The following is a 57,671-nucleotide window of genomic DNA, read 5'->3' as shown; positions in this document are numbered from 1 at the left end:
CAGCTTCATCGACTGCCACTGCGTCATACCCAGCGCCAGTGCAGCAGAAGACTGACCGCGTGCAATACTGATAATCCCTGCACGGATGATCTCGGAATAGTAGGCCGCTTCAAATAGTGCAAATGCCACCATGGCTGAAATCAGGCGGATATCGGTTTTCGGTGAAAGTCCGAGCACTTTCTGTAAAAAGCCCGGCACAATCAGATAGAACCACAACAGCACCATCACCAGCGGAACGGCGCGGAACAAATTGACGTAGGCTGAAGCAAACCAGCTGACCGGTTTGAACGTCGATAAACGCATCACCGCCAGTAATGTGCCCCACAAAATACCGACCACAATCGCCAGCGACGTAATCTTCAGCGTAATGACCATGCCTTGCCACAGATAGGGCAGGCCGGGGCCAATAGAACTCCAGTCAAATTCATGCATGCTTATTTACCTCCCATGTTGCCCGGCAGGCGGACTTTCCGTTCTACAAAGTGCATCAGCAGCATGATGACGGCATTAATCAGAACATAAGCCAGGGTAATCGCGGTGAACGACTCATAGGCATGTGCGGAGTAATCCAGCAATTTACCGGCCTGTGCCGCCATATCAACCAGACCAATGGTCGAGGCGATGGCGGAGTTTTTAACCAGGTTGACCATTTCAGAGGTCATCGGCGGCACAATCACGCGATAAGCATTCGGCAAAAGCACATAGCGATAGGTTTGCGTCAGGGTAAGACCCATCGCCAGTCCCGCATTGCGCTGACCGCTTGGCAGTGACTGGATCGCAGCACGCACCTGCTCGCACACGCGGGCAGCGGTGAACAAACCGAGACAAATCACAGATGAGGTGAAGAACTGCACGTCCGGGGCCAGTTCTGATTTAAACCACATGCCGATATTTTCCGGCAGTAATTCAGGGACCACCAGATACCAGATGAAGAACTGCACGATCAATGGGACGTTACGGAATAACTCAACGTAACACGTGCCAATGCCTGAGAGGATGCGGTTGGGAACGGTACGTAAAATACCGAACAGAGAGCCGACGAAGAAGGCGATGATCCATGCGCAAATTGACAGTGCGACAGTGACCTGAAATCCATTCCAAATCCAGCCCAGATAAGTGGTATTGCCGAAGGGGGCTTGTTGCAGAAAAATGCCCCAGTTCCAATCTATTGACATAAAAACTCCGTAAAACGGGTAATGAATTACCCTCTGAGTGATGACGTAATCCGCCTAAAGTGAATGGGAAGAAATGCGGAGTGGGGAACGACCACCCCGCATCTTTATCATCACAGGCTGGTGGGCCAGCCTTATATTTTAGTCACTTTTCACTCTTCTCTTGGTTATACCTGTCTGTCTGGTATTTCTTACAGCGCTTTATCGTTTGGCGCTTTGAACAGAGCTTTCATGTCGTCTGACAGTTCAAAGTTCATGTTCAGGTTTTTCGGAGGAATAGGTTTTTTGAACCAGGTTTCAAACCATTTAGTGGCTTCACCGGAGGTCTGCGCTTTCACGATGGTGTCATCAACCAGTTTTTTGAACTCAGCATCGTCTTTACGCATCATGCAGCCATAAGCTTCTTTGGACTGCGGCGTGCCGATGATTTCCCAGTTATCAGGTTTTTTGGCTTTGGCGCGTTCACCGGCCAGCAGGGCATCGTCCATCATAAAGGCAACGGCACGGCCAGTTTCCAGCGTACGGAAGGAGTCACCGTGGTCCTTCGCGCTGATGATGCGCAGATCCAGTTTCTTCTCTTCGTTCAGCTTATTGAGCAGCACTTCTGAGGTAGTACCGGAAGTCACCACCACAGTTTTGCCTTTCAGATCAGCAAAATCTTTGATGTCGGAGCCTTTTTTCACCAGCAGGCGGGTACCAATCACGAAGATGGTGTCAGAGAACGCGGCCTGTTGCTGACGTTCCAGGTTGTTGGTGGTCGAACCGCACTCAAAATCGTAGGTGCCATTTTGCAACAGCGGGATACGGTTCTGGGAAGTGATCGGCATCATCTTGACTTGCAGCTTTGGCAGGTCGAGTTTTTTCTTCACGGCATCGACGATAGCGTCAGAGTAGTCCTGTGAGTAACCCACGACTTTTTGTTCATTATTGTAATAAGAGAAGGGCACTGAGGATTCGCGGTGACCCACAACGATAACGCCGTTGTCTTTAATTTTTTTCAGGGTACCGGTCAGTTCTTCTGCGTGAGCAAAGCTGCTTACGGTAACGCTTGCCAACAGTACTGATAATGCCAATTTGCGCAATTGCATGTCCAACTCCTTGCTGTCATTAGGGATCCAAACTCAGGGATCAGAAAGTACTAATGCCTCGTCATATGAAGCTAGAAAATAGCTGAATGTGAATATTATGAAACCATATTGTTTCTTTTTTGAGACGAGACGCGCACCAATTCGAAGCAATCAAATGGCTGTGCACTGAAAAAGTGCATGAGGATCAGCCTGTTTGTATCAAAATGATGCATCCCGTCGCAAAAAATCACTAAACAGATATCTTTCAATCAGATGTAGCAAGAGTCATGCCAGTTAGCCCGATTTAACTTCATTGGCGGTGATTCCGGCAGCGCTAAATGCGGCAGTCTCAACAATCGGCAGCAGGTAAAAGGGAAGGGGACGAGCAGGGCAGAAAAGGGTGCAACATAAAAGAACAGGCACCCGGAGGTGCCTGTTTCAACTGCGAAATGCGGTTACTCAGGATTTACGGCGGCCAAGCCATAAGGCGGCGCATGCCATCACCAGCGTGGCAAACCAGACAGGCCACCAGCCCGCGCGGGCATATGGCGTCATGCCGGTTGTCGGCGTGACTTTCACGTTCAGCACCTGACGGGTGAATTGCGGGATTTCGTGAGTCACATCGCCTTGCGCATTCACCACGGCGGTAATGCCGTTGTTGGTACTGCGCAACAACGGACGACCGAGTTCGAGTGAACGCATGCGTGCCATCTGGAAATGCTGCCACGGGCCGATTGAATGCCCGAACCAGGCGTCATTGGAAATCGTCAGCAGGAAGTTAGTGTCCGGTTGCAGGTTATCACGCACCTGTTCACCGAAAACCACTTCATAACATATTGCTGTGGTCAGATTCAGGCCGCTCACCACCAGCGGTTTCTGCACGTAATCACCGCTGGTCAGCCCTGACATCGGCAAATCAAAGAACGGTGCCAGAGGGCGAAGGAGTGTTTCAAGCGGCACGAACTCACCGAACGGCACCAGATGGTGCTTGTTGAAGCGGTTTTCGTCGGGATAGTGATACGGCTTTTCCCCGCCGAGCACGATGGCGCTGTTATACACCTTCATACCTTCTTCGTTGCGGCGTGCATCAATAATGCCGGTGATCAACTGGGTGCCCTGTGAACGGTAAATATTATCTACCATGCTCAGGAAACCTTGCTGATCGGATTCAATATCTGAAATCGCCGATTCCGGCCAGATGATCATGCTGGATTTGCCGACGTACGGACGGCTGAGATCCAGATAGGTCTGTAACGCACTTTCAAGTGCCTTCGGATCCCACTTCATCGACTGCGGAATATTGCCCTGAACCAGTGCCACATCGACTGTTTTATCGGTCTGTTCCTGATACCAGTGGATATAACGCAGCGGCCACGGCAGCAGCAGCATAGCGACAGCAATGATCCCCGGCGTGATGCGGCGCTGATGCACGGCGTACACAATCAGTCCGCTCAGGGATGTGAGCAAAATCGTGATGCCGTCGACGCCGGTGATGGGGGCAAGGCCTTTCAGCGGGCCGTCGATCTGGCTGTAGCCGAACTGCAACCACGGGAAACCGGTCAGCACCCAGCCGCGCAGGAATTCAGTAATCTGCCACAAGGCAGGCGCGCCAAGTGCCAGTTTCCACCACGTGGTTTTTGGCCACAGTTTGCTGAACAATCCGGCAAATAGCATCGTGTACAGCGACAAATAGGCCGCCAGCAAAACCACCAGGAAAAGATTAATCGCCTCCGGCATGCCGCCAAAGGTAGCGATGCTGACATACACCCAGTTTACGCCGCTGCCAAACAGGCCCATTCCCCAGAAGAAGCCAATCAGCGCGGCCTGAGCCGGACGGCGATCGAGCGTTAATGTCAGCAGACCGCACAGCGAAATAATCGCCGCAGGCCAGAAGTCATAAGGGGAAAATGACAGCGTGCCACAGGCACCGAAAAAGAGCGCCAGCAGGGCGCGAACCCGCTGGCGTTGATATAAAGAGGCAATAGCCATGGAGAATTATTCTTCCAGTATCGGTTGCGGCGCGTCGTCCGGTATTTTTACGTGAACCTGAATGATACGGCGGCTGTCGGCCATCGCAACCTTGAACAGGTAACCGTCAATTTCAATACTTTCGCCACGTGCCGGTAAATGGCCAAATGACTGCATGACCAGACCACCAATGGTATCGACTTCATCGTCGCTGTAGTGGGTCTGGAACACTTCATTGAAATCTTCAATCGGCGCGAGGGCGCGGACGGTATACGTATGGCGGCTGAGCTGGCGGATATCCAGGTCTTCCGCTTCGTCGTACTCATCATCGATTTCGCCGACGATCAGTTCGAGAATATCTTCGATGGTTACCAGACCGGAGACGCCGCCGAATTCATCAACAACAATCGCCATGTGGTAACGCTGGGAGCGGAATTCTTTCAGCATGCGGTCTACGCGTTTGCTTTCAGGAACAACGACAGCGGTTCTCAGCACCTTGTCGATGCTGAATGGCTCGGACTCTGTGCGCATAAACGGCAACAAGTCTTTGGCCATCAGGATGCCTTCAATGTGATCCTTATCTTCGCTGATCACCGGGAAGCGTGAGTGTGCGGATTCGATGATGACATCGAGGCACTCTTCCAGCGGCTGATTGCGTTTTAGCGTGATCATCTGCGAACGTGGGATCATGATGTCCCGGACGCGCTGCTCGGCGATATCCATCACGCCTTCCAGCATGTCACGGGTATCGGGGTCGATCAGATCGTTTTGTTCTGAATCACGGATCAGCTCAACCAGATCGCCACGGTTTTTAGGTTCACCGTGAAAAAGCTGGCTAAGGATAAGGGAAAAGAAGCCCTTCTTGGGACTGGGGCTGTCACTATTTTGTGAATGGTCATCGCTCATGGCGTTTGGTTTTTTTTACTCGTAGTTAGTGAAAATTATGCGAAACGCCTGCGGATGATAAACCTTCAACGGGCAGGCGCTGCGCGAGTTTACTGATAAATTCAGTGGTCTTCTTTCTCTGAAATATACGGATCCGGATAACCCAAACCCTGCATGATTTCAGTTTCTATTGATTCCATTTCTTCGGCTTCTTCGTCAACGATATGGTCATAGCCCAGCAAATGCAAACTACCGTGAATAATCATATGCGCCCAGTGAGCCAGAAGTTCTTTATCCTGCTCTTTCGCTTCTTTCTCAACGACCTGACGACAAATAATCAGGTCGCCAAGAAGCGGCATCTCCATACCAGGAGGTGCTTCGAACGGGAAGGATAACACGTTGGTGGGTTTATCCATGCCCCGATACGTCATATTCAGTTCATGACTTTCGGGGATATCGACCAGACGGATGGTCACTTCCGATTCTTCCTGAAACTGTGGAAGAACGGCTTCAAGCCATTTTTGAAAGTCACTTTCTGACGGTAAACCTGCGGGTTCTTCACAGGCAATTTGTAAATCGAGAATTACCGTATTCATTGACCGGCCTGTTGTGTTGAGCTGTTCTGGTGTTCTTGCTTACGCTCTGCGGCAATCGCATCACGACGTTTTTGATCTTCTTCTTCCCAGGCTTCGTACGCGACAACAATGCGCGCTACCACCGGATGACGTACTACGTCTTCACTGTGGAAGAAGTTGAAGCTGAGTTCTTCAACGGAAGACAGCACTTCAATTGCATGACGAAGTCCTGATTTCTGATGACGCGGTAAGTCGATTTGCGTGACGTCACCGGTGATCACCGCTTTGGAGTTAAAACCAATACGGGTCAGGAACATCTTCATCTGTTCGATAGAGGTGTTCTGGCTTTCATCGAGAATAATAAAGGCGTCGTTCAGCGTACGGCCACGCATATAAGCCAGCGGGGCGACTTCAATGACGTTGCGTTCAATCAGTTTTTCAACTTTTTCAAACCCAAGCATTTCGAACAATGCGTCATACAGCGGGCGCAGATACGGGTCGACTTTCTGGCTCAGATCACCCGGCAGGAAGCCCAGCTTTTCACCGGCTTCAACAGCAGGGCGCGTCAGCAGAATACGACGCACTTCCTGACGCTCCAGCGCGTCCACCGCAGCAGCCACGGCCAGATAGGTTTTACCTGTCCCTGCCGGACCAATGCCGAAGGTGATGTCGTGGTCGAGGATATTAGCGATGTACTGCGCCTGATTTGGCGTACGTGGCTTCACCATCCCGCGCTTAGTTTTGATAATGACCGCTTTACCGAAATCCGGCACGCTTTCAGCTGTCTGTTCGAGCACCCGGCTTTCTTTAATCGCCAGATGGATTTTCTCAGGATCGATATCCTGGATCTCACCGCGCAGCGGCGCAGTGTCGACATATAAATCACGCAGGATGTCGGCGGCTGCCGCAACAGGCAGACTCTTTCCGACTAATTTAAACGCGTTATCACGACGGTTAATTTCAACGCCCAACCGGCGTTCCAGTTGTTTGATATTGTCATCAAACGGCCCGCACAGGCTCAGCAAACGCTGGTTGTCTTCGGGCTCCAGTAAAATTTCTTGTGTTACAACGTTCAAACGAATCCTTTGGGTCACTTCGGACCTGTTTACCCTTCATACTTCAAGCCGCAGATGAGGTGGCTGCATTCATTCACCAGAATCACTTACTGAGATAAGATCATCGTAATTTCCGAATTTGCCGCCTTTACGCAACTCGAATTATTTCGGGTACGTTTTATGAAACACCTGGCTGATTACTGCTGTCAGCCTTCAACCATACCTGACTTAATAATACATGCCCTTGGCAAAATATGCTGCGCCGTGGCAGCAGTTGCAGGGACCTTCATCCGGATATGCGGCCTTTGATGGAAAATTAAACCCTGATGATGAAGGTATTAGCGAAAATCTCAAAAGAAACAGGACGCCGTAGCGCCCTGTTGATATCAGGTCATGCATCATTAGTATGGTTCAGGGCTGAAACATTCCAACGCCCAATTCATTTTCTTTACGGGTACGTTCGATGACCGATTGCGGAGATTCATGTAGGCGCAGCGCCATCTGTTCTTCGGTGCGGACAACCACACCGCGCAGCGAGTTGGCATAAACATCGACAATTTCGACATCCACGAATTTACCAATCATATCCGGCGTGCCTTCAAAGTTGACCACACGGTTACATTCGGTACGCCCGGTCAGTTCCATAATGTCCTTGCGGGACGTGCCTTCCACCAGAATGCGCTGTACGGTGCCCAGCGTGGCGCGGCTGAAACGCATGACCTGCTGCGTAATTCTGTCCTGCAACAGCGCCAGACGCTGTTTCTTCTCGTCCATACTGACATCATCCACCATGTCTGCCGCCGGTGTGCCCGGGCGCGGAGAATAGATGAAGCTAAAGCTGACGTCATAATTCACCTGCGCGATCAAATCCATCGTGCGTTCAAAATCTTCATTGGTTTCGCCAGGGAAGCCAATAATGAAATCTGAACTGAAATGAATATCAGGGCGCGCTGCGCGCAACTTACGAATCGTCGATTTGTATTCCAGCACCGTATGAGGGCGTTTCATCATGGTCAGAATGCGGTCTGAACCACTCTGAATCGGCAGATGCAGGAAGCTCACCACTTCCGGTGTATCTTTGTATACATCGATGATGTCATCGGTAAATTCGACCGGATGACTGGTGGTGAAACGGATACGGTCGATGCCGTCAATTGCCGCCACCAGACGCAGTAACTCAGCAAAGGTGCAGATACCGCCGTCAAATGAATCGCCGCGATACGCATTGACGTTCTGGCCCAGCAAATTGACTTCACGCACACCTTGCGCGGCCAGTTGGGCGACTTCAAACAGCACGTCATCGCACGGGCGGCTGACTTCTTCGCCGCGGGTATAAGGCACAACGCAGAAGCTGCAATATTTGTTGCAGCCTTCCATGATGGAAACAAAAGCGGTCGGACCGTCTGCGCGCGGTTCCGGCAGACGGTCAAATTTTTCGATTTCCGGGAAACTGATATCCACGACCGGGCTTTTCGTGCCACGCACGTGGTTCACCATTTCCGGCAAGCGGTGCAGGGTTTGCGGGCCGAAGACGATATCAACACAAGGCGCGCGTTTACGCAGCATTTCGCCTTCCTGCGAGGCTACGCAGCCACCGACGCCGATAATGATATCCGGATTTTTCTTCTTCAGTAATTTCCAGTGTCCGAGCAGGCTGAACACTTTCTCCTGCGCTTTTTCCCTGATTGAGCAGGTGTTTAGCAGCAGGATATCTGCTTCTTCAGCGTTATCCGTCAGCTGGTAACCATGGGTGCTGTCGAGAAGGTCAGCCATCTTGGATGAATCATATTCATTCATCTGGCAGCCCCAGGTTTTTATGTGCAGTTTTTTAGTCATCAGCGTGTCAGTACTCAATACGGGGAACGTGAGATCGGCAATGCCGCAATGCATAGCATAGTTCAGGGGGGCTATTGTAAACCCTCACTCCGGTGCTGACCAGTGCAGGAAAGCAGCTTAGGTCCTGATGCTGACACAAAAATCCGGTACACTTCGCATAATGAACTGAACAGAAAGCCGGAATAAAATGAATAATTCTGAGAAGACATTTGATGCAGTAATTGTCGGCGGCGGCATGGTCGGCGCAGCCGCGGCGCTGGGACTGGCAAAACAGGGGCTGCAGGTCGCACTGATAGAGAATGAAGCGCCTGCCGGATTTGACCCGTCAGCACCGGCTGATTTGCGTATTTCCGCCATTGGCTGTGCTTCCGCCCGTTTTTTACAGAAACTGGGCGCATGGGGAGCCGTTGAGAAAATGCGCTCAGTACCGTATCGCCGCCTGGAAACCTGGGAAGTGGACGGTTCTGAAGTGAAATTTGACGCGCAATCTCTCGGATTGCCAGAGCTGGGATTCATGGTCGAAAACCGCGTGTTGCAGTTAGCGCTTTGGCAACAGTTCGAAGCTCTCACAAATCTGACGCGTTTTTGTCCGGCAAAGTTACGCCATCTTTTGCAGCACGATGATAAAACCTGGTCGCTTCAGCTGACCACGGGGGATTTGTTGCGCACGAAACTGGTGATTGCCGCCGACGGGGCTAATTCACTGGTACGGCAGCTGGCCGGTATTGGCGTGGATGGCTGGGAGTACCGCCAGCACTGCATGCTGATTAACGTTGAAACCGAAACGCCGGATCAGGACGTCACCTGGCAGCAATTTTTCCCTTCCGGCCCGCGGGCATTTCTGCCGCTCTTCGGTCATCAGGCCTCGCTGGTCTGGTATGACAGCCCGCAACGTATCCGTTACCTGAAAACGCTGAATATGCAGCAGCTCACAACAGAGATAATGCAGGCTTTTCCGGCACGACTGGGCACGGTCAAAGCGTTATCAGCAGGAGCATTTCCGCTGGTTCGCCGCCACGCTCAGCGTTATGTCTTACCGGGACTGGTGCTGGTGGGTGACGCTGCGCATACCATCAATCCGCTGGCAGGGCAGGGTGTGAATCTGGGATATCGTGACGTGGAAGCTCTGTTATCAGTGCTGGAGAAAGCGCGGGATCACGATGAGGCGTGGAGCAGTGAGAAAGTGTTGTTGCGCTATCAGGGGCAGCGTCGTCTGGATAATTTGCTGATGCAAAGCGGCATGGATTTGTTCTATACCGCCTTCAGTAATGATCTGGCACCAGTGAAAGCGTTGCGAAATCTGGCGCTGATGACCGCACAGCGTGCCGGCGCACTGAAAACCAAAGCACTGAAATATGCGTTAGGGATTTAACGACGTTAAGGCTGGCGGGGAAACACCTTCGCCGGCCTTTATTTTTTGCATGATGTTTTAAACGCAGAAAAGCAAAAGGCCTGCTAAAAAGCAGGCCTTTCTAATGTGGCTGGGGTGCCAGGATTCGAACCTGGGTATGCTGGTATCAGAAACCAGAGCCTTACCGCTTGGCGACACCCCAATTTTGTTTCTCACTACCTTTTGAGTAGTGTACTGCAAGTAAAATGGTGGCTACGACGGGATTTGAACCTGTGACCCCATCATTATGAGTGATGTGCTCTAACCAGCTGAGCTACGTAGCCAAATTTTACTGACTTACTTCAAAATTTCAAGCACTAATTTAACTAACTTAATAATAAATTTCAAGTGCTTACCAATTATACAGAAAGAAGTATGGCTGGGGTACCTGGATTCGAACCAGGGTATGCTGGTATCAAAAACCAGTGCCTTACCGCTTGGCGATACCCCAACAGTACAACTTCTTCAAACTGGATTTTCCTCACAAACACATCATTAAAGCAATGTGAAAGATAAGAAAATGGCTGGGGTACCAGGATTCGAACCTGGGAATGCTGGTATCAAAAACCAGTGCCTTACCGCTTGGCGATACCCCAACTGTGCTACCGATGTCTGGAAATGGTGCGGGAGGCGAGACTTGAACTCGCACACCTTGCGGCGCTAGAACCTAAATCTAGTGCGTCTACCAATTTCGCCACTCCCGCAAAAAAGATGGTGGCTACGACGGGATTCGAACCTGTGACCCCATCATTATGAGTGATGTGCTCTAACCAACTGAGCTACGTAGCCATCTTTTTTCGCGCTACCTTCATCGGCGTTGCGGGGCGCATTATGCGTATATGACCGTTTTGCGTCAACACCTTTTTTGGAGAAAAAGCCCTGATGGCGTCCATTTGTCTGGCTTATAACCACTCTGGTGATTAATTGGGCAAAAGACATTATTTTTACTGGCTTTACTCATAAAAAAACGGGCCTGAAGAGGCCCGTTTGTAAGAAGGAGATTTACCGGGAAACCGATTATTTGTAAGCGGACTGATGCACGCCAACAGCACGGCCGGAAGGATCGTCCATGTTTTTGAACGCTTCATCCCACTCAATTGCTTTCGCAGATGAACAGGCTACTGAAGGGCCACCAGGCACGCATTCAGCCGCGCTTGGAACCGGGAATAATTCTTCAAAAATAGTGCGGTACAGGTAGCCTTCTTTTGACGTCGGCGTATTGTACGGGAAACGGAAATGCGCAGTTTCGAGCTGTTGATCAGTGATCTGCTGAGAGGCCACTTCTTTTAAGGTATCGATCCAGCTGTAGCCTACGCCATCAGAGAATTGTTCCTTCTGACGCCATGCTACGCTGTGTGGTAGATAAGACTCGAAACATTCACGCAGGATATGTTTTTCCATCTTGCCGTTGCCGCACATCTTGTCTTTAGGGTTGATACGCATCGCAACGTCGAGGAATTTTTTGTCCAGGAACGGTACGCGGGCTTCCACACCCCATGCTGACATGGCTTTGTTGGCACGTGCACAGTCATACATATGCAGGGCCAGCAATTTACGCACGGTTTCTTCGTGGAATTCTTTGGCGTTCGGCGCTTTATGGAAATACAAGTAGCCGCCCAACACTTCGTCAGCGCCTTCGCCAGACAACACCATCTTGATACCCATCGCTTTGATTTTACGCGACATCAGATACATCGGCGTGGAGGCACGGATGGTCGTCACGTCGTACGTTTCGATGTGATAGATAACATCGCGGATAGCATCCAGACCTTCCTGCACGGTGAAATGAATTTCATGGTGCACTGTGCCTAAATGGTTTGCCACTTCCTGAGCTGCCCGCAGATCCGGAGAACCTTGCAGACCGACCGCAAAGGAGTGCAGCTGTGGCCACCAGGCTTCGCTCTGATCTTTATCTTCGATACGACGACCGGCAAATTTCTTGGTGATCGCGGAAATCACGGAAGAATCCAGACCACCTGACAGCAGCACGCCGTAAGGCACGTCAGACATCAGGTGACTTTTCACCGATTCTTCCAGCGCATCTTTCAGCGCTGCAGCATCAGTGACGTTGTCTTTGACGTTTTCGAAGTCAAACCAGTCGCGCTGGTAGTATTCGCGAATTTCACCGTCCTGGCTCCACAGATAGCTGCCTGCCGGGAATTCTTTGATGGTGCGGCAAACCGGCACCAGTGCTTTCATTTCTGAAGCGACATACATGTTGCCGTGTTCGTCGTAACCCATATACAGCGGGATGATACCCAGATGGTCACGGCCAATCAGGTACGCGTCTTTTTCTGTGTCATACAGAATAAAGGCGAACATGCCTTGCAGTTCATCGAGGAAGGCAGGGCCTTTTTCCTGATACAGCGCCAGAATAACTTCGCAGTCAGACGCGGTCTGGAATTCATATTTATCGCCCAGTTCTGCACGCAGAGCCTGGTGGTTGTAGATTTCGCCGTTAACAGCCAGAACGTGTGTGTGTGCTGCGTTGTACAGAGGCTGTGCGCCGTTATTTACGTCAACGATGGACAGACGCTCGTGCGACAGAATCGCTTTATCGCTGGCAAACACGCCGGACCAGTCTGGTCCGCGGTGACGCATCAGGCGCGACAGTTCCAGCGCTTTTTTGCGCAGCTCGACGGAGTCAGTTTTGATATCGAGCACACCGAAAATTGAACACATATTGCTTTCTCCCTAACGACGTTTCTCTGGCTGTCATTTTTATGTTTATGAATGAGGATCAACGTTGCCGTTTTTGCAGTTTTAACCGGCGGTTGTTGCGTTGCTGACTATGAAAATGCGTCAAAACCCCCATGTTGTGCAAGTGGTTTAACGCTCTTCTGATAAATAGTTGGTTAAGGGCAGGTGATCTTTGATGAATCATCAGTTTTATAGCGATTTCATTAGCGGATTGTTAATTTAATGGCCAAAAATTGAGGAGGATTCAAAAAACGGGAAAAGTGGATAAAAATCAGGCGGCAAGACGAAAAAAAACGAGCCGGGAATCAAATCCGGGCTCGTTTTCAAAGACTTATCTGTGGCCGTTAAATGACGTCGATATCGGCAACGGAAGGATAAATCCACGTTGGGCGGAATGGCATTCCCTCAATATCATTGAGTGTGGAAACGCCGGTCAGCACCAGAATGGTTTCCAGACCTGCCTGGAAGCCCGCCAGAATGTCGGTGCGCAGATTGTCACCGACAATGACCGTTTCTTCGGAATGTGCCTGCATTTTATTGAGCGCCGAGCGGATGATCCACGGGCTCGGCTTGCCGACGTAAAACGGCTGGCGTCCGGTAATTTTTTCGATAGGTGCGCACAACGCGCCACAGGCTGGCACAAAACCGTGTCCGTGATTATCCGGATTGGTTGCGATAAACCGTGCGCCGTTAGCCACGAAATACGCGGCTTTATGGATCATGTCCCAGTTATAAGAACGGGTTTCGCCAACAATCACGAAGTCAGGATTGATATCGGTAATGGTAAAACCGGCTTTATACAGTTCATGGATTAGCGCGCCTTCACCGACGACATAAGCTTTTTTGCCTTCCTGACGTTTCAGGAAATCGGCGGTGGCCATCGCGGAGGTGAAAAATGCACTTTCAGGCACTTCAAGACCGGCTGCGCTAAAGCGGTTTGCCAGATCTTGCGCTGTCTGGGAAGGGTAGTTAGTAAGGATCACTAACGGCATTCCCTGTTCCTGAATTCGCGCCAGAAAACGGTCGGCGCCGGGTACTGCGGTATTGTCGTGCAACAGCACGCCATCAATGTCACAAATTACGTTCTTTATTGTCATGATTTCCAAACCCACATTTTCAGTCCCATTCCTGGCAGCCTGATACTATAGCACGTCTCAATTTTCCATCAGACGCTGCAGCAGAACGCCATTCAGCATCGCCCGTTTGACCAGTGCAAAAGCGCCAATCGCGGACTGATGATTCAGGGCTGAAGTCACTACCGGTAAATTGCGGCGGAAATCTTTCAGAACCTGCGCATTAATACAGTTCTGAATAGCAGGAAGCAAAACTTTATCGGCTTCAGTGATTTCGCCCGCAATCACCACTTTTTGCGGATTAAACAGGTTAATCGCAATCGAAACGCCTTTGCCAAGCTGACGCCCCACATGCTCAATCACCTCGGTTGCCAGCGCGTCGTGGCGATTGGCGGCCTTACAGATGGCAGAAATCGAGCAGTCTTCCAGGCTCAGTTTGCTGGCATACCCTTGCGTCAGCAGATGGCGCACACGATTTTCGATGGCGGCGTTTGCCGCAACGGTTTCCAGACATCCGAAATTACCGCAATGACAGCGTTCGCCCAGCGGATCGATTTGAATATGGCCGATTTCACCGACGTTGCCGTTACTGCCAAGGAAAATCTGCCCGTTTACGATAATGCCGGCACCCGTACCACGGTGTAAGCGAACCAATATGGAGTCCTGACAGTCGCGGGTTGCACCGAAGTAATGCTCCGCCAGCGCCAGACTGCGGATATCGTGGCCGACAAAACTGGTGACTTTAAATTTTGCTTCAAGTGCATCCACTAACTTCCACGCACCGACGCTGATATGCGGCATGTAGCGCACGATCCCTTTATTCGGATCGACCAGCCCCGGAAGGATGACGGAAATGGCAATCAGTTCGCGGATTTTACGCTGATTCAGCTCGATGAACTGGGCAATCGCGTCGAACAGCGCGTTCTCCAGAGTCTCCTGGGTGCGCTCCGGCAAGGCGTAATGTTGTTCAGCCAGCGATTTGGCACTGAGATCGTAGAGCGTAATCGTCGCATCGTGGCGGCCAAGACGCACCGCAATAGCGTGGAAAGGGCGGGTTTCAGTAATAATGGAAATTGCGCGGCGGCCTCCCGTAGAAGCCTGCTGATCCACTTCTTTAATCAGCCCGCGCTCAAGCAATTGCCGCGTAATCTTGGTGACACTGGCGGGCGCTAACTGGCTCATGTCGGCGATCTGAATGCGCGAGATGGGCCCTTGTTGGTCAATCAGGCGGTAAACCGCCGCTCCGTTTAGCTGCTTAACCAGATCAACGTTGCCGATTTGTGCCTGCTGTCCGCCAGTTGTCATCAATGCTGTTATCCGCTCAATTAAACTTCGTTACCATTAACGATAGTTTTTGTGATTTTAAAATCATGAGTGAACGCGGTGAGGTTGGCGACTTTACCTGCTTCGATGCTGCCCAACTGGTCATCAAGACCAATGGCGCGAGCCGGATAAAGCGTTGCCATACGCAGCGTTTCATCCAGAGCAATTCCGACATGTTCGACGCTGTTTTGCACCGCTTCGATCATCGTCAGCGCAGAGCCGCTCAGCGTACCGTTTTCGTCCACACAGAGTCCGTCACGGTAGTATATTGTTTTACCGGCAAAAATGAACTCATCAATATTCGCGCCAGCCGGAGCGGTAGCATCAGTGACCAGCACCAGCTTCTCGCCTTTGAGCTTTTTCGCGTTGCGGATGTTGGCCCAGTCCACATGCAAACCGTCTGCGATGACGCCGGTATACACTTCAGGCGTATCGAAGATTGCACCAATAAGGCCAGGCTGACGACCGGTAATGGCTGGCATTGCATTATAAAGGTGCGTCGCAAAGCTGATACCTGCCGCAAAACCGGCACGAGCCTCAGCATAGGTTGAATTTGAATGGCCTGCAGAAATCACGATCCCGGCATCACGCAACTGGCGGATATATTTCGCATCCACCTGTTCTGGCGCGAGTGTCAGTTGGGTAATGACATCGGCATTCGCGCACAGGAAATCAATCATGGCGCTGTCTGGCAGGCGAATAAAGGCAGGGTTATGTGTGCCTTTTTTCAGCGGGCTGAGGTACGGCCCTTCAAGATGCAGACCCAAAGCCTGATTCGGATATTTTTCCAGATAGGTGCGCATCACGCTGATGCCGTGTTTCATGTAGTCGTCGCTACAGGTAATCAGCGTCGGTAAGAAACTGGTACAGCCGGATTTTTCATTGGCTTTCTGCATGATTTCTAACGTTTCTACTGAAATCGCTTCCAGAGAATCGTTGAACTGCACGCCGCCGCAACCATTAAGTTGCAGATCGATAAATCCGGGGGCAAGAATGGCGCCGTCCAGACTGCGGGTTTCCACATTCGCCGGCAATTCACTCACCGGGCAGACACGTTCGATTTTGCCATCCGCAATCACTACCGCGTGGTTATCCAGAACGTCATGACCGGTATAGACCCGGCCCTCAATCAATGCGTACATCATGCCCCCATTCCCCTAAATCCTTTGAGCCGCAGCAGCGTTGGCTGCCTTCACTCACTCCGGTCACTTACTTGAGTAAGCTCCCGGAGATTCGTTCCGTTGCCGCCTTGCTGCAACTCCAATGCTTTCGGGGACTCAGTTAATTAAAGGTTTTTCATATTTTCCGCTTCTAACTCGCGGAAATATTTAACAGTTTTGACTTTCAGTTCCATGGTGGAAGGCTCATCACACACCATAACGGCTTTTGCATGCAATTGCAGGCAACTGATGGTCCACATGTGGTTGATATTACCTTCAACGGCCGCTTCCAGCGCCTGCGCTTTCGCATGACCGGTGACCAGAATCATCACTTCTTCCGCATCCAGTAAGGTACCCACGCCAACGGTCAGAGCGTATTTTGGCACCTGAGAGACATCGTTGTCGAAGAAACGGGAGTTCGCGATACGGGTTTCATGCGTCAGCGTTTTGATACGCGTACGTGAAGCCAGGGAAGAAGCCGGTTCGTTGAATGCGATATGACCGTCGTTGCCTACGCCACCCATGAACAGGTTAATTTTGCCGTAAGACTTAATTTTCGCTTCGTACTGGCGGCATTCTTCGTCGACGTCAGGTGCATTACCGTTCAGCAGGTTGATGTTTTCGCGTGGAATATCAACGTGATCAAAGAAGTTTTTGTACATGAATGTATGGTAGCTCTCAGGGTGTTCCTGCGGCAGACCCACATATTCATCCATGTTAAAAGTGACGACGTTCTTGAAGCTAACCTGGCCTGCTTTATGCATGGCGATTAAATGTTTGTAAGCTTCGAGAGGGGTACCACCGGTAGGCAGGCCCAGAACGAAAGGGCGTTCGGCGGTAGGTTTGAAAGCGTTAATACGTTCAACGATATGACGTGCAGCCCATTTGCCAACTTCAGTGGTGGTGTTTAAAGGAATAAGTCTCATCACGTACCTCTAGTTTCAGAATATTGAATATACTGTTGATATCCTTTGTCCCTGACGCTGCAGGGGTGTTGTCCACAACGTCAATGACTGCGGATATGCGTAGTCAAAGTAAAAACTAAGTTCGTCAGTTCAAAGGCGGTCTTGTTAAGCGTAAACCACCGTGGCGGTTTATGAATGGCACAATGCCGTCTAGATTTTTTTAATGATAAAATAAGTTTTGTGTGTTGACCAGTCTGATGGCATGTTGTGACCTCTTTTTGGTGACATTTCTCACAAAAAGAGAGGTTTTAATTTGCGATACGAAATAATCTTTTTACACTCGCAGTGCTGTTAGTTATAAGTGCAGTTGGTTAAATCGGAACGGTAAATGTAAAGGTAGTAACCATACTAATTAAACTACTTAGGTGATTCGCCTGACGGCGGATAGGGGGAAATGTGAATATTCTTGGATTCTTTCAGCGTTTAGGCAGAGCGCTACAGCTGCCGATAGCCGTACTACCGGTCGCTGCTTTATTGCTGCGTTTCGGTCAGCCTGATCTTCTTAATATGCCTTTCATCGCGCAAGCCGGTGGCGGGATTTTCGATAACCTCGCATTAATTTTTGCTATTGGTGTGGCATCCAGCTGGTCTAAAGACAATGCGGGTGCAGCTGCCTTAGCGGGCGGTATTGGTTACTTCATCCTGACTAAAGCGATGATTACCATCAACCCTGCGGTAAACATGGGCGTGCTGGCCGGTATCATTACCGGTCTGGTGGGCGGTATGGTTTACAACCGCTGGTCTGATATCAAACTGCCTGACTTCCTGAGCTTCTTCGGTGGGAAACGCTTCGTTCCTATCGCAACCGGCTTCTTCTGTCTGATTCTGGCCGCTATCTTTGGTTACGTCTGGCCTCCGGTGCAGGATGCAATCCGCGCAGGCGGGGAGTGGATCGTAGGTGCTGGCGCATTCGGTGCAGGTATCTTTGGTTTCGTTAACCGTTTGCTGATCCCTACGGGTCTGCATCAGGTTCTGAACACCATCGCATGGTTCCAGATTGGTGATTTCACTAACGCTGCAGGTACTGTATTCCACGGTGACATCAACCGCTTCTACGCGGGTGACGGTACAGCAGGGATGTTCATGTCCGGCTTCTTCCCAATCATGATGTTCGGTCTGCCAGGCGCAGCATGTGCAATGTACTTTGCTGCACCAAAAGAACGTCGTCCGTTGGTTGGCGGTATGCTGGTATCCGTCGCGGTGACTGCATTCCTGACCGGTGTGACCGAGCCATTAGAATTCCTCTTCATGTTCCTTGCTCCGTTGCTGTACTTAGTGCACGCCATCCTGACCGGGATCAGCCTGTACATCGCAACTGCTCTGGGCATTCACGCAGGCTTCTCCTTCTCTGCAGGCGCCATCGACTATGCGTTGATGTACAACCTGCCAGCAGCAAGTAAAAACGTCTGGATGTTGCTGGTGATGGGTGTGATTTTCTTCATCATCTACTTCGTTCTGTTCAGCGTTATCATCCGCATGTTCAACCTGAAAACACCAGGTCGTGAAGACGACGTTGATCATATCGGTGAGCCGGAAGCAAACAGCAACACTGAAGAAGGTCTGAATCAGCTGGCTGTGAGCTATATCGGTGCTCTGGGTGGTTCTGATAACTTCAAAGGTATTGATGCCTGTATTACCCGTCTGCGTCTGAACGTGAAAGATGCCGGCACCGTTGATGACGCTGCATGTAAACGTCTGGGCGCATCAGGTATTGTTCGTCTGAACAAACAAAGTATTCAGGTTATCGTTGGCGCTAAAGCTGAATCTCTGGCTGATGCCATGAAGAAAGTGATGGCTCGCGGCCCGATTGCTGCTGGTGTCGCTACGCCCGTTGCTGCGGCTAAAGCAGTGCCTCAGGCGGTACCAAACACCGTCAAAACCGTCGTAGAGACACTGGTTGCGCCGGTCACCGGTGACATCGTTGCGCTGGATCAGGTGCCTGATGAAGCATTTGCCAGCAAAGCGGTCGGTGATGGCGTCGCTATTCGTCCGACAGACAAAACCGTCGTTTCTCCTGCGGCCGGTACTGTGGTGAAAATCTTCAATACCAACCATGCGTTCTGTCTGGAAACCACTTCCGGCGCTGAAATTGTGGTGCATATGGGGATTGATACGGTTGCACTGAACGGTCAGGGCTTCACCCGCCTGGTCGAAGAAGGCGCAACGGTCGTCGCAGGTCAGCCTGTACTGGAACTGGATCTGGATTATCTGAACGCCAATGCGCGCTCAATGATAAGCCCGGTTGTGGTCAGCAACATCGACGATTACACCGGTGTGATTTCTCTGGCCAGTGGCTCAGTGGTTGCCGGTCAGACCAAACTGTTCGAAATCCAGAGTAAATAACTCTGTTGATTGATTTACAGTAGAAAGCCCTATGGCGGGAAGAGAGCAATCTCTTCCCGCTTTTTTATTGCTTCTAAGCAGAAGTCATGCAGATAACCACGATTTTATGCAACTAACGGTTGTTTCCTTACGTGGCTTGTTGGAACATAAGCGGTTATCCGTAGAGTCAAATGTCGCGTAGAGGAATTGCACAATGAGTGAGGCAGAAGCCCGCCCAACAAATTTTATCCGTCAGATTATTGATGAAGATCTGGCGACCGGGAAACACAATACCGTTCATACCCGTTTCCCGCCTGAGCCTAATGGCTATCTGCATATTGGTCATGCGAAATCTATCTGCCTGAATTTTGGCATCGCGCAAGACTATCAGGGGCAGTGCAACCTGCGTTTTGACGATACCAACCCGGCAAAAGAAGATATTGAATTCGTTGAGTCCATCAAACACGACGTGCAATGGTTAGGTTTCGACTGGAGTGGTGATATTCACTATTCTTCAGACTATTTTGATCAGCTGCACGCTTATGCGCTGGAACTGATCAATAAAGGCCTGGCTTATGTTGATGAACTGTCTCCTGACCAGATCCGCGAATACCGTGGTTCTCTGACATCGCCGGGTAAAAACAGCCCGTTCCGCGATCGCAGCGTAGAAGAGAATATCGCGCTGTTCGAAAAAATGCGTAATGGCGAATTTGCTGAAGGCGCTGCGTGTCTGCGTGCAAAAATCGATATGGCTTCGCCATTCTTCGTGATGCGTGATCCGGTCATTTACCGTATCAAATTTGCAGAACACCATCAGACCGGCAACAAGTGGTGCATCTACCCGATGTACGATTTCACCCACTGCATTTCCGATGCGCTGGAAGGGATCACACATTCATTGTGCACACTGGAATTCCAGGACAACCGCCGTCTGTACGACTGGGTGCTGGATAACATCACTATTCCATGCCATCCGCGTCAGTACGAGTTCTCCCGTCTGAATCTCGAATACTCCATCATGTCTAAGCGTAAGCTGAACCTGCTGGTGACGGAGAATATCGTTGAAGGCTGGGATGACCCGCGTATGCCGACCGTATCCGGTCTGCGTCGCCGTGGCTACACTGCCGCGTCTATCCGCGAATTCTGCCGCCGCATTGGCGTGACGAAACAAGATAACAACGTCGAAATGATGGCGCTGGAATCTTGTATTCGTGACGACCTGAACGAAAACGCGCCTCGCGCCATGGCGGTAATCAATCCGGTTAAAGTCATCATTGAGAACTTTACCGGCGATGACGTGCAGATGGTGAAAATGCCGAACCATCCGAGCAAACCAGAAATGGGCACCCGCGAAGTGCCGTTCACGCGCGAAATCTATATTGATCAGGCTGATTTCCGCGAAGAAGCGAACAAACAGTACAAACGTCTGGTGCTGGGCAAAGAAGTTCGCCTGCGCAATGCGTATGTCATCAAAGCGGAACGTATCGAGAAAGATGCAGAAGGCAATATCACCACTATCTTCTGTTCTTACGATATCGACACGCTGAGCAAAGATCCTGCTGATGGCCGCAAGGTGAAAGGTGTGATCCACTGGGTTTCTGCGACTGAAGGTAAACCGGCGGAATTCCGTCTGTATGACCGTCTGTTCAGCGTTGCAAATCCTGGTCAGGCAGAAGATTTCCTGACGACGATCAACCCGGAATCACTGGTGATTGCTCATGGTTTTGTTGAGCCTTCTCTGGTGACCGCTCAGGCCGAAATCAGCCTGCAGTTCGAGCGTGAAGGTTACTTCTGTGCCGACAGCCGCTACTCAAGCGCCGACCATCTGGTGTTCAATCGTACCGTTGGCCTGCGTGATACCTGGGAAAGCAAACCCGTCGCGTAACCGCCTCCGAATGGCTGGTTTTTGAACGACCTAAAGTTAAACGCAGCTCCGGCTGCGTTTTTTTATGTCTGGGATTTGAGTATTTTGTTTTTCATCGCGAATTAATGTATTTTTGATGTTTACTTTTAAACCCTGTTTTTTGTGTGCTGAAACGTTTAAATGAAAGCTTAAAATTTACAATTTACTGATTCTGTTATTTATTTTCATCACCTCTCTGCCTGACCCTTTCTTAAAGCTTTTTGTTACACTTTTTCATCTTTATGTGCACTTAGTCATACTTCGGCGATCAAGGAGTAATTACTCATTGATAATTCGCGTCGCGAAAAATACTCTTGATCATGAATTAACCGGTTACGCCTTTGGCGGCCGCTTTTAATACCCGTTTGGGTTTTGTTCGTATTTTTTAGTCAAAGATGAGGAATTTCTATGCACAAGCACCTTAACAGGGGCAGGGGATCGGCTTACCTGAAACCTGCACTTTATTCTCTTGCCGGCACCTTATTGGGTGGCGGGATGATGTTTTCTGAAGATGCCAGGGCGGCAGGCTTTATTGACGATTCGACGCTGACCGGCGGTGTGTATTACTGGCAGCGTGAGCGTGATCGCAAGGATATGGATCCGGCGAGCGACCACTACCAAGACTACACAACCAACCTTTCTCATTCTACCGCTAACCTGAATCTCGATTTTTCTTCCGGATATGCCTGGGACATGTTTGGTGTTGATATCGCAGCCTTCACGGCAGTTGAACTGGCCGAAAGCAGCGAAAGCGGGCATCCTAACGAAATCGCTTTCTCCAACAGCAACCGTGCCTACGACGAAGATTACTCCGGCGATAAAAGCGGGGTCAGCCTGTACAAAGCCGCCGGTAAATTTAAATATGGCGGATTCTGGGGACATGCCGGTTACATCCAGCCAACGGGCCAGACACTGATTGCACCACACTGGAGCTTCATGCCGGGTACTTACCGCGGCGCGGAAGCGGGCTACAAGCATGACTTTGGTGATCCGGGGGAACTGAGTTTCTCCTACATGTGGGCGGACGAATATAAATCTCCGTGGCATCTGGAAATGGATGATTTCCGCCAGAACGACAAGAAAACGGGCGTTTCGTACATCCACTCTCTCGGCGCAAAATACGACTTCAAAAATGATTTCGTGCTGGAAGGTGCTTTTGGTCAGGCTGAAAGTTACGTCGATCAGTATTTTGCCAAAGCGTCCTACAAAATCGATCTGATGGGCAATCCGCTGACCACCAGCTACCAGTTCTATGGTGCGGAAGACCGCATCAGTAATAAGAACGATCCGAACAGCTTATACGACGGGCTGGCCTGGTTGCAGGCGCTGACTTTCGGTTATACCACCGGTCAGTTTAACTGGCGCCTGGAGGGGACGATGGTCAAAGCGGAAGGTAATCAGGGCTACTTCCTGCAACGCATGACCCCGACGTATTCCTCCTCCAACGGTCGTCTTGACGTGTGGTGGGATAACCGTTCGGACTTCAACGCCAACGGCGAAAAAGCGGTGTACGCCGGCGTACTTTATGATCTCGCGAAATGGGATCTGCCAGGTTTTGCTGTCGGCGGTTCTTACGTTTATGCGTGGGACGCCAAACCGAGTACCAACGCCGCTTATGACCAGAGCCAGCGACTGAAAGAGAGCGCCTGGAGTCTGGATGCGCTTTACACCATTCAGGAAGGCCGCGCGAAGGGGACGCTGTTCAAACTGCATTACACCCAGTACGACAACCACTCAGATATTCCGAGCTGGGGCGGGGGTTACGGCAATATATTTCAGGATGAAAAAGACGTGAAATTCATCGTTATCGCTCCATTTACTATTTTCTGAGGTCGTTATGTCGATGAATAAATTACTTATGATTGCGGTATCTGCTGTGCTGCTGGCAGGCTGTGCGCCTGACGCCGATCAGGCACAAATTTCACAAACGCGTGAAGACTACCGTACCTGTATTAATACGTCGGAGGGCAACCCCGACAAACTGGCGTCCTGTCAGGTGTTGCTGAACAAACTGAAGCAGGAAAAAGCCCACCAGAAATTTGCGGAACAGGAAACAGTACGCGTGGTGGATTACCAGCGTTGTCTGACGGCGCGCAAAACCGGTGATGGCCAGGCTTATGCGTCAGACTGCGGTAAAATCTGGCAGGAAATCAAAACCAGCAACGCGCCTGAAATGGCTAACTAAAAGCAGACGTTTGTAAAAGCCTAACCTGGCAAATTCATATTATCAAAAGCGAAACCCCGGCTTGCCGGGGTTTTTTATGTTTTATGTCCGCATTCCACGCCTGTGTCCGGGGTAAAGCGCAGACATAAAAAAACCGCTTTTCAGCGGTTAGTTTATTCAGAACAGTTGCGACAATCGATACTGCGCGAATTAGTGCGCAGGTTTGTCATTGTGCAAAGATTCATCTTCACGGCAGTCGCCTGCTTCACAGTGGCCGTACAGATACAGACTGTGGTTGGTCAGTTTGATGCCATGTTTTTTAGCAATTTCACGCTGACGACCTTCGATATATTCGTCACGGAATTCAATCACACGACCGCAATCCAGACAGATCAGGTGATCGTGGTGATGTTGCTGGGTCAGTTCGAATACAGACTTGCCGCCTTCGAAGTTATGACGGGTGACGATACCGGCATCGTCAAACTGGTTCAGAACACGGTAAACCGTGGCCAGACCAATTTCTTCGCCCATATCAATCAGTTGCTTGTAAAGATCTTCCGCACTAACGTGATGACCTTCCGGCGCTTGCAGCACTTCCAGGATTTTGAGGCGCGGAAGCGTGACTTTTAAGCCGGCTTTCTTCAGTGCGGTGTTGTTGTCAGTCATGCGGATTCAGTCCTGTTACTATGTGCTAATCAAGTTGAGGCATGCAGCCTGTGGCATCGGCGGCACAAAATTGTTCGTTTACTGTTCTTCGTTTAAGGGAAGTGTGCCCATTCTCGTAAACGACAGCCTGTTAATAAAGATCACAAATTGCCTGTCACATTGATAATGCAACGACTTGATCGATAGAAAAAACAGATGAACTCAGTGTACCTTGATACGACCGAAAGTTACAATTTTGTAGCGGTTAAATTGTTAATTTCAGTAATAGTTTGGCCCTTCAATTGTAGAATAAATCCTCAGGGCCAACAGGGTTTTAGCCAATAATTTCTGAAAGGCTGAGCTCTTCTGTGATCTGTTTCACCCATGCATCAACACGTTCAGCGGTCAGTTCTGGCTGACGGTCTTCGTCAATTGCCAGTCCGATGAAGTGCTTATCATCAGCCAGGCCTTTAGATGCTTCGAAATGATAACCTTCCGTTGGCCAGTGTCCGACAATCACGGCGCCGCGTGGCTCAATGATATCGCGCACGGTACCCAGTGCATCGCAGAAGTACTCGGCATAGTCTTCCTGATCGCCGCAGCCAAACAGGGCAACCAGCTTACCTTCGAAATCTATCTCTTCGAGAGACGGGAAAAAGTCATCCCAGTCACACTGCGCTTCACCGTAATACCAGGTTGGAATTCCGATCAGCAAAATATCGAATTTTTCCAGATCCTCTTTGCTGCTCTTCGCAATGTCATGCACCTCAGCAACATCTTTACCCAATTGTTTCTGGATCATTTTAGCGATGTTTTCGGTGTTACCTGTATCGGATCCAAAGAAGATACCTACAACGGCCATAAGATTACCTAACCTCTTGTTCTAAATGAAGTGCCCTGCATTGCAGGCAATAATAGCGAAGATGATACCAAACTCGCGAGGCGGAGAATATCCTTCTGCTCGCCTTCTTAACTGGGGAATAAGTTTATCGGGCAATATTTTAAAGTGTTATCGCCATCGTGTGCTTATCAACCACAGGGTTACTGAGGTCATAAGCAAAGTGAAGAAATAAACCGGCTCCTTCCTTAAGTTTATGCACGCCCCGCCGATAGATGATGCGAGAGCAATCTCAACATAATAAAGAAATCGATGCCCGGAGAGGTGTTCAAACATGTCCGGGGGCGTATGCCTGCTGGTTACCTGTTTTGATTCTCCGCATCCCCGTCAATCCTCAGACCAGAAACAGTTCTGTTTCGAGAGAGGCATATCGTGCAGTTTTTAAAAAATATTACCATCAGGGCCGCTTTATTAACCATTCTTGGCATCTTTTGCATCATGTGGGCCGGTGTTTCCCTTTATACCGTCACATCACTTGGCACATTAACCCAAAACACCAGGAACAGTTCCGAACTGGTCAACAACATGACGCTGATCAGCAAAGGCAACGATCAGTATTTCCGAACCGTGACGCGCCTGAATCGTGCTGTTGCACAGTTTCAGGCTGACCCGTCAAAAGGGCCTGAAATTTTTGACAGTGCCAGGCAATCCCTTGATGGACTGACTCAGGCGCTGGCCGTTTTCAAAACAGCGCCACATCCGGGTCTGGAAGATTCAGCCATTCAGGAACTGCAAAGCAGCTGGGAAAATCTGCTCACGCAAGGGGTGACACCCTTATTCAATGCTGCCAGCAGCAGGAATATCGACACCTATAACCAGTTAGCTAACACCACGGTTCCGGCGCTGAGCCGCACTTTTGGTTTATCAATGGAAAAGGTCAGCAGCCAGATTGCAGTAGATTTTCAGGCCGCACAAAATGAATCCAATCATCTGACTTACATGAGCAAAGTGATCCAGCTGAGCGCTTTCGGTATCGGTTTGATCCTGTTGCTGCTGACTGATCGTTATCTGGTGATGGCGCTGGTGAAACCGCTGGATAAAATTCGCGATCAGTTCGCGTTGATCGCCAGCGGTGACCTGACGCAGTATATGGAAGAGTTCGGTAAAAACTGTGCCGGTAAACTGATCCCGTTGCTGAATGTGATGCAGGCGAGTCTGGTGAATACGGTTCAGACTATCCGGAACTGTACTAACCATATCTATCAGGGCGCATCGGAAATTTCAGCGGGCAATAATGACTTGTCTTCGCGTACCGAAGAACAGGCCTCTGCTCTGGAAGAAACCGCCGCCAGCATGGAAGAACTGACCGCGACGGTGAAACACAACGCCGATAACGCACATCACGCCAGCCAGCTGGTGATTGAAGCCTCCGGCACGGCGCAGAAGGGCGGCAATATCGTGGCGGACGTGGTCAGTACCATGAAAGACATTTCCGGCAGTTCGAAAAAGATTGCTGAAATTACGTCGGTCATCAACAGCATTGCTTTCCAGACCAACATTCTGGCGCTGAACGCTGCAGTTGAAGCTGCACGTGCGGGCGAACAGGGGCGTGGATTTGCTGTGGTCGCCAGCGAAGTGCGTAATCTGGCGCAGCGCAGCGCCCAGGCGGCGAAAGAAATCGAATCACTGATCAGTGAATCAGTTTCGCGCGTGGACAGCGGTTCAAAACTGGTTGAAAACGCCGGTCTGACGATGAATGAAGTGGTGCGCTCAATTACGCATGTCACCGATATCATGGCAGAAATCGCTTCGGCATCTGATGAGCAAAGCAAAGGCATCGGTCAGGTGGCGGTGGCGATCACTCAGATGGACAGCGTGACGCAGCAAAACGCCTCGCTGGTTGAACAGGCATCGCAGGCGGCAGTTTCTCTGGAGGAACAGGCTGCATTACTCAACAACGCTGTGGCCACATTCAAACTCAAAGACAGCGTGACCAGCGTCGGTTCGCGTCCTGCGAAGTCCATTTCTGCGCCATTATTGCGTCCGGATACCGGCATGCTTTCGGCGAAAAGTGCTGAGAACTGGGAAAAGTTCTGAGTTAAAAGAGTGGAGTAAGCAGGAATACAGGAAAGGAAAAACAAACGGGTAGCCTGGTAAGGTTACCCGTTTTCAATCAGCCTTCATGACCGTTAAGATGCGCCAGCAGCATCTCTTCAATCAGTTCGCTACGACTGATGTTACGTTCTTCAGCCAGCTTATTGAGCGTATCAACAGCATCGGCATTCATTTTCAGCTCAACGCGACGCAGACCGCTCGCTTTATCGCGGCGTAACTGATTGCGCTTGTTGATCCTGAGCTGTTCATCACGGGATAGCGGATTTGTTTTTGGACGCCCCGGACGGCGGTCATCTGCGAACAGATCAATCGTCGTGCGATCCAGTTGTTCTTTTGCCATAGGTAGCGGTACAACCAGGGAAGTTTTTACATCGGAAAACGGCAAGCCGATTCCTGACGAGCGTTTCACACATTTCGGGCTAAGAAACCCTGACCCAATTTACCCCCCGCGACTCAGACTGAGTGAAACGGGGCGGCAAAATTATAGCGCGCAATCATACACTGGCGCGCCTGGGGTTCACAACGCCTGATTGCCCTGATTTCATGATAACTTTCTAAGTTGTGCAGACTTTTTGCACAATTTATCCCCAGGATGTTAAACCTTAGTCCACATCGATGAAACGGTGAACAGCCCGCAGCACGGCCTCGGGTTTTTCCGCGTGAACCCAATGTCCGGTTCCGGCGACGACATAGGCTTTTGCCTGCGGGAACTGACGGGCGATATCCTCGCGGTAAGCATCCTGCACATACGGAGACAATCCGCCGCGGATAAATAACGCCGGGTGATCCCACGGCGGCACGTCTTCCCAGCCGGTGATGGTTTCGTATTCACTGAGCAGCACCGGTACGTTGAAGCGCCATTCTCCCTGCTGGAAGGATTTCAGCAGAAACTGAATCACGCCGTCTTCCTTTATATACTCGCGCATACAGGCAGCCGCTGACGTGCGGTCGCATAAACCGGCTGCGGTGACGGCATTTATCGCTGCAAAAATCTCATCGTGGCGGCGAACGCGGTAATCGACCGGCGCGACATCAATGGCGATCAGCTTCTCTATACGGTCGGGGATCAGCGCGGTCAGTGCCATCGCCGCTTTTCCGCCCATTGAGTGGCCGATAACAATGATTTTTTGGAAACCCACTTCATCCAGCGTTTCTGTTAAATCCTGTGCCATCGCGGCGTATGACATCTCATCAGAACGCCCGGACTGACCGTGATTACGCAAGTCAACCTGTAACACTCTATGCTGTTGTTTCAGGTCGCGGCCCAGAACGCCCAGATTATCAAGGGTTCCGAACAGACCGTGGATTAACAAAACCGGCAGGGCATGGCTGCCAGCGACTTCAGGTTCTTGCAGGCGATAATGTAATTTCATGGCGAAGTTCATACTGATAAACGATTCCATTAGGTTATCATGAGTTGCGGATGATTTTTTAAAACAGAAAGTTTCTGCCAGATGCCTGAGCGGGATTTGACTACCAGAAGCAGATCAGGCCGGAGCCAGCATGCAGCAAAAACGGGAAGTAGTCTGGTTTTTGCTTCGCGGCACAATTCCCCTGTTTGTTACTGTGTAGAAATTTGTATAATCCTTTTGAATTAAGTAGAAAAACAGTACTGGATAAAGATGAAAACTATTGAGGTTGACGAAGAACTCTACCGCTACATTGCCAGCCACACGCAGGCTATCGGTGAAAGTGCGTCTGATATTTTACGCCGTATGTTGAAGTTTACTGCCGGACAGACCGCTCCTGCCGCGTCAGTGAATGCTTCCGTTATTGCCGGCACTGTTGCGCAGGAAAAACCTGTCGCCGCCGCAGCAGCACCGACTTCGCGTGATAAAGTCCGCGCGGTCCGTGAACTGTTGCTGTCTGACGAATACGCAGAGCAAACCAAGGCGGTAAACCGCTTTATGTTGATCCTGTCGACCTTGTATGGCCTGAACCCGAAAGAATTTGCTGTTGCGACCGAGTCATTAACGGGCCGCACGCGTACCTATTTTGCCGGTGACCAGCAAACCTTGCTGCAAAACGGCATTCATACCAAGCCTAAACACGTTCCCGGAACGCCGTATTGGGTTATTACGAATACCAACACAGGTCGCAAACGCAGCATGATCGAACACATCATGCAACTCATGCAGTTCCCGGCGGAACTGACTGACAAAGTGTGCGGCACCCTCTAAATTTCAGCGTAAGGGAGAAGCGCCAGTGGCTAATCACCCCCGTGCAGGGCAACCTGCTCAGCAAAGCGATTTGATTAATGTGGCGCAGTTAACGTCACAGTATTACGTTCTGCAACCGGATCCGGCTAACACAGCACACGCTGTTAAGTTCGGCACGTCCGGCCATCGCGGTAGTTCGTTGCGTCACAGCTTTAATGAAGCGCACATCCTGGCTATTGCTCAGGCAATTGCTGAAGTGCGTAAAGAGCAGGGCACCACCGGCCCGTGCTACGTGGGTAAAGACACGCATGCGTTGTCTGAACCGGCGTTTATCTCTGTGCTGGAAGTGCTGACGGCGAATGGCGTAGATGTCATTGTTCAGGAAGACAACGGCTTCACGCCGACGCCTGCGGTGTCTCACGCTATCCTGACCCATAACCGCAACGGTGGCGCGCTGGCTGATGGCATCGTCATCACCCCTTCGCACAATCCACCGGAAGATGGCGGCATCAAATACAACCCGACCAACGGTGGCCCGGCAGATACCAATCTGACCTCCGTGATCGAGAAACGCGCTAACGCATTGCTGGCTGCCAGGCTTGCAGGCGTGAAACGACAGTCTCTGGATCAAGCCTGGAAAAGCGGTCATCTGGTCGCACAGGATCTGGTTCAGCCGTTTATCGAAGGCCTGACCGACATTGTTGATATGGCTGCTATTCAGAAAGCAGGCCTGAAACTCGGTGTGGATCCTCTCGGTGGTTCCGGTATCGAATACTGGAAACGTATCGCTGAACATTACAAACTGGACCTGACGCTGGTAAACGATGAAGTCGATCAGACTTTCCGTTTCATGCATCTCGACCACGACGGTGTGATCCGCATGGACTGCTCGTCTGAATCCGCGATGGCCGGTCTGCTTGCGCTGCGTGATAAATTCGATCTGGCCTTTGCCAATGACCCTGACTACGATCGCCACGGCATCGTGACGCCAGCCGGTCTGATGAACCCGAACCATTATCTGGCGGTGGCGATTCAGTACCTGTTCCAGCACCGTCCGCAGTGGGGCAAAGATGTTGCCGTCGGTAAAACGCTGGTTTCCAGCGCGATGATCGACCGCGTAGTGGAAGATTTAGGCCGTAAACTGGTAGAAGTACCGGTAGGCTTTAAATGGTTCGTTGATGGTCTGTTTGACGGCAGCTTCGGTTTTGGTGGCGAAGAAAGTGCAGGGGCTTCTTTCCTGCGTTTCAACGGCACACCATGGTCTACCGATAAAGACGGCATCATCATGTGCCTGCTGGCAGCGGAAATTACCGCCGTCACCGGCAAAAACCCGCAGGAACATTACAACGAACTGGCTGCCCGCTTTGGCGCGCCAAGCTACAACCGTATTCAGGCACCTGCAACTCATGCGCAGAAAGCCGCGCTGTCTAAACTTTCTCCTGAACAGGTGAAAGCCGACACGCTGGCCGGTGACCCGATCACTGCCCGTCTGACGAACGCGCCGGGTAATGGCGCGTCAATCGGCGGCCTGAAAGTGATGACTAAAAACGGCTGGTTCGCGGCTCGTCCTTCCGGTACAGAAGAAGCCTACAAAATCTATTGTGAAAGCTTCCTCGGTGCTGAACACCGTGAACAAATCGAGAAAGAAGCGGTAGAAATCGTCAGCAAGGTTCTTGCCGACGCTAAATAAGCCCTTTCTTGACCTCATCAAAAGCGCTGATTATTCAGCGCTTTTTTTATAGTCTTAGGAAAACATTAATTACCTTTTGATTCAATAATACCAAGGGTGTATATTTCGGCCGGTTTTCATAAAAGTGTCATAATTTTCAATAATACGGATTATTCCCTTCACTATTCAATTAATTAGTATAACTAAAATGCGCCGATTAAATTTACCCAGCAAGGATGCGTGCTTTGCTTTTCTTCTTGTGATTTCTTCCGCAATTCTTCTCAATATAAATTTAGGTTACAAGACAGCGAAAGGCATCGATTTCATTTTTAATGCATTATTTTTTGCATTTATTCTTTCTGCCAGAAGAATGGTCAGGCGGTTAGCATGGGTGCTGGTTTTCATTTCTGCTGTGTATTCAATAACAGCAAATTTATATGGTAAGCCTTCCATCCTGGTGATGTCTTCGCTATTCCAAACCAATACCACCGAAGCGCTGGAATTTGTTAAGCAAGTTACATGTTACCAAATGGCTCTTCCTGTTGTTACTATGTTAATTTTCTTTTATTTATCAAAAGACAGGAAAATAAAAAATAACACAATATCGTGTGTTTTCCTGGTACTCATGGCTGGTGTTATTTTCGTCAGGTTCGATAGAGAAATGGGGGTGCGTCTGAACATGTTTAATTTCTTCCAGCGCGCTTACACATCCTATTATTCTTATAAAGAAAATATGGCTGACCTGAACAGCAGTCGTGGTCTTCCTTCAAACTGGAAAGCGAGTTCTGTTTTACCTAATGGTAAGAGAAAAAATCTCTACATTGTGATTATTGGTGAAAGTATGCGCAGCGATTACAGTTCGCTGTATGGTTATCCGGTTAAGAACATGCCTTTCTTAGAGAGAGAGCCTGGCGATTATTATTCTCAATACCATGCTGCCGCGCCTAATACTTTTATGGCTTTGCCACGTACGCTAGCGAAAACAAACCCTGACGGTAATATTGAAATCAATAATAATATTGTGACGCTGGCGAAAGCGCTCCATATGGAAACCTACTGGCTTTCTAATCAAGGCTTTCTTGGTAAAGCGGATACGCCGATATCGAAAATATCCATTTACAGCGATCATCTTTTCCTGCTTAAAAAAGGATCTTATGACGACAGTAATTCAGATGATTCGGAGCTGATTACGCCTTACGAGAAAATCCTCAATCAGAAAAAAGAAAATACCCTGGTCGTTTTCCACCTCATGGGTTCGCATGCGAATTTTTGTGACCGGCTTACACGGAATGACATGATTATTCCGCACAGAGAAAAAGCGATTTCCTGCTACCTCTCGACCTACCTCAAAGCAGATAAGATGATCGAAAAAATCTACACATTGGCGGAGCAAAAGCAGTATCACTTTAAAATTATGTATTTCTCAGATCACGGCTTAAGCAAAGATGAATCGTCCGGTCACCTGACCTTACTGCATAATGCCAGCTATAAGCAAAATTATAATATCCCGCTGCTGGTGCTGGATAGTAGTGCGAAAAGCCGGACGTATCATGACAAGCCAATCTCGGCGTTAAATTTCATTTCTTTCTATGCAACGTTTTTGGATGCACGCATTGAAAGCCCTCAGCCTTTCCACTTTGATGACAACACCATCTTTAATGGCGGTCAGTACATTGATCACCGTACTCTGGCAGAAGATCCTCCGGTCATCTGATTTTTTGCCGACGCCAAATAAGCCCTTTCTTGACCTCATCAAAAGCGCTGATTATTCAGCGCTTTTTTTTTGCCCGTTTCTTGCCGTCAGTTCAGAGATGAAAAAGATATATCTAAATGCACTTTTCGGCTTGCCAGTTTCTGAAAACCGATCTAGTTTAGATATATCGAAATAATTCGATATATCTAAATGGGAAGTAAACTATGTTTAGCAAAATGTTTGAAGGCCGCCATCGCGGTCACGGTTGCCGGGAAGAAGGGCATCGCGGTCATTGCCGTCATGATTCAGAACGCAGCGATCACAGCGAGCGCCACATGTTGCGCCGGGATGGGCGCCATCGTGGTGAAGAACGTGGTGAAGAAGGGCGCGAACGCCGCGGACGTGGCGACGGTCGTCGCGGGGGGCGTGGCGAGCGCGGTGTGCATCGTTTGTTTGAACACGGTGATTTGCGCCGCGTGCTGCTGGCGCTGGTGGCGAAAAAACCAAGCCACGGTTATGAGTTGATCAAAGCGATTGAAGAAGCGTCTTCCGGTCTGTATGTACCAAGCCCTGGCGTGATTTACCCGACGCTGACGCTGCTGGAAGAACAGGATTTCCTTGAGCCTGTCGCCACAGGTAATGGTCGTAAAAGCTATCAGATAACTGAAGCCGGGAAAGTCGAACTGGCGCAGCATCAGGCGGCAGTGGATGTGATTTTTGCCCGTCTGGCCGGGGCTCAGCGTCCGCGCGAAAACAATCTGGCAGAAGGTATTCATGAATCGATGCACCGCCTGCGTCACGCGCTGCGCGGCAACATGATGCGTGCGGATTTAACGCCGGAGCAGGTGGTGCGGGTGAATGCGATTTTGCAGCAGGCTGCGGAAAGTCTGGAAGCCGAATTTGGCGAAGCCAAACCGGAAACTGACGAACCTAAGGCATAAAACGATAGCCCACGCCGGTTTCGGTCAGTAAATGACGCGGCCGGGTGGCATCGGCTTCCAGTTTCTGGCGCAAATGCCCCATGTAGATGCGCAGATAATGACTGTGTTCAACGTAATTCGGGCCCCACACGTGGCTCAGTAACTGACGCTGAGTAATGACTTTACCGCTGTTCGCCAGCAGTTCGGCCAGGAGGCGAAACTCAATCGGCGTCAGATGACAGTCTTCCCCGTTTCGCTGTACGCGCCGGTTGATCAAATCTACCGTCACATCAGCAAACGTCACCAGCGGGCTTTCCTGTGAGCTGCCCGCATGGCGGCGCAATGCAACGCGAACCCTCGCCAGCAGTTCACCAACGCCAAACGGCTTGGTAAGAAAATCATCAGCACCGGCATCCAGCGCAGCAATTTTGTCTTCTTCGCTCGTGCGTGCTGACAGCACAATAATCGGGATGGCGCTCCAGTGGCGTAAATCGCGGATATAAGTCAGGCCGTCACCGTCCGGTAAACCGAGATCGAGAATGATCAGATCCGGTTTACGCGTGCCGGCCTCAATCAGCCCGCGTTGCAGTGTCTCGCTTTCAAACACCCGTAAGCCTTCCGCCTCGAGTGCCGTGCGCACAAAGCGGCGGATCTCTTTTTCGTCTTCAACAATTAAAATATTTACCGGGGATGCGCTCACGTTGCCTCGTCGATGTCATTGTCCATATCCGCCTCCATCTCAGGCAGGGCTTCCAGCGGAAGCCTGAAACGGAAACGCGCGCCGCCGTTCGGGCCATTCTCAGCCCAAATTCGTCCGTCGTGCACCTCAATAATGGCACGGCAAATGGCTAATCCCAAGCCCACGCCGGGAATAGCTGATTCTTTATTTCCGCGGGCGAATTTTTCGAAAATAGCGTGTTCAGCACCGGCCGGAATACCAGGGCCATTATCCCAGACTTCGATCTCCAGCCAGTCATCCATCGGCGTGGCTCTGATGCCAATCGTCGCACCGGTTCCGGCATACTTATGGGCGTTTTCCAGCAGATTAATCAGCACCCGCTCAATCAGGCTGGCGTCGCAGTTAACCAGCACCATTTCCTGAGGTAAATCGATTTCGATGTGGTCGTGTGCCAGCACCGGTTCCAGCATCCGCAGGGCGCTGCCGGTGATTTCTTCCACCGACTGCCACTCTTTACGCAGATTAAATCCTCCGGACTGAATGCGCGCCATATCCAGCAGATTGTTCACCAGCCGCGTGGTGCTCAGCACTTGCTGGCGGATCTGGCTGGCCTGCGGCGCATGCTTTGAGCCTTCCGACGCCAGATCCAGCGTCAGGATTTCCGCCTGGCCGAAGAGCACCGTCAGCGGGGTGCGTAAATCATGGGAAAGCGCTGAAAGCAGCGAGTTGCGCAGTTGCTCGCGTTCGGTTTCCAGCCGGGCCGTTTCTGCGCTGGCGGCCAGATGCAAACGTTCGAGGGCATTGGCAATCAGCACGGTGAAAGTCTGCAACAGACGCTGCTGTTCCGGTACCAGCAACTGGCGGATATTCGGCGGTTCGACCGCCAGCAAACCGCGTGATTCACCGGAAGCTATCAATGGCAGAAGCTGATACGGCACGCCCGGCAGGGTATCAGTGCCCGCACCAGCAGGCAGTTTTTTGTCGAAACTCCAGCGTGCGATAGCCTCATCCACCACTATCGTCGTGATTTCCCCGGCAGGCTGCTTCAGTTCACCGTTCTCCTGTGGCAGCAAAATAGCGGTTTTGGCATTCAGGCTGGAAGAAATAAAGTGGCGGCTGGTCTGTGCAATGGCTTCCGGTGTCAGCGACTGGCTCAACCCTTTGGACATTTCATACAGATGCTGCGCGCGTTTTTCACGGTGACGGGCGATGCGCGCCTGATAGCGCACACCGGCAGTCAGATTCCCGATCAGAATACCGACAATCAGCATGACGCCGAACGTCACCAGATATTGTGCATCAGTGACTGCCAGCGAGCCGCGCGGCTGGACGAAAAACAGATCGAAGCTGACAACATTGATTACCGCCGCCAGCACCGACGGCCAGCGGCCATAAAACAGCGCGACAATCACCACGCCGAGCAGATACACCATCACCAGGTTGGCCTGATCGAAAGTTGGCACCAGCCATTGCGACATCACGGTGATCACCGCACACAGCGCTACCGCCAGCGAGCAGCCCCAGAGCTGACGGCTGAAGCGGTCGGCGAACGTGCGTGAGTCCTGTTCTTTGCGTGCCGGATTGGGCGGTGAATCTTCCAGTCCGACGACGATGAGATCGAGATCCGGCGCGATATCTGCCAGTTTATCGGCAAAACTGGCGCTGAATTTCCAGCGTTTTTCACGGCGGCGACCGGTCACGATTTTGCCAAGACGATGCTCGCGCGCGTAACGCAAAATCGCCTGTTCTTCCTGCGGATCGGAGAGCGTGGCAGTTTCTGCGCCCAGTTCCTGCGCCAGTTTCAGGGAATGCAAAATGGCACGGCGCTGGCCTTCAGGCAGACGATGCAGACGAGGCGTTTCTACATACACGGCATGCCAGACGCAGCCGAGACGTGCGGCCATGCGGGAAGCGACCCGCACCAGTTTCTCATTGCCGCCGCCGTGACCAATGCACAGCAACAGCGCGTCGCGGGTGTGCCAGACGCGGTTAACGCCCTGATCGTCGCGATATTCGCGCATCTGATCGTCAACGCGATCGGCAGTACGACGCAGGGAAAGCTCACGCAGGGCAATCAGATTGCCTTTACGGAAGAAGTGTTCGATGGCGCGTTCAGCCTGACCGGGAATATAAACTTTGCCTTCTTTCAGGCGCTGACGCAGGGAGTCTGGCGGTAAATCCACCAGCACCACTTCGCTGGCGTCATCAAAAAGGCGGTCGGGAACGGTTTCGCGAATAATAATGCCGGTGACGCCGCTGACCACATCGTTCAGGCTTTCGAGGTGCTGAACGTTGACGGTGGTAAACACGTCGATTCCTGCGTCGAGTAACTCTTCGACATCCTGCCAGCGCTTCGGATGCCGAGAACCGGCGGCGTTACTGTGTGCCAGTTCATCCATCAGGATCAGGGCAGGGCGGCGGGCCAGCGCGGCGTCGAGGTCAAATTCCTGCACCTGACGACCGCGGTGGTTTATGCGTTTCGGCGGTAACAGAGAAAGCCCCGGCAGCAGCGCCTGCGTTTCCTCCCTTCCGTGGGTTTCCACCACGCCAACCAGCACGTCGAGGCCGGTGGCGCGCAGGCGCTGTGCTTCCTGCAACATGGCAAAAGTTTTCCCGACGCCCGCACAGGCGCCGAAAAAGACTTTCAGTTGCCCGCGTGGCTTCTCGTTAGCGAGCGCCAGCAGGCTGTCAGGATCGGGTCTTTCTTCTGTCATATCACCCTTCATACTTCGAGCTTCAGGTGCGTTGGCTTCACTCAGTCACCCGAATCACTTACTTATGTAAGCTCATCGGGACTCCTTCACTTGTCGCCTTCCTGCAACCCGAATTATTTTGGTCGGTTAATTTTTTTCAGTTCATCCAGCGCCTGATTCAGCCCGAGCACGTTAACCACGTCGGGGCCGAGGAAACCAATCAGCGGCGATGATGTATTATCATCAATCAATTTATTCACTTGCGCCAGTGGCAGACCACGCGCGACAGCAATGCGCGGTGCCTGCCACTGGGCGGCAGCCACCGAAATCTGGGGATCTAAACCACTGCCACTGGCGGTGACCAGATCCACCGGCACCGCCGCCGGACTTTGCGGATTGGCCTTACGCAGCGCAGCCACACGGTCTTTCACCGCCTGATCCAGTGCCGGATTACTGGCCGCCAGATTGCTGCCAGCGGAAGCCATCGGGTTATACGGCGAGTCGGAGGTGACAGAAGGACGTCCCCAGAAATAATCATTACGGGTAAAGTTCTGCCCGATCAGTTCTGAGCCAATCACCTTATTCCCGCTGTCTTTTACCAGCGAACCCATGGCCTGAGTACGGAACACCAACTCTGAGACGCCGGTGGTCAGCAGCGGATATACCACGCCGGTCGCCAGCGTCAGCAGAACCGTCATCACCAGAGCCGGGCGGACATAGGACATTCTTTTAACGGACATAATAGTCTTCCTCAAAAATCAGCTCAGATGTAAAACGGTCAGGATCACGTCAATCAGTTTGATACCCGCAAAGGGTACCAGCAGCCCGCCGACGCCATAAATCCACAGATTCCGGCGCAGCAGGGCGGCGGCACTCATGGCTTTATAGCTCACGCCTTTCAGCGCCAGCGGGATCAGGAACACAATCACCAGGGCGTTGAAAATGACCGCCGACATAATGGCCGACGACGGCGATGTCAGATGCATCACGTTCAGTGCATTGAGCTGCGGATAGGTCGCCGCAAACGCTGCCGGGATGATGGCGAAATACTTCGCCACGTCGTTGGCGATACTGAAGGTGGTCAGTGAGCCGCGCGTCATCAGCATCTGTTTACCGATATGTACCACTTCAATCAGCTTGGTCGGGTTGGAATCAAGATCGACCATGTTCCCGGCTTCTTTTGCCGCCTGTGTACCGGAGTTCATCGCCACCGCCACATCGGCCTGCGCCAGAGCAGGGGCGTCGTTGGTACCGTCACCGGTCATCGCCACTAAACGGCCTTCCGACTGGTACTGACGAATCAATGCCAGTTTGGCTTCCGGCGTGGCTTCTGCCAGAAAATCATCGACACCCGCTTCAGCAGCAATGGCGGCGGCAGTCAGACGGTTATCCCCGGTGATCATCACCGTTTTAATGCCCATTTTGCGCAGCTCGGCGAAACGTTCCTTGATGCCGCCTTTGACGATATCTTTCAGCTCAACCACGCCCAGCACTTTCGCGCCTTCAGCCACCACCAGCGGCGTGCCGCCTTTACGCGCCACATTTTCAACCAGACCATCGACAGCTTTAGGGAAGGTGCCGCCGTTGGATTCCACATGACGACGGATGGCATCCACCGCGCCTTTACGAATACTGCGCTCGCCGACGTTAACGCCGCTCATGCGGGTTTGCGCGGAAAAGGGTACAAAGGTCGCATTCAGCGAATGAATATCGCGTTCGCGCAGATTAAAGCGCTGCTTCGCCAGCACCACGATACTGCGGCCCTCCGGTGTTTCATCAGCCAGAGAGGATAACTGCGCGGCATCGGCCAGTTCCTGTTCCGTCACCTGAGGCGCGGGCAGGAACTGCGAGGCCTGGCGGTTACCCAGCGTGATGGTGCCGGTTTTATCCAGCAGCAACACATCCACGTCACCGGCGGCTTCCACCGCACGGCCACTGGTAGCAATCACGTTGGCTTCCAGCATGCGGCTCATGCCCGCCACGCCGATAGCCGATAACAAACCACCGATGGTGGTCGGGATCAGACACACCAGCAGCGCGACCAGCACGGTGACGGTGACCGGAATACCGGCATGACTGGCATCCACGCTGAACAGCGAGAACGGATATAGCGTGGCCGTCGCCAGCACGAACACCAGCGTCAGTGCCACCAGCAAAATCGTCAGCGCCACTTCGTTTGGTGTTTTACGACGTTTGGCGCCTTCGACCATTGCAATCATGCGGTCGAGGAAGGTATCACCCGGGTTCGCAGAACACTCGACCACCAGCCAGTCGGACAACACGCGGGTCCCGCCGGTAACTGAGGAGAAGTCGCCGCCCGATTCGCGGATCACCGGCGCAGATTCACCGGTAATGGCGCTTTCGTCTACCGATGCGCCGCCGATCAGCACTTCGCCGTCGCACGGCACGGTATCGCCGGCTTCGATCAGCACGTAATCGCCTTTACGCAATGTATCGGCTGCGACTTTGATCACCGGTGATTCAGGGCGCGATTCATAAATCTTTTTCGCCCAGCTGGTTTTCTGCACGCCTTTCAGACTCTGCGCCTGCGCCTTGCTGCGGCCTTCCGCCAGCGCTTCGGCGAAGTTAGCAAACAGCACGGTGAACCACAGCCACAGCGATACGCTGCCGGTAAAAGCCGCGCTGCCTTCGGTACGGTGCAGCAAAATCGCCAGCCAGATAAGCGTGGTCAGAATGCTGCCCAGATACACCACGAACATCACCGGATTGCGCCACTGAACGCGGGGATCCAGTTTCTTCACCGAATCCAGCAGGGCAGTGCGGATCAGACGGGGTTCAAATAACGCACGTTGTTTACGACTCATCTTTTTAGTCTCTATATTCATCAGTTCAACGAGTTACGCAGCATTACTGTGCTGACCAGACCTGCAAATGTTCCGCGACCGGTCCCAGGGCCAGTGCCGGAACAAAAGTCAGCGCGCCGACTAACAACACCGTGCCGACCAGTAAACCGATAAACAGCGGGCCGGATGTGGGTAAGGTGCCGTTACCTGCCTGCTGGCGCTTTTTCGCCACCAGTGAACCGGCAATCGCCAGTACAGGAATGATCACCCCGAAGCGGCCGAAGAACATGCATGTTGCCAGCAACAGGTTGTAGAACGGTGTGTTAACACTCAGCCCGGCAAAGGCGCTGCCGTTGTTGTTAGCGGCGGAAGACACCGCATACAGCACTTCACTGAAACCGTGTGCGCCGGGGTTAGCAATCCCCGCGCGACCGGCATCGGTGACCAGCGCCAGCGCGGTGCCGAGCAGCACCAGCGTCGGTGTGACCAGAATCGCCAGTGCGGTCATCTTCATGTCGTAAACGTCAATTTTCTTACCGAGATATTCCGGCGTGCGGCCGATCATCAGCCCGGCGATAAACACCGTCAGCAACACGAACAACAGCATGCCGTACAGGCCGGAACCGACGCCGCCGAACACCACTTCACCAATCTGCATCAGCCACATAGGCACCATGCCGCCGAGTGCGGTGAAGGAATCGTGCATGGCGTTGACCGCACCGCACGAGGCCGCCGTCGTGACTACCGCATACATCGCTGAAGCCAGAATGCCGAAGCGGCTTTCCTTACCTTCCATATTGAAGTTGCTGTCAGCACCGAGCATCGTGAAGTGTGGATTGCCTTTGAGTTCGGCATACATCACCACCACCACGGAGACGACGAAAATGACCGACATCGCCCAGACCAGCGCATGACCCTGGCGGTTGTCGCCGACCACCCGGCCAAATGCGAAGCACAGCGCGCACGGGATAATGAAAATCGCCAGCATCTGCACCATGTTGGTCAGCGCAGTCGGGTTCTCAAACGGATGCGCGGAGTTAGCGCCAAAGAAGCCACCGCCGTTGGTGCCGAGCATTTTGATCGCTTCCTGAGAAGCCACCGGCCCCATCGGCAAGGTCTGTTGCAGGCCTTCCAGCGTCGTGATGTGCTGATACGCTTCAAAGTTTTGCAGTACGCCCTGACTGACGAAAAACAGCGCCAGCAGGAAGGATACCGGCAGCAGCAGATACAGCGTGATGCGCCATAAATCTGTCCAGGCGTTGCCGATGGTCTGCGCTGAAGGGCGCGCAAAGGCGCGGATCAGGGCGAACGCTACCGCGATACCGGTGGCCGCAGAGAGGAAGTTTTGGACGGTCAGCCCGACCATCTGACTGAGATAGCTCAGAGTGCTTTCGCCGCTGTAAGCCTGCCAGTTGGTGTTGGTGACGAAACTTACCGAGGTGTTAAAGGCCAGATCCCATGACAGTCCGCCAAAATGTTGCGGATTCATCGGCAACACGCCCTGCGCCATCAGCATCGCCATCAGCACGATGATGCCCAGAATGTTGAATACCATGATCGCCAGCGCGTACTGCCACCAGTTCATTTCGGCATGACTGCTGCCAGACGTGCGTAAAACACCGTTTTCTATGCGCTGAATAAATGCGCCGGGCTGTCCTTCGATCAGTTGAGCAATAAAGTTACCCAGTGGTTTTGCCAGCAGCAAAAGCACCAGCATAAAACTGGCAATCAGTAAGAATCCGGTTGCGGCCATTTAAAAATCCTCCGCATTCAGCAGGGCATAAACCAGATAGCCGAGCAGCAGAAGAACCAGTAATGCGCCGCAGATTACGCCAACACTCACAATCCACCTCCACAGGTGTGTTTTTATGTTGTGGCGAGAATAAGGAAAGGCGGGAAAAGATCCTGAAAAGAAAGGGTTCGTGCGTGTAAAAAAAGTATAAAAATTCCTTCGTCCTAGAAACCACAGCGGCGTTACCTGCGCTCAATAACCCGAATCACTGACCTGAGTCAGCTCATCGGGATTCTTTCGCTGGGTGCCTTGCTGTGACTCCAATGACTTAGGAATTAGTGATTAACTTTAATTGCGTATTTATTTAACCATTCTGTAACTCAGTTACAGTGATAGCCAAAAATTGGCGAAAATTTACACATTAAAGTGGTCAGATGAGTAGTAAAATTTCATCAATTGCAGTATATTTTTCACAACTTACACTTTCCGGAAAATTCATAACCAAAATCATTCTGGTTGCACCAAGGCGGCAACTGAGCGAATTCCGGGAGCATACAAAAGTATGTGACCGCGATGAGTGAAGGCAGCCAACACAGGAGCAGACTGAAGGATGAAGGTTACAGAACAGGAGCAACGCCATGAGTGATATGACTGATTACACGCCATATACAATGACCCGCATACTGGCCCGCCGCGCTTTTGTTATCGCCGCCGGTGTGCTGGCTCTGCCGGTCATGCTGTTCCGCGCTGACCGCGCCCGTTTTTACAGCTATTTACACCGCGTCTGGATGAAAACCAGCGATAAGCCGGTGTGGCTGAGTCATGCTGAGATGGCGACCCAGGATTTTTATTAATTTATTCCGGTCGTCCTTGACGCCGCAGCTGCGTTGGCTACATTCGCTCACCCGAATCACTGACCTCAGTCAGCTCATCGGGATTTGCTCATTTGCCGTCTTGCTGCAACGCCAATGACTCGGGACTAACCTGAGAAGTTTAAGAAACCCCGTTTCCCCGCGGGGTTTTTTATTGCTTGTCGATAAACCTGTACAACATTATTTTTATGTATAACTTGTGCTAAGGTTATACATACAGGTGATGAAGTTCAGGCACCGCTCTTTTTTCTCAAACCCGGGAGCTGACCATGGCGAAAACAATTCCAGTTGGCATCAGTGCATGTCTGTTGGGGGACAACGTCCGATTCGATGGCGGTCATAAACGCCTGGCGTTTGCTGTCGAGCAGTTGTCGCCTTATGTGCGCTTTGAGTCGATCTGCCCGGAAATGGCCATCGGCTTACCGGCACCCCGTGCGGCGCTGCGTCTGATTAAACACGATGACGGCGTGATCATGCGTTTCAGCAACGACGACACCACCGATATCACTGAGAAGATGCAAGCCTATGCGGAGAAACGCGTTGCACCGCTGGATCATCTTTGCGGCTATATCGTCTGTGCAAAATCGCCCAGCTGCGGGATGGAGCGTGTGCGTGTGTACAGCGCCAACGGTAAAGATGCCAAAAAATCCGGCGTTGGGATTTATACCGCTGAGCTGATGAAACAGCATCCATGGCTGCCTGTGGAAGAAGACGGGCGGCTCAATGATCCGGTGTTACGCGAGAACTTTGTCGAGCGCGTCTTCGCGCTGTTTGAGCTGAATCAGCTGCGCGAAAGCGGGCTGACGCGTGGCAAACTGATGGCTTTCCACAGCCGTTATAAACTTATTTTGCTGGCCCATTCGCAGCCGGAATACCGCGAGCTGGGGCGTTTCGTTGCCGCGATGGCCGAATGGGATTCCCTCGAGGAATACTTTAAAGAATACCGCCTGCGGCTGATGAATCTGCTGAGCCATAAAGCCACGCGACGCAATCACACCAATGTGCTGATGCACGTGCAGGGATATTTCCGCAAACAGCTGAGCTCGCCACAACGTCAGGAACTGGCCGGGCTTATCGACCGTTACCGTCAGGGCATGCAGCCGCTGCTGGCGCCCATCACGTTGCTCAAACATTACATGTCGGAATATCCGGACGCTTATCTGGCTGACCAGCGTTATTTCGAGCCTTATCCGGAAGCACTAAAACTTCGATACGGACATTAAAAGGAGTGTTATGACCACGCATTTAGTCTGGTTCCGCAATGACCTGCGGATAACCGATAACCGCGCGTTGCATGCTGCCTGTGAAGACCCGCAGGTGCGTGTGATTGCCCTTTTTATCGCCACGCCGGAACAGTGGAAACAGCATGAAATGGCACCACGGCAGGCGATGTTTATCTATCAGCATCTTCAGGCACTGCAACATTCTCTGGCTGAGCGCGGTATCGGACTGCATTACCATCAGTGTGATGATTTTGCTGAAAGCGTGGACTGGCTGAGGGATTTCTGTAAAGCCGAAAAAGTGGATGCCCTGTTTTACAACAAACAGTATGAATTCAATGAACGTCAGCGGGACGCTGCACTGGAGAACGCGGTCAGTGAATCGGTCATCTGCCACGCGTTTGACGACAGCCTGCTGCTGCCGCCGGGTTCGGTCACGACCGGCAATAATGAGATGTACAAGGTTTATACGCCTTTTCGCCGCGCGTTTTTATCCCGCCTGACTGAATCCGACAGCCGTTCTTTGCCTGCGCCACCAGCCCGGGAAAATGCCGGAAAAGTGGTGATACACCGGCTGATGCCATTCGATTATCCTCTTGCCGATATTGGTGATGATTTTGCGATTGGCGAAGAAGCTGCCCGTCATCAGTTGCGCAGTTTCTGCCGTGAGCAGGTACAGGATTATCTTGAACAGCGCGATTTACCGGCGGTCGACGGCACCAGTTCGCTGTCGCCTTATCTGGCTATCGGTGTGCTTTCGCCGCGTCAGTGTCTTAACCGTCTGCGCACCGAATGTCCGGATGTGCTGGAGAAAACCGACGGCGGCGCGTTTGGCTGGCTGAATGAGCTGGTGTGGCGTGAGTTTTATCGTCATCTGATTGTCGCCTGGCCTAAGCTTTGCAAGCATCAGCCATTTGTGGAATGGACCGACAACGTGCGCTGGCGTCATGCACCGGAAGAGTTACAGGCGTGGAAAGACGGGAAAACCGGTTATCCGATTGTAGATGCGGCAATGCGTCAGCTTAATGCGACAGGCTGGATGCATAACCGCCTGCGTATGATTGTCGCCAGTTTTTTGGTGAAAGATCTGCTGATCAACTGGCGCGAAGGCGAGCGTTATTTCATGTCGCAACTGCTCGACGGCGATCTGGCGGCCAACAATGGTGGCTGGCAGTGGGGCGCGTCTACCGGCACCGACGCCGCACCGTATTTCCGTATTTTCAACCCGACCACGCAGGGTGAACGTTTTGACAAAGCCGGACGCTTTATCAAAGCCTGGGTGCCTGAACTGGCGGATGTGCCAGAAAGAGACATTCATCAACCCCATCGCTGGGCGGAAAAACACCATCGCGTGCTAGACTACCCGCAGCCGGTTATTGATCACGCGCGGGCGAGAAAAGACACGCTCGCGGCGTTTGAGGCGGCAAAAAACCGGTCTGACTGACCTTACTCTCACCACGACAAGGAGCGATGTGATGAAAAAACACCTGCTGGCGCTGATGCTGGCATGCTGGGCGGGACAGGCCACCGCCGGATTTGATGTGGTGGCGCTGGGCGTGAACGGCGGCGTTGAAGAAGGTAATCTCACCTCGTACCTGATCAGAAGTGACGATCAAAAACTCTATCTCGGGCTGGATGCCGGTTCTGTTTTGCCGGGCATCCGCAAGGCGCTGGATAAGGGCAGTTTTCCGCAGGTCACCGCTGAAAATGCCGCACCGCTGACCCCGCAGGGCGCGGTTTTTCGCAATCTGATTGGCGGATACTTTATCAGTCACGGTCATCTCGACCATCTGGCGGGGCTGATTATCAGCTCGCCGGAAGACAGCAAAAAACCGATTTACGGCACGGCGGATACCATCGGTACGCTGCGTCAGCATTATTTCAATGGCCGCGTCTGGCCTAACTTCACCGACTCCGGCAGCGGTTTGCGCATCGGCACGTATCGCCTGAATCAGCAGCGTCCGGCGCAGCGTTTCTCACTCGGGCTGACCGGTCTGGACGGCAATATTTATCCCCTCAGCCATGGCGGTACGCCGTCGAGCATGATTCTGGTGAGCCGTAATAACGAGTCGTTTGCTTTCTTCGGCGATACCGGCCCGGATGAAGTCGAAAAATCGAAGAACCTGGATACCGTCTGGCGCGTGCTGGGTGATGAGGTAAAAGCCAAACGGCTGAAAGGGATCATCATTGAAACGTCTTATCCCGATGGTGTGCCTGACAGCAAACTGTTCGGGCATCTGACACCGGACTGGTTGCTCAAAGAACTGGGGATTTTGCAGCAATACGCGGGGGGCGAGGGTTCGCTGAAAGACCTTACGGTGATTATCAGCCACGTCAAACCGAGTCTGAAAGCAGGTGCGGATCCTGAAAAGGAAATTATGGCGCAGCTGGAGAAAGGCAATACTCCGGGCGTGAAGTTTGTCAGAATGGCGCAGGGTGATAAATTAGAGGTCAAATAGACCATTCATTTAATAACGAGAAACGCCATGAATAATCTCCAGCTGGAAATGCTGATCAACCAGAAACTGGACGTCAGTAATTTCAACGATTACGCCCCCAATGGATTACAGGTAGAAGGCCGCCGTAACGTGCAGCGCGTGGTGACCGGCGTGACGGCGTGTCAGGATTTGCTGGATGCTGCCATCGCCGTGGAAGCTGACGCGATTCTGGTTCATCACGGTTATTTCTGGAAAAATGAACCGGCAGTGATCCGGGGAATGAAACGTAATCGCCTGAAAACGCTGCTGGTCAGTGATACCAATTTATACGGTTACCATCTGCCGCTGGACGCGCATCCTGAACTGGGAAACAACGCGCAGCTGGCGAAACTGTTCGGGATTAACGTGCTGGGTGAAGTGATGCCGCTGGTGCCTTACGGCGAACTGGAAAAGCCACTGACCGGTGAAGAACTGCGTCAGCGCATAGAAGTGACTCTGGACCGCAACGTGCTGCACAGTTCGCAGGGCGGACCGACCGAAATTCGCCGCGTTGCCTGGTGTTCCGGCGGCGGTCAGGGCTTTATCCAGCAGGCGGCAGAATTTGGTGTCGATGCCTTCATCAGCGGCGAAGTGTCAGAACAAACCATTCATATTGCGCGTGAAATGGGTATCCATTTCTACGCCGCAGGCCATCACGCCACAGAACGTTATGGCGTGAAAGCGCTGGGCGAATGGCTGGCAGCGGAACACGGGCTGGACGTCATGTTTATCGACATTGATAACCCGGCTTAGGACTATCTTATTTGCCATTTTGAATCCGGGCAGTGCTCGTGACAGTCACGTACTCACGGTACGCTCCTGTCCCTGCGCGCTGGCCGAATCCAAACTGCCTGCAACGATTACGTCCCTTACTTATGTATCGTTTTATCAGTTGTTTCTTCAGAAACGCTGTCTTCCAGCAGGGTAAACGCCCGCTGTAATCCGGTGTCCACTTCGGGGTCTGCTCCCTGCGGTGGATACTTGCTTTCCTCTTCTTCCTCTTCCTCTGTGGCTTCGCTTTCCTCAACCTGCGGTTCAACGACGTTTTCCGGCGCGGGCATGGTTTCCTGAATCATCTGCTCATCAAAGGCAGGATTCAGTGCAGGAGAGAGCGGGGAACTGCTCAGGCTGTCCGGCATGGCGATGTGCGGAACCGGCGCATCGACCGCCATCTGCGTCTCTTCTTCTTTTTTCGATGTCCGGCTCAGCGCCATAATGCCGCCGCCGCAAATCGCAAAAAATGCATACAAAATATTGCCACCCAGCGGCTCGATCAGCGCGCCGACCGCCAGCGGACCGATACAGGCACCGACACCGAACGCCATCAGCAGACAGGCGGACAGCGACACACGACGTTCCGGCTCGATCATGTCATTAGCCAGCGCGACGACCAGCGGATACAAGGTGAACTGCATCAGGCTGACGATAAAACCAATACCGAGCAGCAGCGGGAAGGAGATATGCGTGAGCAGCGCCAGCGGTAATGCCGCCACTGCCAGCAGAATCGCGTTAATGCGCATCAGCATGTTGCGGTTATAACGATCCGACAGCCAGCTCAGCGGGAACTGCGCCAGTAAACCGGCGAAAATCGCCAGCGCCATAAACAGACCGGTTTGCTGTGTACTCAGCGATTGCTGGCTGGTGTAAATCGGCGCCAGACCGTAAAACGAACCGACGACCATACCAATCAGCAACGTGATGGCCAGAACTTTGGGGATCGCACCGATAAAGAATTTCAGCTCCATCGGCGCCGGAGACATATGTCCGACGTTGGTGCGCGTCGTCAGGGCAATCGGCACCAGACACAGGGCGAAACACAACGCGATAACGATGAGCGTACTGACGCCTAAATCGCTGTTAAGCATCAGCACCACCTGACCGAGCGCCATCCCCAGATAAGACGCCACCATATAAAAACCGAACACCACGCCGCGCTGGCTGGATTCGGCCTGATCGTTGAGCCAGCTTTCCAGCACCATGTATTGCACCATCATGCACAAGCCGATGATCAGGCGCAGCACCACCCAGACCGGGATAATGTCGGTCAGGCCATGACCGAGCACAGCGGCGGTAATGATACCGGAACAGGAAACGTATGCGCGAATGTGCCCGACGCGGGCGATCAGGATATGGCCGACTTTGCCGCCGATCACCAGCCCGATGTAGTTGGCCGCTATGATTGCCCCGATCATCGCGCCGCTGACGTGGACAGCGGACAGACGCAGGGAAATGTAGGTGGTCAGCAGGCCGGAGCCCAGCAGCATCAGTAATGTGGTGGTGTAGAGCGGAAAAAAGAGTGCTAATGGTTTTCTCACAGGCCATCCCTATTGTGTAACGAAGGCGTTATCCAAACGCTAAAAAAACAGCAACTTTTATGAGAGTACCAGTTGCGGACGGCGGGCGAAACCTCAGTGTCCCGCACGAACGGGCAGATGAGTTGACATCACCACTCTATTTCACGCATAACTGATAACAAATCTCACACTAATGATTTAGTGAATAACCTGATGATCCACAACCCTTCTTTGAGGAGTGTCTGAGTGCAACGAGCACGATGTTACCTGCTGGGTGAACGCGCGGTAGTGCTGGAACTGGAACCCCCGGTTTCGCTGGTGAGCCAGCAGCGGATCTGGGGACTGACGCAACGTTTACAGGATCGCGCGGCGTTTCCTGGCGTCCGCGAAGTCATTCCCGGCATGAATAATCTGACGGTATTACTCACCGATGCGCAAAGTTCTGCGCTGGACGCGATTGAGCGTCTGCAAAACTGGTGGGAAGAGAGCGAAGCGATTGAGCCTGCATCACGGCTGATTGAAATTCCGGTGATTTATGGCGGCGCGCAGGGCCCGGATTTAGAGCATGTGGCGCAGCATACCGGCATGACACCGCGTCAGGTCGTCGAATGCCACAGTGGCGTCGATTACACCGTCTATTTTCTGGGTTTCCAGCCAGGTTTCCCTTATCTGGGGGGCATGTCGGAAAAACTGAGCACACCGCGTCACGGTGAACCGCGTCTTTCAGTACCCGCAGGTTCGGTGGGTATCGGCGGCAGCCAGACGGGTATTTATCCTCTGTCCACGCCGGGCGGCTGGCAGTTGATCGGGCAAACACCTTTGGCAATGTTTGATCCGCTGCGCGAAATTCCGACATTAGTCCTGCCGGGTGACAGTGTGCGCTTCGTGCCACAAAAGGAGGGCGTATGCTGAAGGTTTTACGCGCAGGGATGTTTACCACCGTGCAGGATTTGGGCCGTAACGGTTATCGTCAGCAGGGCGTCAGCCAGTCCGGCGCGCTGGATGCGCCGGCGTTGCGGATTGCTAATTTGCTGGTCGGCAATGATGAGAATGCCGCCGGTCTGGAAATCACGCTCGGTCAGTTCAGCGCAGAGTTCCACCGTGAAGGCTGGATTGCGCTGACCGGTGCGGGCTGTCACGCGCAACTCGATGGCAAAGACCTCTGGACCGGATGGAATTATCCGGTGAAGCCGGGGCAGATTCTGACCATGAAAATGCCGACGCGCGGTATGCGCAGCTATCTGGCGATTTCCGGCGGGATTGATGTGCCGGAAGTCATGGGGTCGCGCAGTACGGATCTGAAAGCCAAATTCGGCGGTTTTCAGGGGCGTCAGTTGCAGGATGGCGATCAGCTTCCCACCGGCGACTCGTACCAGCAGCCGAAGCATTCCGGCGGCATTAAACAGCTGTTGTTCGGCAACCGTATCCGCGCCTTGCCGGGACCGGAATATCAGGAGTTCAGCGCGCAGTCGCGTGAAGAATTCTGGCGTGCTTCCTGGCAGCTTAGTCCGCAAAGTAACCGTATGGGATACCGTCTTCACGGACATGTTTTGAAGCGTGAAACTGACCGCGAAATGTTGTCGCACGGTCTGTTGCCAGGCGTGGTACAGGTGCCGCACGGCGGGCAGCCGATTGTGCTGATGGCCGATGCGCAGACCACCGGCGGCTATCCGCGCATTGCCTGCGTCATCGAAGCCGATTTGTATAATCTGGCGCAAATCCGCCTTGGCGAGCCCGTTCACTTTGTGAAATGTACGCCGGAAGAGGCGCAGAAAGCGCTGCGTGAGCAGTCGCTGTTTATTGAACAGGTAAAACGGGGGCTGCATGGTCGTTGATCTCAACGCGGATTTAGGCGAAGGCTGTGCCAACGATGAGGCGCTGTTGCAGCTGGTCAGTTCTGCCAATATTGCCTGCGGATTCCATGCCGGTGACGCGCAGACCATGTGTCAGTCCGTACGCTGGGCGCTGAAATACGGCGTGGCGATTGGCGCGCATCCGGGCTTTCCCGACCGGGAAAACTTTGGGCGGACTGCGATGCGGCTTCCTCCTGAAACGGTGTACGCGCAGGTGGTCTATCAGCTCGGTGCGCTGGCCGCCATCACCCGTGCGGAAGGCGGGGAGATGGTCCACGTGAAGCCGCACGGCATGCTTTACAATCAGGCCGCGACCGACGCTATTCTGGCTGATGCGATTGCCCGTGCTGTGCATACCATTAACCCGGCGCTGCGTCTGGTCGGTCTGGCGGGAAGTGAACTGATCCGCGCGGGTGAGCGGCTCGGGCTGCAAACGCGTCAGGAAGTGTTTGCTGACCGGCGGTATCAAAGTGACGGCACGCTGGTGCCGCGCAGTCAGCCTGATGCCATGATTGAAAGCGACGAACTGGCGCTGGACCAGACGCTGGCGATGGTGCAGCAAGGTAAAGTTCTCAGCCGCGAAGGCCTCTGGGTGCCGGTCAGCGCTGATACTGTCTGCCTTCACGGCGACGGTGAGCACGCACTGATTTTCGCCCGCCGGTTGCGGGAAGCCTTTGGTGAGCAAAACATTCAGATCAGCGCGGGCTGATCTTAGGGAATATCAATGCGTAAAGTTCTGGTAACCGGTTTTGAGCCTTTTGGCGGCGAGCGTGTCAATCCGTCATGGGAAGTGGTTAAACAACTCGGCGATCTGGAGTTATCCGGCGCGCAGATTGTGGTGCGTCAGCTGCCGTGTGTTTTTGGCAAAGCTATTGATGCGCTGAATGCGGCAATTGATGAAATCCTGCCGGAAATGGTGATTTGCGTCGGACAGGCAGGTGGTCGCGTCGATTTCAGCCTCGAACGTGTGGCGATTAACGTTGATGATGCGCGTATTCCTGATAATGAAGGTAATCAGCCGGTGGATGAAACCATTGTCGCCAGCGGACCTGCCGCCTATTTTTCCTCACTGCCGATCAAAACAATTGTCAGCGGATTACGTGAATCCGGTATTCCGGCGTGCGTATCGCAAACTGCCGGAACCTATGTCTGTAATCATGTGATGTACGGCCTGATGCACCGGCTGGCGCAACCTTCCTGCAAAGTGGTAAAGGGCGGTTTTATTCATATTCCGTATCTGCCGGAACAGGCGGCGAAGCATCCTGGTGCGCCGAGTATGTCAGTACACACTGTCCTGAACGCGCTTGAGCTGACTATCGCTATCGCGCTGCACACAGAGCAGGATTTGAAAATTGCCGAGGGTGCGACTCACTGATGCCTGAAGGTCCTGAAATCCGCCGTGCCGCCGATTTGCTGGCGGCGGCGGTTGTTAATAAGCCCCTCACGGATGTCTGGTTTGCGTTTCCGTCATTAAAGCCTTATCAGTCCGCGTTACGTGGGACCAAAATCACCGCGATTGAAACGCGCGGCAAAGCGCTGCTGACGCACTTTTCCAACGGGCTGACGCTTTACAGTCACAACCAGCTTTACGGTGTCTGGCGGGTGGTAAACGCCGGTGAAGTGGCGAAGGAAACCAGGCGATCCCTGCGGGTCAGGCTGGAAACCACTGAAGCTGCGATCCTGCTGTACAGCGCCTCCGAAATCAGTATTTACGATACGGCGGAAATCGAGAATCATCCGTTCCTGCAACGTATCGGCCCCGACGTTCTTGATGAGAGGTTGACGGTCGCACAGGTGCGTGAGCGGTTACTTTCACCCAAATTCTGCAACCGGCAGCTAGGCGGAATGTTGCTGGATCAGGCTTTTCTGGCAGGGCTGGGAAATTATCTGCGGGCAGAAATTCTCTGGCTGGCGAAACTGCTGCCGGATCATAAACCGAAAGAACTGAGCGAAGCGGAACTGGATGCGCTGGCGGATGCCTGTTTGTCTGTTGCGCGGTTATCTTATGCCACACGCGGCACGATGGATGAAAATGTGCATCATGGCGCGCTGTTCCGTTTCAAAGTGTTTGGCAGGACAGGGCAGCCTTGTGAGCGTTGCGGTGATCCGATCGCAAAAACCAGTGTGTCATCGCGACCGTTTTTCTGGTGTCCGGTGTGTCAGGTCTGAGTGATATGTCAGCAATGAAAAAGGCTCCCGGAGGAGCCTTTTTGTCAGTCTGAACAATCAATATTATTTTTTCAGCTGAGAATGGAAATCGCGTTTGTCGTAGCCGGTATACAGCTGGCGAGGACGGGCGATTTTGATGCCTTCCTGATGCATTTCGCTCCAGTGAGCAATCCAGCCAACCGTACGCGCCATCGCGAAGATAACGGTAAACATGGAAGACGGAATACCCATCGCTTTCAGGATGATGCCGGAGTAGAAATCGACGTTCGGGTACAGTTTCTTCTCGATGAAGTACGGGTCGTTGAGGGCAATGTGCTCAAGTTCCATCGCCACTTCCAGCAGGTTGTCTTTCAGATCCAGCTCTTTCAGCACTTCATGACAGGTTTCACGCATGACGGTAGCGCGCGGGTCATAGTTTTTATAAACACGGTGACCAAAGCCCATCAGGCGGAAGGAATCATTTTTGTCTTTCGCACGCTTAACGAATTCCGGAATGTGATCAACGCTGCTGATCTCTTCCAGCATTTTCAGTGCAGCTTCATTGGCACCGCCGTGAGCCGGTCCCCACAGGGACGCGATGCCCGCAGCGATACAGGCAAACGGGTTAGCGCCTGAAGAACCCGCGGTACGCACGGTAGACGTCGAGGCGTTTTGCTCGTGGTCAGCGTGCAGGATCAGAATGCGATCCATCGCGCGTTCCAGGATCGGGTTTACTTTGTATTCCTCACACGGTGTGGAGAACATCATGTGCAGGAAGTTACCGGCGTACGACAGGTCGTTGCGCGGATAAACAAACGGCTGGCCGATGGAATATTTGTAACACATGGCCGCCACGGTCGGCATTTTGGACAGCAGGCGGTAAGCGGCGATTTCACGGTGACGTTCATTTTCGACGTCAATCGAGTCGTGATAAAACGCGGCCAGCGCGCCGGTCACACCACACAGCACAGCCATCGGGTGAGAGTCACGACGGAAACCGTGGAAAAGGCGGGTGATTTGTTCGTGCACCATCGTGTGACGGGTCACATTGGTTTTGAATTCTTCATACTGTTCCGGCGTCGGGGTTTCGCCATTAAGCAGCAGATAGCTTACTTCCAGGAAAGTAGATTCTTGCGCGAGTTGATCAATCGGGAAGCCGCGATGCAACAGGATCCCTTCATCACCGTCGATAAAGGTGATTTTAGATTCGCAAGATGCGGTAGACGTAAAACCGGGGTCATAGGTGAAAAAACCTTTCGCGCCTAACGGGCGGATATCAATTTCATCCTGGCCCAGCGTGCCGGATAGCACGTTTAGTTCGATCGGGTCGTGACCTTGTAGGGTAAGTGTCGCTTTCTTATCAGCCATTTACAGTCTCCTTAGCGCCTTATTTTTAAAAATCCCTAACAACAGAAATGCCTGGAAGCGACGCCTTGTAAGGTCATTATTATTGTCAGCCTTAGCTCTTCGATCGAACGAAAAAGGGAACGTAGAGCTGAGTCGAATTGCAGTCTCAGACTGCTCTGTGACAAACAAGCGGCGTTTCATCGTTGTTAAAGATTCGGTAAATCATTACTGTTCTGTCACTCAGTACCTGTGAGAAGCATGAGGATTTACACAATCACCACTTTTGCATAACTTGAGCCATCAGGGAAGACCCGTATTTGCGATTGTGTGATCCACTGATTCTTCAGAAACTTTCACCATTTTGGTGCGTCAGGCGAAAGCCGGTATGTGCTCAGTATCACAGTCTTACAGAGATAGCTCATTTGTAATGGAAATGTTGATCAATTGTCAAACCAGATAATTTATTTTGTGTCTTTTATGAAAAGTGGGAGCTAACTCACTGTTTCAGAGAAATGTGAATAAAGCATTTGTAGGGCAATTGTAATAAGAATGTGATCAACCTATACTCCTACAAGGTCTCCGGACAATCCGAAGTAGGAGCACCCAGCATCATTTTCTTCGCCCTTTACGTTACGGCTACGAAAATACGTTTATCGCGCCTTTTAAGCACACTGGATGTCGTCCTTTGAGCGCGAAAACTGATGAGCTTTTAGCTCAGCTTTCCAAAGTTATTGGTGTTGTGGGAAGACGGCAAGCAACCGAATCCCTATGAGCTGACATAGGTCAGTGATTAGGGTGAGCGCGCGCAGCCAACGCACCCACAGCGACAAGAACGAAGGAAAGGGTGCTGTCTGACATACTGCTCCGGGCCGGAGGGAAAATAATAAGAGCTGTGTGGGCAAAACCGTGAAAAAACAAAGACCTGTCAATCTGGATCTGCAAACGATCCGGTTTCCTGTTACTGCGATAGCGTCCATCTTACACCGAGTCTCTGGCGTAATTACCTTCGTCGCCGTCGGTATCCTCCTCTGGCTGTTAGGCCTGTCTCTCTCTTCTCATGAAGGGTTTGCACATGCTGCCGCCATCATGAATAGCTTCTTCGTCAAATTCATCTTTTGGGGAATACTCACTGCGCTGGCCTATCACGTTTGCGGTGGCATCCGCCATTTGCTGATGGATTTTGGCTATATCGAAGAGAGTTTGGCTGCCGGTACCCGTTCTGCCCAGGTGGCAATCGGTCTGACCGTCGTGCTGTCAATTCTGGCTGGAGTCCTCGTATGGTAAGCAACGTTTCTGCGTTAGGGCGCAATGGTGTGCACGACTGGCTGTTACTGCGTGCTTCCGCAATTATCCTCACCCTGTACATCCTCTATATTCTGGGCTTCGTGGTTCTGGCTCAGGAACTGACATTTGATGTCTGGCATGGCTTCTTCTCTTCCTCCATCACCAAAGTATTCACACTGCTGGCGCTGCTGTCGATTCTGATCCACGCGTGGATCGGCATGTGGCAGGTGTTAACGGACTATGTGAAACCGCTGGCTGTCCGGCTTGTGCTGCAACTGGCCATCGTCGTGACCTTAGTGGTTTACCTACTTTACGGAACAATTGTTGTTTGGGGAGCGTAGTAAATGAATCTGCCAGTCAGAGAGTTTGATGCTGTCGTTATCGGTGCAGGTGGCGCCGGTATGCGTGCCGCATTACAGATTTCACAAATGGGGCTGTCTTGCGCCCTGATTTCAAAAGTCTTCCCGACCCGCTCCCATACGGTGTCAGCGCAGGGCGGTATCACCGTCGCGCTGGGTAACACCCATGAGGATGACTGGGAATGGCACATGTACGACACCGTAAAAGGTTCCGACTATATCGGTGACCAGGACGCCATTGAATATATGTGTAAAACCGGCCCGGAAGCGATTCTGGAACTGGAACACATGGGGCTGCCTTTCTCCCGTCTTGAAGACGGTCGTATTTATCAGCGTCCGTTTGGCGGTCAGTCGAAGAACTTCGGCGGCGAGCAGGCGGCACGTACTGCGGCAGCCGCGGACCGTACTGGTCACGCCTTGCTGCACACGCTGTACCAGCAAAACCTGAAAAACGGCACCACGATTTTCTCTGAATGGTATTCACTGGATTTAGTGAAAAACCAGGACGGCGCGATCGTCGGTTGTACGGCTATCTGTATCGAAACCGGTGAAGTGGTGTACTTCAAAGCCAAAGCGACCGTGCTGGCAACCGGCGGTGCAGGCCGAATTTATCAGTCCACCACTAACGCCCACATTAATACCGGTGACGGTGTCGGCATGGCGCTGCGTGCCGGCGTGCCGGTGCAGGATATGGAAATGTGGCAGTTCCACCCGACCGGTATCGCCGGTGCCGGGGTTCTGGTGACAGAAGGCTGTCGCGGTGAAGGCGGTTATCTGCTTAATAAAGACGGCGAGCGTTTCATGGAACGTTATGCGCCGAATGCGAAAGACCTGGCGGGTCGTGACGTGGTGGCGCGTTCCATTATGATCGAAATCCGTGAAGGCCGTGGCTGTGAAGGTCCGTGGGGCCCGCACGCCAAACTGAAACTTGATCATCTGGGTAAAGACGTTCTGGAATCCCGCCTGCCGGGTATCCTTGAACTGTCCCGTACCTTTGCGCACGTCGATCCGGTGAAAGAGCCGATTCCTGTGATCCCAACCTGCCACTATATGATGGGCGGTATTCCGACCAAAGTGACCGGTCAGGCGCTGCGTGTGAATGCACAAGGTCAGGATGAAGTGATCCCGGGTCTGTTCGCTGTAGGTGAAATCGCCTGCGTATCGGTTCATGGCGCTAACCGTCTGGGCGGTAACTCGCTGCTGGATCTGGTGGTGTTTGGTCGTGCAGCGGGTATGCATCTGCAGGAATCCATCACCGAACAGGGCGAAAGCCGCGATGCGTCTCAGGATGATATCGATGTGTCTCTGGAACGTCTGAACCGCTGGAACAACACCCGTTCAGGTGAAGATCCGGTGGCAATCCGTAAAGACCTGCAATCGTGCATGCAGAACAACTTCTCGGTCTTCCGTGAAGGTGATGCGATGGCGAAAGGTCTGGAAGAACTGAAAGTGATCCGCGAGCGTCTGAAATCAGCGCGTCTGGATGATACTTCTTCAGAATTCAACACTCAGCGCGTCGAGTGTCTGGAGCTGGATAACCTGATGGAAACTGCGTTCTCTACTGCCGTCTCTGCAAACTACCGCACCGAAAGCCGTGGCGCACACAGCCGCTTCGACTTCCCTGAGCGTGATGATGCGAACTGGTTGTGCCATACGCTGTATCAGCCGGAAACAGAAAGCATGACCCGCCGTGAGGTGAACATGCAGCCTAAGCTTCGCGCGGCGTTCCCGCCGAAAGCGCGTACTTACTAGGGCGGAGCGGAGACAGATTATGAAAATTGAATTTTCGATTTATCGCTACAACCCGGACGTCGATGACGTTCCGTACATGAAAGATTATGTGCTGGAAGCGAAAGAAGGGCGCGACATGATGTTGCTCGACGCGCTGATTTTGCTGAAAGAACAGGATCCGACGCTGGCCTTCCGCCGCTCATGCCGTGAAGGTGTTTGTGGCTCAGATGGCGTGAACATGAACGGTAAAAATGGTCTGGCGTGTATCACGCCGGTATCGACGTTGCGTAACGGCAGCAAGAAAATTGTTATCCGTCCGTTGCCGGGGTTACCCGTTGTGCGTGACCTTGTTGTGGACATGGGACAATTCTATAAGCAGTATGAGAAGATTAAACCTTACCTGTTGAATGATGGGAAAAATCCTCCGGCGCGCGAACATTTACAGATGCCGGATGACCGTGAAAAGCTGGACGGATTGTACGAATGTATTCTCTGTGCCTGCTGCTCAACATCCTGTCCTTCGTTCTGGTGGAATCCGGACAAATTTGTCGGTCCGGCAGGCCTTCTGGCCGCTTACCGCT

The 57,671-nt window shown here is 52.2% G+C and carries 49 protein-coding genes and 6 tRNA genes (2 of these 55 cut by a window edge); 24 read left to right on the top strand and 31 right to left on the bottom strand.

Annotated elements, in window-relative coordinates:
* The 8 genes from gltK to miaB all read right to left on the bottom strand — a co-directional run.
* A protein-coding gene (gene gltK, locus J1778_RS16545) for a glutamate/aspartate ABC transporter permease GltK (protein WP_217174101.1) crosses the window boundary here: on the bottom strand, positions 1-432 show its 5' portion. 246 nt of this gene lie to the left of the window's left edge; the window shows 432 of its 678 coding nt (coding positions 1-432); it begins with the start codon at positions 430-432; its stop codon lies off the left edge, out of view.
* 2 nt (positions 433-434) lie between these two features.
* A complete protein-coding gene (locus J1778_RS16540; protein WP_217174100.1) occupies positions 435-1,175 on the bottom strand; it encodes an amino acid ABC transporter permease in 741 nt (246 codons plus the stop codon).
* Positions 1,176-1,363: 188 nt separating this feature from the next.
* A complete protein-coding gene (locus J1778_RS16535; protein ID WP_217174099.1) occupies positions 1,364-2,260 on the bottom strand; it encodes an amino acid ABC transporter substrate-binding protein in 897 nt (298 codons plus the stop codon).
* 438 nt (positions 2,261-2,698) lie between these two features.
* Complete coding sequence (lnt, locus tag J1778_RS16530) at positions 2,699-4,228, bottom strand: apolipoprotein N-acyltransferase (protein ID WP_217174098.1); 1,530 nt, start codon at positions 4,226-4,228, stop codon at positions 2,699-2,701.
* Positions 4,229-4,234: 6 nt separating this feature from the next.
* Positions 4,235-5,113, bottom strand: coding sequence for a CNNM family magnesium/cobalt transport protein CorC (corC, locus tag J1778_RS16525; protein WP_015698153.1), 879 nt, complete (start codon positions 5,111-5,113; stop codon positions 4,235-4,237).
* A gap of 101 nt (positions 5,114-5,214) precedes the next feature.
* On the bottom strand, positions 5,215-5,688 hold the full coding sequence (gene ybeY / locus J1778_RS16520) for an rRNA maturation RNase YbeY (protein ID WP_217174097.1): 474 nt from the start codon (positions 5,686-5,688) through the stop codon (positions 5,215-5,217).
* The gene (locus tag J1778_RS16515; protein ID WP_217174096.1) at positions 5,685-6,761 is read right to left on the bottom strand and encodes a PhoH family protein; all 1,077 of its coding nucleotides are present in this window, start codon (positions 6,759-6,761) and stop codon (positions 5,685-5,687) included. Before J1778_RS16515 ends, ybeY begins: the two co-directional genes overlap by 4 nt.
* Before the next feature lie 372 nt (positions 6,762-7,133).
* Positions 7,134-8,558, bottom strand: coding sequence for a tRNA (N6-isopentenyl adenosine(37)-C2)-methylthiotransferase MiaB (gene miaB, locus J1778_RS16510; protein WP_217174095.1), 1,425 nt, complete (start codon positions 8,556-8,558; stop codon positions 7,134-7,136).
* Between the two features lie 187 nt (positions 8,559-8,745).
* Here miaB and ubiF point away from each other — a divergent pair, with 187 nt between their 5' ends.
* Positions 8,746-9,930, top strand: coding sequence for a 3-demethoxyubiquinol 3-hydroxylase (gene ubiF / locus J1778_RS16505; RefSeq protein WP_217174094.1), 1,185 nt, complete (start codon positions 8,746-8,748; stop codon positions 9,928-9,930).
* A 106-nt stretch (positions 9,931-10,036) separates the two neighbouring features.
* Here ubiF and J1778_RS16500 read toward each other — a convergent pair.
* The 11 genes from J1778_RS16500 to nagB form a co-directional block, all read right to left on the bottom strand.
* Positions 10,037-10,111, bottom strand: a tRNA-Gln gene (locus J1778_RS16500).
* 44 nt (positions 10,112-10,155) lie between these two features.
* A tRNA-Met gene (locus J1778_RS16495) sits at positions 10,156-10,232 on the bottom strand.
* 92 nt (positions 10,233-10,324) lie between these two features.
* Positions 10,325-10,399: transfer RNA gene (locus J1778_RS16490), tRNA-Gln, on the bottom strand.
* Between the two features lie 70 nt (positions 10,400-10,469).
* Positions 10,470-10,544: transfer RNA gene (locus J1778_RS16485), tRNA-Gln, on the bottom strand.
* Positions 10,545-10,567: 23 nt separating this feature from the next.
* Positions 10,568-10,652, bottom strand: a tRNA-Leu gene (locus tag J1778_RS16480).
* Between the two features lie 8 nt (positions 10,653-10,660).
* A tRNA-Met gene (locus J1778_RS16475) sits at positions 10,661-10,737 on the bottom strand.
* Positions 10,738-10,965: 228 nt separating this feature from the next.
* Complete coding sequence (asnB, locus tag J1778_RS16470) at positions 10,966-12,630, bottom strand: asparagine synthase B (protein WP_217174093.1); 1,665 nt, start codon at positions 12,628-12,630, stop codon at positions 10,966-10,968.
* Positions 12,631-12,992: 362 nt separating this feature from the next.
* On the bottom strand, positions 12,993-13,745 hold the full coding sequence (locus J1778_RS16465) for an HAD-IIA family hydrolase (protein WP_152326452.1): 753 nt from the start codon (positions 13,743-13,745) through the stop codon (positions 12,993-12,995).
* Between the two features lie 57 nt (positions 13,746-13,802).
* Positions 13,803-15,026 carry a DNA-binding transcriptional regulator NagC gene (gene nagC / locus J1778_RS16460; protein WP_217174092.1) on the bottom strand — a complete coding sequence of 408 codons (1,224 nt, stop codon included), beginning with the start codon at positions 15,024-15,026 and terminating at the stop codon, positions 13,803-13,805.
* Positions 15,027-15,046: 20 nt separating this feature from the next.
* Positions 15,047-16,186, bottom strand: a complete 1,140-nt coding sequence (gene nagA, locus J1778_RS16455; protein ID WP_217174240.1) for an N-acetylglucosamine-6-phosphate deacetylase — start codon at positions 16,184-16,186, stop codon at positions 15,047-15,049.
* Between the two features lie 143 nt (positions 16,187-16,329).
* Positions 16,330-17,130: a glucosamine-6-phosphate deaminase gene (nagB, locus tag J1778_RS16450; protein ID WP_217174091.1), complete on the bottom strand. Its 801-nt coding sequence runs from the start codon at positions 17,128-17,130 to the stop codon at positions 16,330-16,332.
* Positions 17,131-17,565: 435 nt separating this feature from the next.
* Here nagB and nagE point away from each other — a divergent pair, with 435 nt between their 5' ends.
* The 4 genes from nagE (at position 17,566) to chiQ (ending at position 23,579) form a co-directional block, all read left to right on the top strand.
* Positions 17,566-19,512, top strand: coding sequence for a PTS N-acetyl glucosamine transporter subunit IIABC (gene nagE, locus J1778_RS16445; protein WP_217174090.1), 1,947 nt, complete (start codon positions 17,566-17,568; stop codon positions 19,510-19,512).
* A 193-nt stretch (positions 19,513-19,705) separates the two neighbouring features.
* Complete coding sequence (gene glnS, locus J1778_RS16440) at positions 19,706-21,376, top strand: glutamine--tRNA ligase (RefSeq protein WP_217174089.1); 1,671 nt, start codon at positions 19,706-19,708, stop codon at positions 21,374-21,376.
* A 426-nt stretch (positions 21,377-21,802) separates the two neighbouring features.
* Entirely contained in the window at positions 21,803-23,224 is a 1,422-nt protein-coding gene (gene chiP / locus J1778_RS16435; RefSeq protein WP_217174088.1) for a chitoporin ChiP, read from the top strand.
* A gap of 13 nt (positions 23,225-23,237) precedes the next feature.
* The gene (chiQ, locus tag J1778_RS16430; protein ID WP_217174087.1) at positions 23,238-23,579 is read left to right on the top strand and encodes a ChiQ/YbfN family lipoprotein; all 342 of its coding nucleotides are present in this window, start codon (positions 23,238-23,240) and stop codon (positions 23,577-23,579) included.
* A gap of 189 nt (positions 23,580-23,768) precedes the next feature.
* Here the strand turns inward: chiQ and fur are convergent, their stop codons facing one another.
* Together fur and fldA are read right to left on the bottom strand one after the other, a co-directional pair.
* Positions 23,769-24,224, bottom strand: coding sequence for a ferric iron uptake transcriptional regulator (fur, locus tag J1778_RS16425; protein WP_015698140.1), 456 nt, complete (start codon positions 24,222-24,224; stop codon positions 23,769-23,771).
* Between the two features lie 313 nt (positions 24,225-24,537).
* Positions 24,538-25,065 carry a flavodoxin FldA gene (gene fldA / locus J1778_RS16420; protein WP_112287653.1) on the bottom strand — a complete coding sequence of 176 codons (528 nt, stop codon included), beginning with the start codon at positions 25,063-25,065 and terminating at the stop codon, positions 24,538-24,540.
* Between the two features lie 408 nt (positions 25,066-25,473).
* Here fldA and J1778_RS16415 point away from each other — a divergent pair, with 408 nt between their 5' ends.
* Positions 25,474-27,138 carry a methyl-accepting chemotaxis protein gene (locus J1778_RS16415; protein ID WP_217174086.1) on the top strand — a complete coding sequence of 555 codons (1,665 nt, stop codon included), beginning with the start codon at positions 25,474-25,476 and terminating at the stop codon, positions 27,136-27,138.
* Positions 27,139-27,214: 76 nt separating this feature from the next.
* On the opposite strand, the gene ybfE is transcribed toward J1778_RS16415, so the two are convergent.
* Positions 27,215-27,496, bottom strand: a complete 282-nt coding sequence (ybfE, locus tag J1778_RS16410; protein ID WP_056772022.1) for a LexA regulated protein — start codon at positions 27,494-27,496, stop codon at positions 27,215-27,217.
* A 262-nt stretch (positions 27,497-27,758) separates the two neighbouring features.
* Complete coding sequence (gene ybfF, locus J1778_RS16405) at positions 27,759-28,541, bottom strand: esterase (RefSeq protein WP_217174239.1); 783 nt, start codon at positions 28,539-28,541, stop codon at positions 27,759-27,761.
* A gap of 237 nt (positions 28,542-28,778) precedes the next feature.
* Here ybfF and seqA point away from each other — a divergent pair, with 237 nt between their 5' ends.
* The 4 genes from seqA (at position 28,779) to J1778_RS16385 (ending at position 33,618) form a co-directional block, all read left to right on the top strand.
* Positions 28,779-29,336, top strand: a complete 558-nt coding sequence (gene seqA / locus J1778_RS16400; protein WP_217174085.1) for a replication initiation negative regulator SeqA — start codon at positions 28,779-28,781, stop codon at positions 29,334-29,336.
* Positions 29,337-29,361: 25 nt separating this feature from the next.
* Positions 29,362-31,005 (top strand): phosphoglucomutase (alpha-D-glucose-1,6-bisphosphate-dependent), encoded by a 1,644-nt coding sequence (pgm, locus tag J1778_RS16395; protein ID WP_217174084.1) that lies wholly within the window; start codon positions 29,362-29,364, stop codon positions 31,003-31,005.
* 187 nt (positions 31,006-31,192) lie between these two features.
* On the top strand, positions 31,193-32,698 hold the full coding sequence (locus tag J1778_RS16390) for a phosphoethanolamine transferase (RefSeq protein ID WP_217174083.1): 1,506 nt from the start codon (positions 31,193-31,195) through the stop codon (positions 32,696-32,698).
* Between the two features lie 215 nt (positions 32,699-32,913).
* Positions 32,914-33,618, top strand: coding sequence for a PadR family transcriptional regulator (locus J1778_RS16385; protein WP_420804088.1), 705 nt, complete (start codon positions 32,914-32,916; stop codon positions 33,616-33,618).
* On the opposite strand, the gene kdpE is transcribed toward J1778_RS16385, so the two are convergent.
* The 6 genes from kdpE to J1778_RS24745 all read right to left on the bottom strand — a co-directional run bounded on the left by kdpE (position 33,608) and on the right by J1778_RS24745 (position 41,616).
* The gene (kdpE, locus tag J1778_RS16380) at positions 33,608-34,297 is read right to left on the bottom strand and encodes a two-component system response regulator KdpE (protein WP_113876042.1); all 690 of its coding nucleotides are present in this window, start codon (positions 34,295-34,297) and stop codon (positions 33,608-33,610) included. The genes J1778_RS16385 and kdpE overlap by 11 nt on opposite strands.
* Positions 34,294-36,990 (bottom strand): two-component system sensor histidine kinase KdpD, encoded by a 2,697-nt coding sequence (kdpD, locus tag J1778_RS16375; protein ID WP_217174081.1) that lies wholly within the window; start codon positions 36,988-36,990, stop codon positions 34,294-34,296. The genes kdpE and kdpD overlap by 4 nt, the downstream gene beginning before the upstream one ends.
* Positions 36,991-37,103: 113 nt before the next feature.
* A complete protein-coding gene (gene kdpC / locus J1778_RS16370) occupies positions 37,104-37,694 on the bottom strand; it encodes a potassium-transporting ATPase subunit KdpC (RefSeq protein WP_217174238.1) in 591 nt (196 codons plus the stop codon).
* Positions 37,695-37,727: 33 nt separating this feature from the next.
* Complete coding sequence (gene kdpB, locus J1778_RS16365; RefSeq protein WP_217174080.1) at positions 37,728-39,794, bottom strand: potassium-transporting ATPase subunit KdpB; 2,067 nt, start codon at positions 39,792-39,794, stop codon at positions 37,728-37,730.
* A gap of 43 nt (positions 39,795-39,837) precedes the next feature.
* On the bottom strand, positions 39,838-41,526 hold the full coding sequence (gene kdpA, locus J1778_RS16360) for a potassium-transporting ATPase subunit KdpA (protein ID WP_217174079.1): 1,689 nt from the start codon (positions 41,524-41,526) through the stop codon (positions 39,838-39,840).
* On the bottom strand, positions 41,527-41,616 hold the full coding sequence (locus tag J1778_RS24745; RefSeq protein WP_071823630.1) for a K(+)-transporting ATPase subunit F: 90 nt from the start codon (positions 41,614-41,616) through the stop codon (positions 41,527-41,529). It abuts the gene before it with no gap.
* Between the two features lie 536 nt (positions 41,617-42,152).
* Between J1778_RS24745 and J1778_RS16350 the strand changes: the two genes are divergently transcribed.
* The 5 genes from J1778_RS16350 to J1778_RS16330 all read left to right on the top strand — a co-directional run bounded on the left by J1778_RS16350 (position 42,153) and on the right by J1778_RS16330 (position 46,827).
* Positions 42,153-42,359, top strand: coding sequence for a YbfA family protein (locus J1778_RS16350; protein ID WP_217174237.1), 207 nt, complete (start codon positions 42,153-42,155; stop codon positions 42,357-42,359).
* Between the two features lie 287 nt (positions 42,360-42,646).
* A complete protein-coding gene (locus J1778_RS16345) occupies positions 42,647-43,600 on the top strand; it encodes a YbgA family protein (RefSeq protein ID WP_217174078.1) in 954 nt (317 codons plus the stop codon).
* A gap of 10 nt (positions 43,601-43,610) precedes the next feature.
* Positions 43,611-45,041 carry a deoxyribodipyrimidine photo-lyase gene (gene phrB / locus J1778_RS16340; RefSeq protein ID WP_217174077.1) on the top strand — a complete coding sequence of 477 codons (1,431 nt, stop codon included), beginning with the start codon at positions 43,611-43,613 and terminating at the stop codon, positions 45,039-45,041.
* Positions 45,042-45,072: 31 nt separating this feature from the next.
* Positions 45,073-46,056, top strand: coding sequence for an MBL fold metallo-hydrolase (locus J1778_RS16335; RefSeq protein WP_217174076.1), 984 nt, complete (start codon positions 45,073-45,075; stop codon positions 46,054-46,056).
* Between the two features lie 27 nt (positions 46,057-46,083).
* Positions 46,084-46,827, top strand: a complete 744-nt coding sequence (locus J1778_RS16330; protein WP_217174075.1) for a type 2 GTP cyclohydrolase I — start codon at positions 46,084-46,086, stop codon at positions 46,825-46,827.
* A gap of 116 nt (positions 46,828-46,943) precedes the next feature.
* Here J1778_RS16330 and J1778_RS16325 read toward each other — a convergent pair whose 3' ends face one another.
* Positions 46,944-48,338, bottom strand: coding sequence for an MFS transporter (locus tag J1778_RS16325; protein WP_238484764.1), 1,395 nt, complete (start codon positions 48,336-48,338; stop codon positions 46,944-46,946).
* 276 nt (positions 48,339-48,614) lie between these two features.
* On the opposite strand from J1778_RS16325, the gene pxpB reads away from it, so the two are divergent.
* The 5 genes from pxpB to nei are packed head-to-tail and all read left to right on the top strand — an operon-like array spanning position 48,615 to position 52,390.
* On the top strand, positions 48,615-49,280 hold the full coding sequence (gene pxpB, locus J1778_RS16320) for a 5-oxoprolinase subunit PxpB (RefSeq protein ID WP_217174073.1): 666 nt from the start codon (positions 48,615-48,617) through the stop codon (positions 49,278-49,280).
* On the top strand, positions 49,274-50,203 hold the full coding sequence (gene pxpC / locus J1778_RS16315) for a 5-oxoprolinase subunit PxpC (protein ID WP_217174072.1): 930 nt from the start codon (positions 49,274-49,276) through the stop codon (positions 50,201-50,203). The genes pxpB and pxpC overlap by 7 nt, the downstream gene beginning before the upstream one ends.
* Complete coding sequence (pxpA, locus tag J1778_RS16310) at positions 50,193-50,930, top strand: 5-oxoprolinase subunit PxpA (protein ID WP_217174071.1); 738 nt, start codon at positions 50,193-50,195, stop codon at positions 50,928-50,930. Before pxpC ends, pxpA begins: the two co-directional genes overlap by 11 nt.
* 15 nt (positions 50,931-50,945) lie before the next feature.
* Positions 50,946-51,596, top strand: a complete 651-nt coding sequence (gene pcp / locus J1778_RS16305; protein WP_217174070.1) for a pyroglutamyl-peptidase I — start codon at positions 50,946-50,948, stop codon at positions 51,594-51,596.
* Positions 51,596-52,390 (top strand): endonuclease VIII, encoded by a 795-nt coding sequence (gene nei / locus J1778_RS16300; protein ID WP_217174069.1) that lies wholly within the window; start codon positions 51,596-51,598, stop codon positions 52,388-52,390. Before pcp ends, nei begins: the two co-directional genes overlap by 1 nt.
* Before the next feature lie 63 nt (positions 52,391-52,453).
* On the opposite strand, the gene J1778_RS16295 is transcribed toward nei, so the two are convergent.
* Complete coding sequence (locus tag J1778_RS16295) at positions 52,454-53,737, bottom strand: citrate synthase (RefSeq protein ID WP_112289179.1); 1,284 nt, start codon at positions 53,735-53,737, stop codon at positions 52,454-52,456.
* Between the two features lie 873 nt (positions 53,738-54,610).
* Here J1778_RS16295 and sdhC point away from each other — a divergent pair.
* The 4 genes in view from sdhC to J1778_RS16275 are tightly spaced (at most 19 nt apart) and all read left to right on the top strand, a layout consistent with a single transcriptional unit that may run on beyond the window.
* Complete coding sequence (gene sdhC / locus J1778_RS16290) at positions 54,611-55,000, top strand: succinate dehydrogenase cytochrome b556 subunit (protein WP_217174068.1); 390 nt, start codon at positions 54,611-54,613, stop codon at positions 54,998-55,000.
* Positions 54,994-55,341, top strand: coding sequence for a succinate dehydrogenase membrane anchor subunit (gene sdhD, locus J1778_RS16285; protein WP_152326490.1), 348 nt, complete (start codon positions 54,994-54,996; stop codon positions 55,339-55,341). Before sdhC ends, sdhD begins: the two co-directional genes overlap by 7 nt.
* A gap of 3 nt (positions 55,342-55,344) precedes the next feature.
* Complete coding sequence (sdhA, locus tag J1778_RS16280) at positions 55,345-57,111, top strand: succinate dehydrogenase flavoprotein subunit (protein ID WP_095921203.1); 1,767 nt, start codon at positions 55,345-55,347, stop codon at positions 57,109-57,111.
* Between the two features lie 19 nt (positions 57,112-57,130).
* Positions 57,131-57,671: the 5' portion of a succinate dehydrogenase iron-sulfur subunit gene (locus J1778_RS16275; RefSeq protein WP_013576440.1), read on the top strand. The gene runs 176 nt beyond the window's last position; the window shows 541 of its 717 coding nt (coding positions 1-541); the start codon lies at positions 57,131-57,133; its stop codon lies off the right edge, out of view.

Origin of the sequence: Rahnella bonaserana, assembly GCF_019049675.1 — a bacterium.
Lineage (GTDB): Bacteria > Pseudomonadota > Gammaproteobacteria > Enterobacterales > Enterobacteriaceae > Rahnella > Rahnella bonaserana.
The sequence above is the reverse complement of the archived record's forward strand: the minus strand, read 5'-3'. Positions and strand labels throughout refer to the sequence as shown.

Coding starts and splice junctions, on each gene's coding strand:
- pcp (WP_217174070.1), top strand. CDS start 50,946: ATGCGTAAAGTTCTGGTAACCGGTTTTGAGCCTTTTGGCGGCGAGCGT.
- nagB (WP_217174091.1), bottom strand. CDS start 17,130: ATGAGACTTATTCCTTTAAACACCACCACTGAAGTTGGCAAATGGGCT.
- kdpB (WP_217174080.1), bottom strand. CDS start 39,794: ATGAGTCGTAAACAACGTGCGTTATTTGAACCCCGTCTGATCCGCACT.
- J1778_RS16345 (WP_217174078.1), top strand. CDS start 42,647: ATGGCGAAAACAATTCCAGTTGGCATCAGTGCATGTCTGTTGGGGGAC.
- sdhA (WP_095921203.1), top strand. CDS start 55,345: ATGAATCTGCCAGTCAGAGAGTTTGATGCTGTCGTTATCGGTGCAGGT.
- J1778_RS16330 (WP_217174075.1), top strand. CDS start 46,084: ATGAATAATCTCCAGCTGGAAATGCTGATCAACCAGAAACTGGACGTC.
- J1778_RS16295 (WP_112289179.1), bottom strand. CDS start 53,737: ATGGCTGATAAGAAAGCGACACTTACCCTACAAGGTCACGACCCGATC.
- kdpC (WP_217174238.1), bottom strand. CDS start 37,694: ATGTCCTATGTCCGCCCGGCTCTGGTGATGACGGTTCTGCTGACGCTG.
- nagA (WP_217174240.1), bottom strand. CDS start 16,186: ATGTACGCATTGATTGAGGGCCGGGTCTATACCGGTCATGACGTTCTG.
- glnS (WP_217174089.1), top strand. CDS start 19,706: ATGAGTGAGGCAGAAGCCCGCCCAACAAATTTTATCCGTCAGATTATT.
- kdpA (WP_217174079.1), bottom strand. CDS start 41,526: ATGGCCGCAACCGGATTCTTACTGATTGCCAGTTTTATGCTGGTGCTT.
- nagC (WP_217174092.1), bottom strand. CDS start 15,026: ATGACAACTGGCGGACAGCAGGCACAAATCGGCAACGTTGATCTGGTT.
- seqA (WP_217174085.1), top strand. CDS start 28,779: ATGAAAACTATTGAGGTTGACGAAGAACTCTACCGCTACATTGCCAGC.
- fur (WP_015698140.1), bottom strand. CDS start 24,224: ATGACTGACAACAACACCGCACTGAAGAAAGCCGGCTTAAAAGTCACG.
- fldA (WP_112287653.1), bottom strand. CDS start 25,065: ATGGCCGTTGTAGGTATCTTCTTTGGATCCGATACAGGTAACACCGAA.
- J1778_RS16385 (WP_420804088.1), top strand. CDS start 32,914: ATGTTTGAAGGCCGCCATCGCGGTCACGGTTGCCGGGAAGAAGGGCAT.
- J1778_RS16350 (WP_217174237.1), top strand. CDS start 42,153: ATGACTGATTACACGCCATATACAATGACCCGCATACTGGCCCGCCGC.
- lnt (WP_217174098.1), bottom strand. CDS start 4,228: ATGGCTATTGCCTCTTTATATCAACGCCAGCGGGTTCGCGCCCTGCTG.
- ubiF (WP_217174094.1), top strand. CDS start 8,746: ATGAATAATTCTGAGAAGACATTTGATGCAGTAATTGTCGGCGGCGGC.
- J1778_RS16390 (WP_217174083.1), top strand. CDS start 31,193: ATGCGCCGATTAAATTTACCCAGCAAGGATGCGTGCTTTGCTTTTCTT.
- ybfE (WP_056772022.1), bottom strand. CDS start 27,496: ATGGCAAAAGAACAACTGGATCGCACGACGATTGATCTGTTCGCAGAT.
- nei (WP_217174069.1), top strand. CDS start 51,596: ATGCCTGAAGGTCCTGAAATCCGCCGTGCCGCCGATTTGCTGGCGGCG.
- phrB (WP_217174077.1), top strand. CDS start 43,611: ATGACCACGCATTTAGTCTGGTTCCGCAATGACCTGCGGATAACCGAT.
- chiQ (WP_217174087.1), top strand. CDS start 23,238: ATGAATAAATTACTTATGATTGCGGTATCTGCTGTGCTGCTGGCAGGC.
- J1778_RS16335 (WP_217174076.1), top strand. CDS start 45,073: ATGAAAAAACACCTGCTGGCGCTGATGCTGGCATGCTGGGCGGGACAG.
- pxpC (WP_217174072.1), top strand. CDS start 49,274: ATGCTGAAGGTTTTACGCGCAGGGATGTTTACCACCGTGCAGGATTTG.
- ybfF (WP_217174239.1), bottom strand. CDS start 28,541: ATGAACTTCGCCATGAAATTACATTATCGCCTGCAAGAACCTGAAGTC.
- J1778_RS16325 (WP_238484764.1), bottom strand. CDS start 48,338: ATGCTGCTGGGCTCCGGCCTGCTGACCACCTACATTTCCCTGCGTCTG.
- chiP (WP_217174088.1), top strand. CDS start 21,803: ATGCACAAGCACCTTAACAGGGGCAGGGGATCGGCTTACCTGAAACCT.
- pxpA (WP_217174071.1), top strand. CDS start 50,193: ATGGTCGTTGATCTCAACGCGGATTTAGGCGAAGGCTGTGCCAACGAT.
- miaB (WP_217174095.1), bottom strand. CDS start 8,558: ATGACTAAAAAACTGCACATAAAAACCTGGGGCTGCCAGATGAATGAA.
- asnB (WP_217174093.1), bottom strand. CDS start 12,630: ATGTGTTCAATTTTCGGTGTGCTCGATATCAAAACTGACTCCGTCGAG.
- J1778_RS16465 (WP_152326452.1), bottom strand. CDS start 13,745: ATGACAATAAAGAACGTAATTTGTGACATTGATGGCGTGCTGTTGCAC.
- J1778_RS16535 (WP_217174099.1), bottom strand. CDS start 2,260: ATGCAATTGCGCAAATTGGCATTATCAGTACTGTTGGCAAGCGTTACC.
- ybeY (WP_217174097.1), bottom strand. CDS start 5,688: ATGAATACGGTAATTCTCGATTTACAAATTGCCTGTGAAGAACCCGCA.
- corC (WP_015698153.1), bottom strand. CDS start 5,113: ATGAGCGATGACCATTCACAAAATAGTGACAGCCCCAGTCCCAAGAAG.
- kdpD (WP_217174081.1), bottom strand. CDS start 36,990: ATGACAGAAGAAAGACCCGATCCTGACAGCCTGCTGGCGCTCGCTAAC.
- sdhD (WP_152326490.1), top strand. CDS start 54,994: ATGGTAAGCAACGTTTCTGCGTTAGGGCGCAATGGTGTGCACGACTGG.
- J1778_RS16540 (WP_217174100.1), bottom strand. CDS start 1,175: ATGTCAATAGATTGGAACTGGGGCATTTTTCTGCAACAAGCCCCCTTC.